We start from the raw sequence: 57,359 nt of genomic DNA on the forward strand, positions 1-57,359 counted from the left end.
GCAGCAGGGTCCGAGCGACGGGAGTGGCCGGAACATCAGCGCCACGGCTTCCGTCTCCAACGCGAGGCGCAGGGCCTCCTCCTCGCCGAAGCGGCCGGACGCCCGGAGGCGAATGATGCGATCCAGGCGCAGGACGCACCCGATGGCGAGCAGCCCGCAGACCGTCCGGGCGGCGTAGAGCCCGCGGATGCGGACCCTGATGCCGGTCAGGGTCTCATCGCGCATGGACGAGCTCCCCCTTGGCGTGGAGGAAGGCTTCGGCGGCCTGCGCGGCGGCGTCCTCCGGAGCGAGCGCCCCGTATCGGACGGCTGCCTGCAGGGCCTCCAAGTGGCTGTCCCCGACGGAGGCGGACATTGCCGAGACGTGGCCCTTCGAGGCCGCGTCCCGGAGGAACCCCTGGAACATCTCGACGATGGCCGAGCCGGCGGGATGGGGCGGCTTGCGATGCTGCATAACGCCCTCCTTAGTTCGCCAGCTTCGGGTCGGACCGGAGCGCCACCAGGCGCTCGATGGCCCGGCGGAGCGGACGCATGCTGCCCCCGCGCCAGCCCTCCAGCGCACGGAGCTCCGAGCGATCCAAGGCAGGCGCCCACGAGACGTCCGTCCCGGTCTCCCGGCGGATCGCCCGCATGATGCCCCTCGCGACGACCGGGAGGTCCTGTCGGCGCGGAGAGGGCCAGGCCACGCAGACCAGTCGGTCCAAAAGGGGGCCGGCGAGCGGCTCGCGGCGGTTGGCCGTGACAACGACGGACAGGCCCGACAGGTCGGTGTCGGCCTCCAGGCCCGGGTCCCGGTAAGCGTGCCGCCGGGAGGGCTCGGTCATCGCGAGGAGCGCCGCGGCCAGCGAGCCGTTGAGGTCGCTCGTGGCGATCTTGTCGAGCTCATCCATCACCAGGGCGACCGTCGCGCTGCCGGCCGAGAGCATGAGTTGGGCCGGCACCGAAACTCGGGCGGTGCTGTACATCCGGCTCGTGCCTCCGAAGGACGCCCCATCCCCGTTTCCGCCGCACGGCATCAGGGTCGTGGGCAGGCCGACCGCCTCGCAGAGGTCTACAGCGAACTCCGTCTTGCCGGAGCCCTGCGGGCCGATGATTGCCGTGGCGGGCATGACCATCCGGTCCCGGCCCGCCAGCGGCGCGAGGAGGCGGCGGATCTCCTCCGCGGCCCAAGGCCGGTTCTCGACGAGCCGCTCGCGGACCTCGGCGAGGTCGGGCACCGCGACCGACGTCAGCGGCGCCTTGGCGCTCCGGGCGTAGGCCGCCATCGGACCCTTCCCGAGATGGTCCAGACTCCCGGAGACAAGCGGGCGCATGGCCGGGCTGTCCTTCGGCGCCGGCCGCGCCGGCTCGGCGTAGACCTTCCGGGCCGGGCGCCGCGTCTGGCGCAGCGGGGCTGGGTACGTCCGCTCCAGGTCGAGGACGTCGATGTCCGGGACGTCGTCGTCCTCGGGGCCCGAGGGGCGCAGGAATCCCGCGGGGTCCTCGTCGCTCGGGGCCGCCGTCGCCGCCTCGTGCAGCAGGACGACCTCCGAGATCATCGCGAGCTCGTGCGCGGCCTTGAGGCGGGCGGGGAGCCGGGGGCGCGGCTTCTCGGGATCCCGGCCGCCCTCGGAGATCACGGCGAGCGCCTCGTAGAGCGTCACCGTGGTCTGGTAGAAGCCGAGCGACGTATGCCCGACCGTCGTCAGCAACTCGCGCACTTGGCAGAGGAGGTTCTGTGCGCCGCGCAGGTCGCCGAGGATCATCAGGTAGGCTGCGGCCTGGGTGGCCCAGGCGTGATGCTGGAGCTTCAGGCTGCCCTTCGGCTTCTCGCCGGCGACCATGTGGCAGCCGTTCATGACGATCTCGATCAGGCCGGCGTCCGGCTCCAACGCCAGCTCGTCGAACGAGTTGGCCATGACCGGGTGCATCTGCCAGACGCGGGGCTCGGCCAGGATCTTCGTCGCCCAGCGCTTGGCCTCGGACAGCACGTCGGGCACCTCGGCCCCGTGTAGGAGCTCTTCGAGGGTATGGACGTGATCAATGGGGCGGGATTGGGCGGCGCGTTCGGCGGCGAGCATCTCGGCGCGCACGACGGCGGCGGCCGCCTCGAAAGAGCGGTTCTTCATCGGCTTCACTCCGTATGCGAGAGAGACCCTTGCCTCTCATGCGCATCTCCTCGGTATGAGGGGTAACCCGTTAAAGAATGGTTGCCCTATTCAGGCCGGAGCGGTTTTCCACGGCGGGCGAGCCGGAGCCCCTCAGCAGCATTTTGGGCGGCTTCCAAGGCCTCCTCGACGCGGTCGACGAAGTGTAGCGATTGCTCGGCGTGGGTGTCCGCGTAGCGGGCGAGCGCGACCATAAGCCAGCCCATCCCCTCGGCGTCGTCGTGGCTAGACATGCGGGCGAGTGCCTGAAGCACCGCCGGGGGCAGCCCCCCGCGGGCGAGGCGCTCGGGCTGCAGGTTCCGACGGTTGATGCCGAAGACCTCACCGAGAGCCATAGTCCAACCGCCTGGCCAAAGCCTGGACGCCGCGGCGTCAACGGCCGGCGCCAATGCCGCGTTCGTGGCGTCCCGGTCGAGCGGCTGCGGGTCGCCTTCGCCGATCAGATACGGGCGCCGCTCCGGGTCAAAGGCGAGCGCCAGGTGCCCGACGCGCCCGACGACAGTCCAGCCCTCGGGTGAGGGCCAGTGCTCGAGATCCATGTGCTGAAGGATGACGTCCATGCCGCCCGGGATATCACGCCCAGGCTTTGGCGCTAGCGGTCCGCGGCGTGCGCGTCGCAACGGACCCCGGGGCCCGGGACGCGCGGGCGACCGGGCGCGCCGCACGCCTCGCAGGTCTCCCGGCTGCGCGTCCGGGCGACCTCGGCAATGCGTCCGGCCGCCTCCATCGTCGCGTCGGTCCACGCGTCCCGGGGCTGCACGCCGAGCCTCAGGCCCGCGCAGTGTTCCCGGACTGACGTGACGACAACGGGGAGGTCCTTCAGGGACGTGAGGGCGTCCTCGACGAGCGGGCGCCAGCCTTCGCCGGACCAGACCTCCGCGTCGGAGGCGATCAAGGCGGGGAAGCGCTGGGCAAGGTCACTGTCGGCGATGCGCGCGATCAAGGCGCCGCCCGGTTCCGTGAGCGGCGGGCCAGGGAGCGGTAAGCCATCGACCCAAGGGCCGCGAGCGCGAGGAGCGTTACGGCGGTTGCCCCGAGTGCGTCTTGGAGGGTCACGACGAACACGGTGTCCTCCTGAGTTTGCCCTCCCGCACGCGGGAGGAGATTAGACCTCGCCCGATGGTAGGCGCGGTTCGGAGGTCTGCCCGCCGCAACGACGGCACAACTCAGAAGGTAAGCGCCTCCCGCCCGGTCAAGCCGGCTGCCTGATTGTCTTGTGGATAGCGACCCCTCGCGGGAGCCTCCTCCGGAGCGGAACGGGAGGCGATTCGCATGAACGGGCGGACTACGGACATGGAGGGGCACGTACGCGCGCTCGGGGCCGCCATCTCGCGGCGCGAGTGGAGCGAGGTCGAGGCGGCCCATGCTGCGCTCCGGGACCGCGCTCGCACGGAGGCGGTCTCCGACGCATAGCTCGCCGCGTTGGAGCGCGCCATCGACCGGATGGGCTGGCCGGACATCCATGCCTTCCATGCCGAGCTCGCCCGCGGGCAGGACGCCCGAGAGGACGGGGGCGGCTACTGGTGCCGGGCGATCCGCAGGCTGTTCGGGTTGCCCTCCACGCTGGACACCGTCGAGACCTACCAGGACGCGGCCCGCGCCATGGTCCGGAGGGCGGCATGAGCAACACTTGGCGGTGCGGTCTGCCCATCCCTGTCGGTGGGCTTGCCCGGTCGGGAGAAGTCGATCTCGACCCCGTTCAGGTAGGCCCACTGGTCAAGCATGCGCCCGGCGAACTCCGGTCCATTATCCACCCGCAGGCTCTTGGGCCGTCCCCTCAGCTTGACCAAGGCGTCGAGCGCCTCGGTCACTTGGTAGGCGCGGAAGTTGGCTCTCGGTGTGAGTGAGAGCGCCTCTCGCGTGTGGCAATCGACAACGGTCAAGATCCGGAACGGACGTCCGTCGAAGATGCGGTCGGACATGAAGTCCATAGCCCAGACCTCGTTGGGCCCACCGATCGCCGGTCGCCCCTGACGGTAGCGCCAGGCTCGCTTGCGCTTGGGCAGCTTGGGCCGGATCGATAGCCCCTCGTCTCGGTAGATCCGGTAGGTGCGCTTGTGGTTCACCTCCCAGCCCTCCCGTCGCAGCAAGATGTGCAGCCGCCGGTAGCCGTAGCGGACCCGTGCGGCGGCCAGCTCCTTCAACCGCATCCGCAGAGCGACCTGCGGGTCGGCTCGCTTCCTGTAACGCTGGGACGAACGGCCGAAGCCGGTGGCCTGGCAGGCCCGACGCTCACTGATGTCGTAGGCCACCTGCAAGTGACCGGCGACTTCACGGCGAACGGCGGGCCTCACCACTTTCGTTTGAGGACGTCCTGCAGCATGGAGCGGTCCAGCGTCAGGTCGGCGACCAGCCGCTTGAGCTTACCATTCTCGTCCTCCAGCTGCTTGAGCCGTCGGATCTCCGGCACGCCCATGCCGACGAACTGCTTCTTCCAGCGATAAAAGGTCGGCTCAGATACGCCCATCTTCCGGCAAACTTCGTCCACCGAGGCGCCGTTCTCCGCCTGCCGCAGGGCGAAGGCGATCTGTTCATTCGTGAAGCGTTTGCGAGGCATGGCATCCACCCTCCTTCAGGGTTCAGGATGCCCGAAAAACTTGCGCTCAGCGCGGACCAGTTTGCTGGGTCAGGGTCACCTGCGAGCTTCGTTCTAAGAGGTCGTGAGCACAGGGTTTCTGCCTGAACGTCACATTCCAATGGAACGCCTTGAGGCGTTCCATAACGTCCAGCTGGCGAACGTCCGCTTCCAGGTCAGAATGTCGGGGAAGCAGTTGTAGCCCAGTGATGATTGGTTGGCCTCCGTCGTACCCCTCACCCAGCGCATTGCCACATCGTCCCGACTGGTTTTGCCACCTCATCCCACCCCTGCTTCTGATACACCGTCAGTCTGTTGCAGCATCGCCACGAGGGGAAGAATTGGCCCGGTAACCCTCGCTCAGCACTGAGAATTCCGAGCACGTCACCCCCGTACGGCTGTCCGAAGTTCAGCCTTAGCCGTATGCCCAAAGGCAAGAACGACGGGGGAACACGGACATGCGGACGCTGCGAGGCGGTCTCTTTGCTTCGGTGGCATTGCTGCCCGGCATCGCTCAGGCTCAGCAATCCGTCACGCTTGGGGAACTCAGCGTCGTCGCGACGACGCCGGTGGGGACCTCGGGGGGGAGCGGTGCGCCAGCCCTCGATGCGACCACGGTTCCTGCCCTCCAGTTGCCGGTCGTCGAGCGCCTACGCGGGGGTGCGCAGCCGCTCTATAAGATTCCCAGCACGGTTGAGTCCGTCACGCGGGCCGACCTGGAGTTTGATCGGGCGACCTTCAACGCCGTCGAGACGCTGGCCCGGCGCGTACCAGGCCTCAACATCTCCGATGCCCAGGGCAGCCCGACGCGCGTCGACATCAACTACCGCGGCTTCACGGCGTCTCCCGTGGCCGGTGTGCCCCAGGGTCTGGCCGTCTACCAGAACGGTGTGCGCATCAACGAAGCCTTCGGCGATGTCGTCAATCTCGATTTGATCCCGCAGGTCGCGATCAACCGCATCGACGTTGTCACGGGCAACCCCGTCTTCGGCCTCAACGCGCTGGGCGGCGCGATCAACATCCAGATGAAGAACGGCTTCACCTGGCAGGGAACCGAGGTGACCGTGCTCGGCGGATCGGACGGTCGCGTGGCCGGTTCGCTCCAATACGGCAAGGTGATCGGGCCGTGGAGCTTCTACTTCGCGGGTGAGGGGCTGAATGACCGCGGCTGGCGCTATGAGAGCCCCAGCACGATTGGCCGGGTCTACAGCGACCTCGGCTACCGCACGCCGGATGCCGAGTTCCACCTCATCGGCCAGCTTGCGCGCACCTACTTCGGCGCCACCGCCGCGACGCCTGTCGACTTCACTCACGCGGATCCGCGAGCGATCTTCACCTTCCCACAGACCACCACGACCGAACTTGGCACACTCCAGCTCACCGGCCGCGTCGATCTCTCGCCGACCTGGGATCTCGCCGGCAACGCCTATTACCGGCGCTTCAGCCAGAGCTACGTCGATGGCAACGCCGGCAACTTCGAGAACTGCAGCTCCCGTTCGAGCTTCCGTGGGCGGCTCTGCTACCAGGACGACGGCTTCAGCGCCGCAGACGGTCAGTCACAGCGCGACTTCCGCAACCAGTTCCTGCTCCTCGGACGTGGCACGGCGGCCAACGGCATCCCCTTCACCGCAGGCGTCCCCTACGGCACCGTGGACACGACCAGGACCGAGGCGGAAGGTTACGGCGGCTCGCTTCAGGCGGCCAACCGCGACAAGGTGTTGGGCTTCAACAACAGCTTCGTCGTCGGCGGCTCAATCGACGTCGCGCACTACGGCTTCAAATCGTCGAGCACGCTGGGGGTGATCAATCCCGACCTCAGCGTCACCACGAACCCATTCAACGCGAACTACGGCACCATTCCTGGGCTCGGCACACCCTTCCTGCAAACGGCAGCCGCACTGGGTATCGCGCCAAGTTCGGTGAGCGGCTCGAACCTCTACATGGGCCTCTACACCACCGACACGATCGACCTCACCGATGCCTTGTCGTTGACCGCAGGCGCCCGGCTCAACTTCGCGCGCATCGCCACGCAGGACCTCACCGGGTTCTCGCCGGACGTGAATGGCACGCACTACTTCACCAAGATCAACCCGCTGGCCGGCCTAACCTACCGCTTCAGCCCGGGCCTGTCGCTCTACGGCGGCTACTCAGAGTCGAACCGCGCGCCGACCCCGCTGGAGCTTGCCTGCGCCAACCCGAACCAGCCGTGCCTGCTGCCGAACTCGCTCGTTGCCGACCCGCCGCTGAAGCAGGTGACGGGTCAGACCTACGAGGTGGGCTTCCGCGGCACCCTGCCGAACGCCTTTGATGGTGGTCTGGTGAACTACAAGATCGGTGCCTTCCGCACGGATCTGACGAACGACATCCTCCAGCTCGCCACCCCCGGCAACGCGGCGCGCGGCTACTTCATCAACGTACCGGCCACCCGCCGTCAGGGCATCGAGGTTGGCACCGAGTACGTGGCCGACTGGCTCTCGGTCTATGCGAACTACGCGCTGATCGATGCCACCTTCCAGTTCTCGGGCACGCTCTCCTCGCCGAACAACCCGCTCTCTGACGATGGGGCCATCTTCGTCACGCCCGGCAACAAGGTGCCGCTGATCCCAGCTCACCAGTTCAAGGCCGGCTTTGACGTCGAGGTGCTGCCGCGTTGGCGTGTTGGCCTGGCGCTGCAGGCCTACTCGTCCTCCTACTTCCGCGGCGACGAGTCGAACATCAACCGCAAGCTGCCACCGTACTACGTGCTGAACCTCACCACGAGCTACCGGGTGAACCCGAACCTGGAGCTGTTCGGCTATGTGACCAACCTGACCAACAACCGCTACGCCACGTTCGGTACGTTTACGCAGCCGGGGCCGGTTGCAGGCAACTTCGTGATCAACGATCCGCGCACGACGACGCTGGCTCAGCCGCTCTCCGTCTACGGCGGCATCCGCTACACCTTCGGGGAAGCACCCACCCCCATGGCAGAGCCGCTGGTGCGCAAATTCTGACGTGCCCACAGCTGAAAGCCCGATCCGAGCCGGAAAGCTCGGATCGGGCTCAACCCTCAGCGTTCCCGTGGGATAGAGGCGACGGGCTTCACTTCAGGAGCTTGAGGAGCGCCTTGCCCGCAGTCGTCTTCAGCTCCTTGGCGTCCAGGGTGCCGTCGTTGTCGGGATCGGCAGCCTTGAAGCGCGCCTCGACAAGGGCGAGGAACTCGGTCTTGTCGAGCGTGCCGTCACTGTCCGGATCAGCGGCCTTGAGGGCCTTCTTGCTGACGCGGCCCTGAAGCTCCTTGGTGTCGACCGTGTTGTCGTTATCGCGCTCCAGCTTGTCGAACAGGGTGCTGGCAGCCGTCTGCGCTTCCTTCAGGTCAATGGTGCTGTCGTTGTCGGTGTCGAAAGCGCTGACGCCTGAGGCAGCCAGGACGGGGGTTGCGAGGATGGTGGCCGCCGGAGTTAGACCGAGCACCGCAAGGATCAGGAGGGAGGTGGAAAGGCGTGAATTCATGGTCGTGTCTCCAAGGCAGGATAGTTCGTTGACTGGGACTACCCTCCGGAGAACGGCAGCTCGGAAGTTCTGGTAGCGCAACCAAGATAGGTCGAAGCTGCATAACGCCCAGTCCGCGAACGGCTGCTTCCGAACGCAGCAAAGAGCGGCTGGAACGACAAGGTCGGGTCGGGAGCCGTCCGTCCGCTCTACGACCGGGTTGGGTGGAATGTCACCTGTCTGCTTGTGACCGTCCTGGCCTTGAAGCGGACGTTCCGCGGTCCTGCGCTGTCGTCGGGACCGGCGGTGACACGACTTCCTAAGGGAAGAGCCTGTTTCAAATACCCAGGCGCTGGGCGGCAGCGAGCGCTGCTTCGCGAGCCTGTCCATCCATCCAAACCCGGCCCGCGCGTACCTTCGCCATGCGCTCCGGTCCCATGAGGGTCGGCGTGCCTTTGTGAAAGGGCGGCTCGGGCTCGTACTCCAGGATAAGTTGGATGCGCTCGGCCGCCTCCTGTCCCCTGAGGAGGACGGCGAGCGCCAAGCCGAAATCGAGACCGGCGGTGGCACCGGCTCCGGTCACCCGGTTGCGGTCCTCAACCACGCGGGTGTCCGCCTTGATCGCGCCCATCATGGGCAGCAGGTCGACCACGCCCCAGTGGGCGGTCGCGCGGTAGCCGCGGAGGAGCCCGGCGGCGCCGAGCACCAGGCCGCCCGTGCAAACGCTCGTCACGTAGCGGGCGCGCGCGCCTCGGTCGGCCAGGAATTCGAGCAGCGCCGGGTTTTTCATGCAGGCAATCGAACCCATCAGGCCGCCCGGGACGAACAGCACGTCGAGATCGTGCGGGCATTCGTCCAGGGCGCAGGTCGGGGTGACCGGCAGGCTCACGTCCGTCGTGACGGGCTCCCGCGTCACGCCGACGAGGTGGATGTCCGAGTTCAGGATCTGGAGGATCGTCTGCGGCGCGACGAGATCGAGCGCGATCATGCCGGGATAGACCAGCATGGCGACCTTGAGCGGCGGCGTCTCGGATTGCTGCATCATGCGCGGGCGCGGCAGCGGCTGGGGCGGGGCCTGTGCCAAGGCACCGGACCCACTCAATAACGCTCCGCCAAGCGCACCCACCGCGAAGGCACGGCGGTTGAGGGCCATCGTGTCGGAGGACGGCTTACCGCCCGCATCTTGAAGAGTGGACAGGGCCATGATGGATCCTCGGTTCAGAACTGGGCGGAGATAGAGGCGAGCACGGTGAGCGGTACGGTCGGGCGCAGCACGTTGGCCCCGTCCGTGTCGTAGATGCGCCGGTCCGTGAGGTTCTGGACGTTCAGCTGCGCCCGGAACGGCCGGCCCTCGATGGCGAAGCGGTACCAGACCGCCGCGTCCAACCGGACGTAGCCCGGCAGCTTGAAGGTGTTCGGCAGCGTCGCCTCACGGCTCGTTTCGGCGCGCACACCGGCGCCGAGACCGACCCCGTCCAGGAGCGATCCGATCGGGAACTCGTAGGTGGTCCAAACCTGTCCGGCGTGCTTGGCCACCCCTGCCAGTTCGTCGCCGACCGGCAGGCGGTTGTCCTTGGTGACGTCCGCGAAGGTGTAGGCATAGCTCGCCACGCCCTTCCAGCCCGGCAGGATCTCGCCTGCTACGTCGACCTCCACGCCCCGGCTCTGCTGCTCGCCCGTAGCGATGCTGAAGAGCAGGTTGGTGGGATCGGGTGTCGGCACGTTGGTGCGGGTCAGCTGGAACAGCGCGACGGTGGTGGAAAGGCGTCCACCAAACGCCTGCTGCTTCACGCCGACCTCGAACTGCTCGCTTGCGCTGGGCGCGAGGGGCGCACCGCTGACCGTCGTCTGCGTCGTCGGCACGAAACCGTTGGCCCAGTTCGCGAACAAGGCGGTCGAGGGTACGGGCTCGTAGGTGATGCCGATCCGCGGCGAGAACCGGTCGGCGGCATTGGTGGCGGTCCGGTTGGTGATCCGGTTGAGATTGTTTGTGTCGGTCACGTCGTAGCGCCCGCCGAGGAGTACCCGGACCTGGGGTGTCAGGGTGACGAAGTCCTGGAGGTAGCCGGCGACGTTGGTGAAGCCGCCCTGCGAGCTCGAACCTAGCCGCAGCGCGCTTGGTGTCACGCCGTAGACCGGGGCGAGGACGTTCAAATTGGGAAGCGTGCCCTGGTAGCTGATGGCGTCGTTAAAGCTCCAGTAGGTCTCTACACCCGCGAGCCAGTCGTGCCGGACGGAACCGGTGAAGACGGTGCCGGAGAACTCGTTCCGCCAGTCGTAGTCGCGCAAGTGCTGGGGGCCCGTCACGAAGGCGCGGGTCACCGTTCGGCCGTCGGCATTGAATCGGAGTGTCGAGAAGCGATCGGTTCCGATGTCGTAGTTCACCGCGGACGCGTTGAACCCGGATCGGAAACGCAGGGTGTCGTCGAACTTGTGTACCCAGTCGTAGCTGATGCGTTCGGCGTTCCGATGGCTGTCGCGCAGGTTCGGGTCCGAGAAGCTGAAGGCGTATGGCAGGCGCAAGGTCGCGCGCGAGATTGGGGACTGGAAGGGGCCGTAGCTGAAGTTGCTCTGCAGGTACTGGGCACGCACGATGACCTCATCCTGGTCGGTCGGGCGCCAGCGCAGGCTCGGGTTGATGAACTTGCTGTCCCCGTAGGCAAAGTTGCGGAACGTGTCGGTGCGCTCGTAGGCCCCGTCCACTCGCATAACGAGGCTGCCGTCGCCGCTGAGGTCGCGGTTTACGTCGAAGGTGGGACGGAACAGGCCGAAGCTGCCACCCGTGATCGCGGCGTTCGAGAAGTTCACGTCGACGGGCGCCTTGGTCACGATGTTGACCACGCAGCCCGCGGCCAGGTTGCCCGCGTAGAGGACCGAGGCGGGCCCCTTAAGCACCTCGATGCGCTCGATGCCCTGAACGTCCTGCTGGTTGCTGGTCTCGCGAAAGCCGTCGCGCAGGTTGGAGAAGCCGTCGTTGAAGCCGCGGATGCGGAAGGACTGCGAGCCCGGAATTGCGTTGCTGCTCGTGACCCCGCTGACCGTCTCGATCGCCTGCCGGACGGTGATGGCGCCGCGGTCCCGGATGAGCTCGCGGGGAACGGTCTGGACGGAGACGGGGACGTCCTGGATTGGGGACGGGATCTTCAGCGCCGTCGAGGTCCGCAGGGGGGTATAGCCATCGACAAAGGCATCCCTCACGCCTCCCCCGCGGTCGCCGACGACGCTGAGCTCGCCGAGCGTAACGTCGGACTGGGCATGGGCCGACGTGCGGGCGAGCAGCGTCAGGAGCAGGATGGCGCAAGGGCCACCCCCTGGGATGCGAGACATGGCATGGGTCCGTGGTCTGGAATGATCGGGGACGGATCAATCAGACGACGGGGGGCGCTCGCGCGGCGGCATGGGTGCGCGGAGGCCCCCGAGGGACGGGAACGACCTCGGCGCGCCACGCCACGCCGATGGCCGGGCGTGACAGCCACGACCACGATGTCACCGACAGCTGGGGCACGTCGAGTGCTGGCTGTGCGTGGGCGGCCGTGCAGCATGACAAGTGGCCATGGCCGGTCGGCAGCCTTTACGGCCCCTCGTCTCCGGCATCGGCACTCGTCAGGCAGAGGCGATGCAACGGCCCGCCGGGGGAGACCGGAAGCAAGCCGCCAAGGAAAGCCTGCATGGCAAGCGCATAGAGCGCAGTGACCGCGATGGCCGCCCGCCAAGCGCGTCGATCTGGGATCCGACGAGCCGACGTCGCCCCGGCCCGATACCAAGTCCGTTCCATCAGCACCCGAATGGCTGCGGCCGCTCGCCCGCTCCAAGTCTGGAGGCAGCGTGGTGAGGTTCGGATGAGCGGGGGCGGGTGCATCAGAACGCCAGTCTCATTCCGCCGACGAAGTTGCGGGGCGCACCGGCGAACACCGAGCCGGTCGTGTTGGCGAGGACGCTCGCGCCGTTCTGGAGGCCGGAGGTCGCGCTGATCGAGTTGGCGAGGTTCTGGGCAGAGGCGATGTAGGTCTTGTCGAAGACGTTGCGCGCCTCGAAGAACAGGTTCAGCCGCTTAGCGTAGCCCACGAGCTCCGTGGTGTAGTGAACGTTCAGGTTCACGATGGCGTAGCCCGGCGCCTTCAACTGGTTGGCGTTGTCGATGAGGAAGTCGTCCTGGACCACCGTCTCGACGTAGGCGCCCAGGCCCGCCAGGGGACCCGTCGCCTGCTCGTAGCCGACGCGTGCGAGCAACTGGTTGGCCGGCACACCCGGGATACGGTTGCCGGCCCGGTCGAACTGGCGGGTCAGGCTGCCGGCGCTGAGCTGCTCGACGTACCGGGTGTAGATCTGGTCGTCGAAGGTGTAGGCGGCGGTGGCGCGCCAGCCCGGCGCGAAGGCCCAGTCCGCCCCGACCTCGATGCCGCGGTGCTCGGAGGCGGGCGCGTTGAAGGTGTAGCTCAGCAGCCCGGCCCCGGGGGATTGCGTGACGAGCTCGTTGCGGAAGAACTCGTAGAAGCCGGTCACGCTGAAGCGCACCCCCGGCAGCGGCGTCCAGTCGACGCCGAGATCGAATCCGAGGTTCTCCTGGGTCTGCAATTGACCGTTGTTGCCCGGGACGCCGGCGGACGTCACCGCCAGGTTCGACGCCGAGGGCGTGGCGTAGCCGGTCGCCACTCGGCCGCGGAACTGCCAGTCGGCGTTGGGCCGGTAGAGCAGCGAGAGCTCGGGCGCGACGTTGAGGAAGGTGCGGTCGAGGTTGGCCAGCGTGGTCGTGACGCCGCCGGCGGCCGGGAAGCCGTAGGTGGTGTTGCGTCCGTTGATGGTTGTGTTCTCGGCGCTGATGCCGGCCACGGCGATCCACTGCTCCGAGAGCTGAAGCTCGACGCGGGCGCGTCCGCCGAGGTTGGCCTGCGTGGCCTCAAGGTCGGCGGTCAGGGCGCCGAGCCGCGCCCCTCCGTAGGGCGCGCGGTTGTAGGTCAGGCTGTGGGTATCGAGGGTGTTGTAGGCCAGGGCGACGTAGCCGGTCATCGGCAGGCCGAACAGGTCGCCGCGCCGGGTCACGTCGGTAAGGAAGTTCAGTCCCGGGAAGTCGCCGCGTCCGGAGGTGGTGTAGAAGGGCTGATTGATCTGCCGGTCGTCGAACACGAGTTGCGTGCGCCAAGTGGTGAAGGCGTCGAAATCGTGCTCCCAGCGCCCACCCACGATGGTCCGGCGGTCCCCGCGCATGAACGCGCCCTCGTCGGCCGTCACGGGCACGGTGGCACCATTGCGGCCGTTGAGGAGGAGGTTGTAGGTCACGCAACCGGGCGCGGCCCAGGCGGCGGAGGCGCAGCCGCGCTGGAAGGGATTGAGGCGGAACTGGTTGAGCGAGCCGCGACCGGGCAGGTCGGTCGAGACCTCGTTGTTGATGATCTTCAGCGTGAAGCGGTCGTCCGGCGTCGGCGCGTAGGTGCCCAGGAAATTGATGGTCTGGGTGTCGAACGAGTTGTGGCTGAGGAAGCCGTTGCCGCGCGTGTCACTGGTGAAGAGGCTGTACTCGAACGGTCCGCTGACGCCGCCGAAGGTGGCGTAGTTGTTGAGGTACCCGAAGCTTCCCGCGTCGACCCCGTACTCGACGCCGTTGATCTCGCCGCCGCGGCGGGTGGCGAAGTTCAGGGCGCCGCCGGTGGCGTAGTTGCCGAAGAAGGCCGATTGCGGTCCCCGGAACACGTCGATGCGCGAGTAGGCGCGAGGATCGACGAGGTCGAAGCGCGAGGAGCCGTCCGCCTGGGTGACGGGGAAGCCGTCCTCCAGGACGATGAAGTTGCGCGAGACGCCGGTGGCACGGGCGTTGTTCCCGCGGATCGAGACCACGACGTCACGGGGGCCGTTGCCTTGCCGCACCGTCACGCCTGGACTGTTGCGCAGGATGTCGGCCACGGTCGTGGCGGCGCGATTGTCAATCACGCCATCCCGCCCGACGCTGGTCACCACCTCGCCGACCGGCCTGTCCAGCGGCGTCGGGGCTGAGACCGGCGGCAGTCCCGGCAAAGGGGCGCCGGTGCCGGGAGCGGATGAGGGGCCCGGGGTTCCGTTGCCTTCAGATGTGACCGAGATCTCGTCCAGGGCGACGACCGGTCCACCGCTTTGGGCATGGGCGGTGGCGGGCGGGCCGGCGACGAGGATCAATACCAGGGCACGGACGCGATGGCTGGGACGGCGGCGGGGCATGGCGGTGGCTCGTCCGTTGGCGGCAGGCGGACGCGACCGCCACCACCGAGAGAAGGGAATGAATGTGTGCGTGGGCCCGAGCGCATCCCGCCCCGGCCGCTCGCTCAGGGCGCGAGGCGCGGGCGCAAGGCCTGGACGGCGAGATCGAGGGCGATCATGCCGAGGACGGCGAGGCCGGTCAGCGGGAACAGCGCGCCGAGGACGAGCACGATGCCGGTCACCGTCACGGCGACGCGACGGTCGCGTGGCCAGGGCGGGACGCCGAGGCGCCCGGTCGGCCGACGCTTCCACCACATCACCGCGGCCGTCACCGAGAGCAGGATGGTGGCGAGGCAGAAGGCCAGCATGGCGAGCTGGTTGGCCCGTCCCCAGTGCTCGCCCTTGTGGATGCCGATGCCGTACTGGACGGCTCGGGCGACGCCGCCGAGATCGGCGAAGCGCACGTCGACCAGCGGCTTGCCGGTGTACTGGTCCAGCGTGATCATGCGCTGGGCGGTGACGTCCTTCGGATAGGCCGCCGCGGCGTAGACGCCGGTCTCGCCCACCGGCAGCGAGATTTCGAACCCGGGCGGCATCCCGCGGCCGCGCAGGACCTCGACCGCACGGGCGAGCCCGATGGCGGATGCCGCGCTCGGGTTCGAGACCGGGACCGGCGCATCCTCCATCGCCCACCCTGTGTTGGTGAGCATCTCCCGCATAGGGACGTTCGAGACGGGCTTGTTCGCCCACAGCGCCCGCGGTTGCCCGACGCCGGCCTCATTGGACAGGGTCCGGACCTGTTGCCCCCACCAGATCGACCAGGGCAGGCCCGTCGCGGCGAGGAAGAAGAGCCCCCCGCCCGCCACCAGGCCCGTGACCGCATGGAGGTCGCGCCACCAAACGCGCCTGCTTGGCGTGCCACGCACGCTGATAACGCCACCGGCCTGCCGGCGCGGCCACCACAGGTAGGTGCCGGTGACCACGAGGATGATGGCGAAGCCCGCCACGACCTCGATCACGCCGTTCGCGACTGGACCGAAGTAGGCCAAGCTGTGCAGGCGTCGCACCACCATCATGAACTCGCCGTCGCGGTCGACGTGGTCGAGCACGTCGCCGTTATAGGGGTTCAGGTAGACGAGGGTCCTGCGCGCCCCCTCGGCCATCGTCACCACGGCGGCGGCGGTCGGCCCGGCTGGGTCCGTCAACGACACCGGGTCGGCCGTCGGTACGGCCTCGGAGGCATTGAACAGCAGGATGTCCGGGCTGAGGGGGCGGCTCGCCTGGGCCGCGACCGTCGTCCGGTACGCGAACACGGTCCCGTTGATCTCGTCCTTGAACAGGTAGAGCGAGCCGGTGACGGAGAGCAGGATCAGGAAGGGCAGGCTGAGCAGGCCGGCATAGAAGTGCCAGCGCCAGACGGCGCGGTAGACGGCATCGTGCGCCGGGCGCGCGACGACGACGGCGTCGAACGCCGCCGCGTCGCCCTGGAGGGATTGAGACATGTGGAAGGTCCGGGTCTGAGCGATCTGAAGGGCGGATCGATCAGGCGGTGGGCGGACCTCGTGGGCTGACGGATTGGTCGGGCGGTGCGCGCGCCTGGTGCGTGCCAGCCTCGGGCCACGGTACCGATGACACCCGGATCGGGACCCAATGCACGGTCGCGAATGACGACCCGACCGGATCGAGCAGCTTGGCGGCCTGGGCGGTCACGCAGCAGGCATGCTGATGGCACGCCGCCCCCTGGCCGTCCGGAGGCGTCGAGCCGTCGTGATCCGCGCAGATCACGCCACCGACCGTGATGGATGGCAGCGGGGCGAGGCCGCCGATGAAGGACTGCAGGATGAGCGCGTACAATGCGGCCACGGCGATGGCCGCGCGGACGGCAGTCCAGCGGGGCTGCGGGGCGCTCATGGCCTTGCGTAGTTCGGAGACAGCAATCCCGTCAACGTCGCGTGCATGTCGGTAGGACGAATGAATGGTGACGTTGCATGAGTGCTACGGGACCGGATCATCGCGTCGTGCGGAGAGCACGAACATCGGGACACTACCTGGATAGGGTGCGGAGCGGAACAGGTGCTGCCACGCCGTGACCTCGGTGAATCCAGCCGCTTCCAGCAAATCCCGGGCATCGACCTCGCGCAGGCCGGCATGGAAGGGAAGCCGTGCGGCGAGATCCTCGGCATAGTCCGAGCGTTCCCCCGGGGCGACCGACCACATCCCATCGGACACGACGACACGGCCACCCCGGCGCAGGGTGCGACGGGCGACCTGTAGCGCCTCACCCGGTCGTTCGAGCGTCCAGAGCACGTTGCGGATCGTGACGATGTCGGCGCATGTAGGTTCGAGCGGGGCGTCCGTGATGAGCGCCTGAACGAACTCGATATCGAGCCCCGCCTTGCTGGCGGCCGCGCGTGCGACGGCAAGCATCCGGGCCGAGCCATCGTACGCCCGCACGCGATGGCCGAGGGACGCGGCGGCGAGCGCGCACGCACCCGTTCCGGTCCCGAGGTCGACGAGGTCCTTGGGCCCGTCGGCGCAGAACGCCGCCGTAAGGACCTCCCTCCAGACGTCCGGCGTGCGGGCATGCGCTGCGGCGGCGTCGAAGCGGGGGGCGCGGGCGTCCCAGTAAGCGGTCACTCCGTCGGTGACCTCGGATGTACTCATGATCGTGGCACTCCCCGTCGTTCAGTCCAAGCGGTACTCGATGTGCGGCCGGCCGCTGAACGCCGAGGCGTGGACCTCGGCGCGCACGCCGAAGACCTCCTGGATCAACGCGGCCGTTAGGACCGCCGCAGGCGGCCCGGAGCGAACCAAGCGGCCTTCGTTCAGGACGGCGACCTCGTCGCAGAACAAGGCGGCCAGGTTCAGGTCGTGCAGGGCGACGATGCTGGTGATGCCGAGCCTGCGCACGAGCGACAGGACGTCGAGCTGATGGCGCACGTCGAGATGGTTGGTTGGCTCGTCGAGGATGAGCTCGCCGGGCTCCTGCGCGAGTGCCCGCGCGATCTGCGTCCGTTGACGCTCGCCGCCCGACAGGGTCGCCCAGGGTTGGTTGCGCCGGACGTCCATGCCGACACGGGCAAGGGCACGTTCCAGCGCGGCCTCGTCGACATCGGTCCGGGGCGACAAGGCCCCCCGGTGCGGCGTCCTTCCTAGGCGCACCACGTCCTCGACCGTCACGTTCTCCTGCGTGCCGGCGTGTTGCTCGACGAATGCGATGCGCCGGGCGATGGCACGGCGCGGGAGATCGCGAATGTTCCCACCATCGAGGGTCACGACACCGCTTCTCACGTTCCGCAGGCCGCAGAGCAGGCGCAGGAGGCTCGACTTGCCCGAACCGTTCGGCCCGACGACACCCAGCATCCGTCCCGGCGCCGCCGATAGCGTCACGCCGTCGACGATCATCCGGCCGCCGGCATCCCAGCGGGCGTCCCGTGTAGCGAGCGTCATGCCCGTCGCCGCGCGCGGGTGAGGATCAGGGCGAAGGCCGGCGCCCCGAACAGGGCCGTGACCACCCCGATCGGCAGGACCTGGCGCGCGATCAGGGTGCGGGACAGGATGTCGGCGAGAACCAGGAACACCGCCCCGGTCAACAGCGCTGCCGGTAGCAGGCGGATATGGCGTGGGCCGACAATGAGGCGGACGGCATGCGGTATCAGCAGGCCTACGAAGCCCACCGCGCCCGCGATGCTCACCATGATGGCCGTCATCACGGCCGTCGTCGCGAAGAGTACGATGCGGACCCGGGCGACGGACACGCCGAGCGAGGCCGCGGCATCCTCCCCGAAGGTGAAGGCGTCGAGGGTACGGGCATGGGCGAGGCAGACCGCGAACCCCGCGAGCGTCACCGGTGCCGCCAGCCAGACGTCCGGCCAGCGTACGCCGCCGAGGCTTCCGAGGAGCCAGAACATCACGCCGCGTGCCTGCTCGGCGCTGGCGAAGGTCGTCACGATGGTCGCCGTCGTGGCGTTGAAGATCTGGGCGGCCGCGACCCCCGAGAGGATCACCCGCTCGCTGGTCCCGCCGGAGCCGGCCGCAAGCAGGGCGACGGTCAGGATCGCCAGGATCGCGCCGAGGAGCGCGCCGCCCGAGATCCCTAGCGCCGCGCCGCCCAAACCGAGCACTATCACCGCGACGGCGCCCGTGGAGGCCCCGGCCGAGATGCCGAGGAGGTAGGGCTCGGCGAGCGGGTTCCTGAGCAGGGCCTGCAGGATGACGCCGCAGACCGCAAGCGCTCCGCCGCAGCAGGCCGCGAACAAGGCGCGGCTGAGCCGGTAGTCGAGCAGCACGCCTTGTTGGATCGGGCTTACCGCATAGCCGAGGTCGAGCGTCGCGTTGCCGAGCGCCCTCAGGACGACCGCGAGGGGGATCTGCATCTCGCCGACGGTCATCGCCACGGCGATGGCCAGACCGAGCAGCGCCAGCGCGGCGACGGCCGCGAGGGACCAGGGCAGCCAGGCGGATCCAAGGACCGCGACGACCTTCACCGGGCGGACCCAAGCGCGCGAAGCGCTTCGGACAGCGCGACCATGCCATCGACGGTCCCGAGCCCAGGCCGCGTCGCGGCGGCATCCATGATGACGATGCGGTTCTGGCGAACTGCCGTGAGGCGGCGCGCCACCGGGTCGGTCCGGAGGAAGTCGAGCTTCACCGCGAGGTCGTCGGCCGGGAACAGGCGGCGGTCCATCTTGACCACGACGATGACGGCGGGATCGGCGACCGCAATGCTCTCCCAACTCACCTGGGGCCACTCCTCGTTCGTGGTGATTACGTTGCGTGCCCCGAGCTTGTCGAGGATGTAGGCCGGAACGCCCTTCGCCCCCGCCAGAAAGGCGTCGCCCTTCACGTCCCGGCTGGAGAACCAGACGACGACCGGCATCCCGCGCACCGGGCTGTCGGCCATGGACGCGATGGCCGCGTCCTCGCGGGCCTTCAACTCGCTCGCCAGCGTCTCGGCCCGAGTCGAGACGTCGAAGATCCGACCGAGCTCGCGGACGTTGCGGTGGACCAGGTGCATGGTGAAGGGCAGCGTGCGCACGCCATCGCCCGGGGCTGAGTTGTCCTTGCCGACGCAATCGGCCGGCGACACGTAGACGGGCACGCCCAGGTCACTGAACTGCTCACGCCGGGCCACGGCCCCGTGCGGGCCGATGTGCCAGGCGAACATCGCCGTCACGAGGTCGGGCGCTTGATTGAGCACGGATTCGAAGCTCGGCGTGTTGTCGGCGAGCCGTGGCACCTGTGCGTTCGCCGCCTCGAAGGGCTTGGCGACGGATCCGAACCAGACGGCGGTGCCGACGACGCGGTGGGCGAGACCGAGGGCGTACAGAATTTCCGTCTGCGTCTGGCCCACGGAGACGACCCTCCTCGGCGCCTCCTTAAGCGTGATGTCCGTTCCGCAGTTCTCCAGGGTAAGGGGGTAGCGCGTCGGCTCGGCTCGAACCATGCCGCCGGATGCGATCAGCAAGGCCGCCCCGAGCATGGCCAGCCCAGTTCCGGCCCGGGACGTCGTTGCGGTTCCCTCCATGGGATTGCGCAGTCCGGCCGGGAGCACGCGCTCGTCAGAACCGTGCCAGCAGCGAACCCGTGATGCGACGAGGCGAACCGGTATCGACGCGGAACTGGCTGACGGAGCCGACGTAGTAGGCGGTGTCAAAAACGTTCTCCACGTTGATGCTGAAGCGGAAGTTCTCGAACTTGTAGTAGGCAAGCGCGTCGGCGACGACGTAGGTCGGCAGCTTGAAGCCGGAATTGGACGCGTCGCCCGCCCGCTCGCCTGCCGCGCGCACGCCACCGCCGATGCCGAGCCCTCGAAGGAGGCCGGCCTGGACCTCGTAGACCGCCAGCATGGTGCCGCTGTGCTCGGGGATGTTGAGCAGCGGGGCGCCGAGCGGGAGCACGTTGTCCTTGGTGATGAACGCATCCGTAAAGGCGTATCCGCCGATGATGCGCAGCTCCGGCGTGAGCTGGCCCGCTGCGGAGAACTCGAAGCCCTGGCTGCGCACGCCCCCGGCCGCGATCTGGAAGCCGCTATTGCTAGGGTCGGCGGTGAGGACGTTTTGACGGTCGATGCGGAAGGCCGCGCCGGTCAGCATCAAGGCACCGCCGTATAGCTCGACCTTGACCCCGGCTTCGTAGCCGAGGCCCGTCTCAGGCTCGAACGGCCGCGACTGGGCCCCGAGGCTCGCGTCGGTGCCGATGTTGGGACGGAAGCTGGTGCTGACGTTGGCGTAGAGGGCGAGCTCGGGAAGGGGCTGATAGACGAGGCCGGCCCGCGGCGAGGCGGCGGCCCGGGTCTGCTCGCCGCTCGTGTTCCCGACGCGCTGCTTGAAGGACCGCTCGAACAGGTCGAAGCGCACGCCGGCGAGCGCCTTCCATTGTGGAGCGAGGTCGATCAGGTCCTGGGCGTAGAAGCCGGTATCTGTCACGCTCTCCAGGGTGTTGGAGGCGCGCGTGAGCGGCGGCAGGGGCTGGCCGTAGCGCGGGTTGTAGATGTCGAGGGCGTAGGGGAACGTGTTGAAGTTCGAACGCAGGTAGAGCTGCCGGTTATCGAAATCCTCGCGGTCGAAGCCGAGGAGCACGGTGTGGCCGATGTCGCCGGTCGTGAACTTGCCGACGATCTCGGCCTGGCCGATGGCCGAGTCGTAGCTGTAATCGCGATAGTTGCGGTCGCGGATGACCGTGCGGTTGTCGGATCGGAGGCCGCGGCCCTCGGCGCTCTCGCCGTTGAGGGTGCCGGTGTTGAACTGCGCCGCGAGCCGCATCTGCCAGTCCGCGTCGAAGCGGTGGTCGAGGCGCACCTGCAGCACCTCGTCGGTCTGGCGGGTGACCTGTCCGGGTTCGCCGAGGAAGCGGGAGATCGGCACGAACCCGAGCTGCTTGTTTATCGCGACCACGCCACGGTCGACGATGACGTTGTTGCGGGTGACCGAGGCCTCGACCGTGAGCTTGGTGTCCGGCGTCACCTGCCAGCTGAGGACGGGGGCGATGAAGAGCCGGTCGTCGCCGACGAAGTCGCGGTAGCTGTTCTGGCTCCCGCCCGCGAAGTTAAAGCGGTAGAGCAGCGTCTTTTCGTCGTTGAGGGCACCACCGGAATCGACGGTGCCGCGGAATTGCTCGAACGAGCCCCAGAGCCCGCCCATCTCGACGAAGCGGGTGGCGGTGGGCTGCTTGGTGATGATGTTGACGAGGCCGCCGGGGTCGCTGCGACCGAACAGGGCGCCACCCGCCCCCTTGAGCACCTCGATGCGCTCGATGTTCTGGGTGTCGATGAGCGGGGGCGGGCCGCCTCGGTTGGCCGCCAGGCCGTTGCGGTAGACCTCGGCCGTCGTCACACCGCGGATGGCGTAGGCGAACGTGCCCAGCCCGCCGAAGTTGTTGGTCTGGGTCAGCCCAGGCACGTAGTCGAAGGCGCGGTCGACACGGGTGGCGTTGACGTCGGTGATGAGCTCGCGCGGCACGACGGTGACCACCTGCGGAACGTCGAGCTGGCGCGTGTTGGTCTTGGTGCTCGATACCGCACGATCCGAGCGGAAGCCCGGGGTCGGCCCGATTATGCTGATCGCGTCGAAGGAGCGACCGAGGACGTCCGAGCGGACGGGTCTACCTGCGTTGGCCTCGACAGAGAGTGTGTCGAGGGCGACCGCCGCATCCTGGGCTTGCACCTCGCTAATCAGCAAGCCTGCTGCAAGGATCGTGCTCCCGCGGAGAAGGCGCGAGAGGCGGCGGTGTCGCCGACAAGGAAATTGGAGAACAAAGACCATCGGGCGAGCCCCACCGCTTGCCGGGGCCGCGTGTCGATGGAGCGCGCGTGCGCGATGAAGATCCGATGGACCCGCGTCGAACAGCGACCCACCGGACACCCCGCCCGCGAGACCAAAACAACCGCCAAGGCAGGTCTCCTGGCTCACGGGTCGTCACCGCTGCCTGACCTTCCCAGCACGAGTTGCCAGTGGTCATGTTCGGCAGCGGCTCACCGCTCACAGTTGCGGGGGCAGCTCCGGTCTCGCCCTTACAGGCTTCACCGAATTCCCTCTTAGCTCACGATCACGGGACCGTGAGAACCTTGACGGCTCCACCGGCATCTTCCGGCTGGACAAGTCAACGGAGTAGACACCGACACTTGGGGGCGAGAGGTAGGGGAGCTGTTTGTAACGGCTGATGTGTCTCAAACGACACAACGGCTTCGGCACGATTTAGCTGTTCCGAAAGGGTGTCGCTACCTGCTCACTCCGACAATGAACGACCCTGCAAGAAGACTGGGCAAGAGGACATGTACGGCGAAATTGGGTAGGGAATCATCCGTCCGCTCTACGGCTGGGTTGGGTGGTTTGCAGCCTGTCTGCTTACGGTTCGTAGGACGCGGGAAGCTGACGTTCAGCCGTGGACGATTGATTAACCCGTATTTCCATTGGCGCCTACAAGCTCGATTTTTGGCGTTAAGCGTACCTGGGTAACCCGGCGACCTTTATGCTTCGATGATCGAGCGGATCTTGCTCGCAAGTCCTTCGACCGGAAAAGGCTTAGTGATCATCTGCATACCGGGTGCGAGGTGGCCTGCACCGAAGGCAGCGTTCTCCGCGTAGCCTGTCATGAACAACACCTTCAGGTCCGGCCGCCCGGTTCGGGCCTGGTCCGCGAGCTGTCGGCCGTTGAGCCCAGGCAGACCGACATCCGTAACTAGGAGGTCGATGCGCGCGTCCGACTGCAGGATGCGGAGGCCGGAAGGCCCGTCAGGCGCTTCCCGGGTGGCGTACCCGAGTTCACCCAGCACCTCGACGACGAGGGTTCGCACCGTATCGTCGTCCTCGACCACCAAGACCGTCTCGCCAAGTTCGGCACGGGGCGTCTCGCCCCTGGTGGTGCCAGGCTCTTCGAACTCACCGAAAAACCGTGGCAGGTAGAGCTTCACCGAGGTGCCTTTCCCGGTCTCGGAGTAGATTTTGACGTTGCCCTCCGACTGCTTGGCGAACCCATAGATCATGCTCAGCCCGAGCCCGGTGCCCTGCCCGATGGGCTTCGTCGTGAAGAACGGATCGAACGCCTTCGCGATGACGTCCGGCGGCATGCCGGAGCCGGTGTCGGTCACGCAGATGCAGATGTATTGTCCGGCCCGCACCCCGATCTCGCGCGCGACATAGGCATCGTCGAGGAAGCTGTTCGCCGTCTCGATGATGAGCCTGCCTCCCTCCGGCATCGCGTCGCGGGCGTTGATGGCGAGGTTCAGGAGGGCGTTCTCCAATTGGTTCGGGTCGCACAGCGTCAGCCATAGGCCGCCCGAGATCACGACCTCTAAGCGGACGCGCTCACCCAATGTTCGACGGAGAAGGTCATCCATAGAGCCGACGAGCCGGTTCACGTCGACGGCCTTCGCTTCCAGCGGCTGCTGACGCGAGAAGGCGAGAAGGCGATGGGTGAGGGCAGCAGCACGTTGGGCGGACGCCATGGCGAGGTTGGAGTAGCGCGACAGGTTCTCGGTCCGGCCCTCGTTGATGCGGGTCTGCATCAGGTCGAGCGACCCGACGATGCCGGTGAGCAGGTTGTTGAAATCGTGTGCGATCCCCCCGGTCAGCTGTCCGACGGCCTCCATCTTCTGGGACTGGCGCAACTGCTCCTCGGCCTGCTCGCGTTCGGCAATGGCCTCTTGGACGCGGGCCTCCAAGGTGTCGTTCATCTCTCGCAAGGCGACCTCGGACGCCTTCGTCGCGGTGACGTCGTAGATCACGCCCACGTGTCGCAATTCGGAGGAAGCGTCGTCGCGAACGGCCTCGCCACGCCGGGCGAGCCAGCGCGTCTCGCCCATGTCAGCCAGCCGGACACGCATCTCGGCGTAGGGAAGCTCCCCTGCCTCGCGGAGGCCCGGGTTCAGCAAGGGACCACCGTCGATGACAAGGGCGTTGACCGCGCTGACCGACAGGTTGACCGCCGGGACGACGCCAAGGAGGGCGCAGAACTGGGGAGATACCTCGACGGTGGCGAAGCCCGGCACGAACTCGAACGTGCCGATGCGGCCCGCGGTCTGGGCGATGCGCAACCGCTCGACGACCCGCTTCTGTTCGGTGATCTCGACGAGGGCGCCGGTGAAGCGTGAGGGGCTACCATCAGCGTCATAATCGCACCGTCCGCGGGCATGGACCCAACGGATCGCACCGTCCGGCGCCTGAAGGCGATATTCCCTGTCGAAGACCTCTGCGCCATTCAGGATGCCGCTGACCGCCAGGCGTACCCTGGATCGGTCCTGTGAATGGATGCGGTTGAAGAAGGCGGTGGTGGGAACGCCATCCGTGCCGACATCCTGCCCAATCCCGTTGAGCAGGGCGAAGCGGTCGTCGACGTGGAGGCGCTTTCCCGGAATGTCCCAAGCCCAGGTCCCGGCGATACCCGCCGCCGCCACGGTGATCTTCAGTTGCCGCTGCGCTTCGGCCAAGCGCCGCTCGATACTGGCCAGTCGCTCCTGCGCGACCGCCCCCTGGTGCGAGGGTGTGACGTCCACCTGGGAGGCAAAAAAGTACATGAGCCCGCCGGTCTTGTCGAAGACCGGGCTCAGGTAGAGCTCGTTCCAAAACGTACCACCGTCCTTGCGGTAGTTGAGGATCTGGACCTTGATTTCCCTGTGTTCTGCGACCGCGCTTCGAACGAGGGCCACGGAAGCCGGGTCCGTGTCGGGACCCTGGAGAAATCGGCAGTTTCGTCCGAGGATCTCGCTTGAGTCGTACCCCGTCAAAGACTGGAAGGAGCGGTTCGCGAAGACGATGGGATTGTCCGGAAGGCGCGGGTCCGTGACCACCATCGGCTGGCGGGTGAGTTCCAGCGTGGCGATGAACGGGCCAGCCAAGCGACGCATCTCAGCCGTCGCATGGCCAAGCGAACCAGGTACCTCGGATCGGTGCGGTTCGATGCCTGCGCCTCCCGGGTTTTCCGTCACGCTTCCGTCTCGCCGATTGCACGCTCGACGAATTCGTCGATCAACACCTTGAGGCTTTCCAGCGAAGGCAGGTCCATGAGCATGGCGATGTAGCCACGGATGTCGCGCTCCCGCACCGCGAAGTTGATGTAGAGGAACAGGACGAGCGCGTCGGTCCCGTCGTGGCCGACGGTCCGGAAGATCCGGGGGCCGTCGCCCCGCATGACCTCGGGCAGCGACATCGTCAGGGTCCGCTGCAGCAGGTTCGCCATCGTCGCGAGGCATCCGTTTAGGATGACGTTGCCGGTCTCGGTGAGGGCCTCGTCCTCAAGCTCCGCCACCTCCTCCGGCGTGAGTTCCTCCCCGGCCACCGCGCGCACGAGCTCGCGCCCGTTCTCCTGAGGGAAGATCAGGAGGGCGCGTCCGGCGAAGGCGCCTGTGAAGTCCTGTTGGACCACGACGAGTTCGGACGCCTCGCGCTCGCCGATCATGCGCGCGGCCTGAGCCTGGGACACGATCTCCACGGCCGGCACAGAGAGGAGCACCTGGACGCCGATCATCTTGCGCAGGCTCGCGGCGGCCTTGCTGACCCCGATGTTCACGAGCTCGGTGAAGGCGTCGCGCTGCAGTTCCGTGAGGTCGACGGTGGCCGCTGTCACGAAGCCGCCCTGCGCAACCTAAGCGCTGCACCGGACAGGAAGCCCGCTAGAGCCTCCTCGGTGTGGGGCTTCGGCAGGAAGGTGGCGTCGACGCTTCGGGCCCGTGCGATGATCTCGTCCTGGATGTTCGCCGAGACCACGGCGATGGGCATGTGGGGCCTCGATGCCCGCAGGTCGGCGGCCAGTTCGAGGCCGTCCTTGCCCGGCATGTTGAAGTCTAGCAGTGCCACGTCGACCTGGCGCTCGTCCACGACGGCCATCGCCGCGTCGGCGTTGGCCGCCTCCGCCACCTCCCAGTCTGGCTTGAGCTGGCGCAAGAGCTTGGCGGCGACGAGGCGGGCGAGCTTGCTGTCGTCGACGATGAGGACTGTGGTCGGCATGAAAGGCGATGGTGCCCTGATTTCGCTTGGAGGCATGAAGATGACGGCCACTATGCGTCGGGACCCCTTCCAGTCAAAGCCGTAAGTATCGGTGGCGTTGGGTTATCCTGGGCTGGGCGGGGTCAGCCAGCGGCCCACGAACGGGTCGCCACAGGTACCGAGGATGGTGGGCCGCAGCCGAAGCAGGACTTGGTACACCGCCGTATGCATGCGCGTGCAGGCGGTCCAGTCCACCGGGGCACTCGGGTCTTCCAGGATGACGGAGGCGAGCGTCTCGGCGTCCTCGACCGGGCAGACGCCTTCCAATCGTACCGGCGTCCCCGGCTCGGCATCGGTTCGACGAACGACGGCCATCATCTATCCTCCGGCGGGTGCCGACGCGTCCGCGAGCATGCCGGCAGGGTCGAGCACGAGCAACACGCGGCCGTCGCCGAGCATGGTCGTCCCCCCCACGCCCGCCACGGACCCGACGAGGCCGGCCGGCGGCCGGACCACGGCGTCGATCCGGTCCTCGAAGCGGTCAACCTCAACGGCGATGGTCTCCCCGTTCACCCGGACGACCAAGAGTAGCGCATCGTCGCCCGCGAGGGGACGATCTCCCCGACCAAGCAACTCCACAAGCCGGAACACCGGAACCGTCCGGCCTCGCAGGACCGTCGCGTTCCCGCCTGCGACGGCATGGACGCACGTCCGGGGCCTGCGTACGACCTCCACGACGGCGTCCATCGCGATGCCATACGATTCCGTGCCCGCACCGACGACCATGATGCGTGCCAGGGCGATGGTCCGAGGCAGGTGCAGGCGGATCGTGGTGCCGAGGCCGACGCGGCTCTCGACCGAGACGCGCCCCCCCATGCGCGCCGCCGCCGCCCGTACCGCATCCATGCCGACACCTCGACCCGACAGCGCGCCCACGCTCTCGGCGGTCGAGAAACCGGGGGCGAAGATCAGGTCGGTGACGGCGGCATCATCCATGGTCGCAACGGCCTCAGGCTGGAGAAGCCCGCGCTCGACGGCCCGGCGCCGGATGAAGGCCGGGTCGATCCCGCGCCCGTCGTCGGAGACCGACACGACGATGCCGTCGCCATCCTGCTCGGCCCCAAGGCGGATGCGTCCGGCTTCGGGCTTGCCGACCTGACGCCGGGTCGCCGCGTCCTCAAGCCCGTGATCGATCGCGTTCCGCACGACGTGCAGGAGCGGCTCGAACATGTTCTCGACGATGCCCTTGTCCGCTTCCGTAGCCTCACCTTCGACTACGAGTACGACGTCCTTGCCTAGGCCACGCGCTGCGTCCCGCACCTGGCGCCCGAAACGGCGGAACACACTCGACAGCGGCGTGAGCCGGAGTGAAATTGCGCTTCGATGCAAGGTCGTCGAGAGGCGTCCGATTTTTGCATCAGCCTCGCGGATCGCACGGGCTAGCGTGCCCGCATCCTCGCCAGCCTCGGCCCGGGCGGCGAGATGGCCCAAGCCGTTGCGTGCGATGACGAGCTCGCCGACCAGCGCGACGAGGACGTCGACCCGGGCCGAGTCGACCCGCAGGGTACGGGCCGCATCACCGCCTAGCGGATCGGATGCCCCGTAAGCCTCCTCACCGTCCGTTGGCGTCGCGGCGTCCGTCCGGTTGGACAGGACGGCTTCGATGGCGGCTCGAAGGGCATCCGGACCGCTTCCAAGCGCCTGCCCGCAGCGCTCGGCGTCACTGGATCGCCCAGTCGACCGAAGGGCGTTCATCGCCGAGCGCGCGCAGGCTTCCAAACGGCCCGCGTCGGTATCCGCCTCGTCCGAGGCGGCCAACACCCGGACCTGTTCCGCAAGGATCGCGGCGACGACCGGCTCCAACGCGGGTGCGCCCGCCGACATCGTCCCGCTCGGCACGATCCGCGGGTAGGTCGCGGTCGGTAGGTCCACGACCGTGACCTGATCGCCCACGAGACGGAAGACGGTTTCGATCTCGGCCCGTGGCGCCTCCGAGACCAGCGTGATGGCGAGGTTGCAGGCGAAGGCGTCGAACTCGTCGTCCGGTGACCATGGCACCGCCGGCTCGACCGTGACGGCGAGAAGGCCCGGGACCTTACGGACGAGGCCGAGGGGATCGTCCCCTGAGAAGAAGCAATCGCCGCGAGGCTGGTACCGGACCGCGATCAGCGGCCTTCCCTTGATAACGCTCAGGGGCTCGGAGAGACGTGACGCCCATACCAGGAGCGCGGGGGCGTCCGTCGCGCGGGTCTCCGGTCCTGGAGAGAGAAGGGAACGGTATCGTCCGGCAAGGGCGCTTCCCTCTGCGTCGGCGGTCCCCGGCAGTGCCCCTCCAATCTCGACGGCGTCGGCCCAGCGTCCGGTGGCGTCGAGGGTCTCCAGCGCGAGGTCGACCAGGGCCGCATCAACGGCGAGGGTCTCGGCCCGTGCCGCGGACAGGCAGTCCTCGGCGGCGTGCAAGAGCGAGAACCATGGCGGGAAATCGAATAGCCCGACGGAACCCTTGAGCGTGTGGAAGGCGCGGAACACCCGGTTCACCGCCTCCGCGTCTCCCGGCGCCGCCTCCAGCGCCAGTAGGTCCTCCGTCGCCGACTGGACGAGCTCGCGCGTCTCGTCGAGGAACTGTTCGAGCAGGTCGTTCACGGACGCGAGCCTGCAAGCGCCCTGGCATGCGCGACCAGCACGTCCTCGGACAAAGGCTTCACCAAGTAGAAGTTCGCGCCCGCGACCCGGGCCGCTTCGCGGTCGCCCTCGGCGGCCTCAGTGCTGGTCATCAAGGCCGGGATCGAACGTATCGGGGGCTCGCGACCACGCAGGGCGCGAAGAAAACTGTATCCATCCATCTTCGGCATGTTCACGTCCACGACGAGGAGGTCGTATGTCGCGCGCAACACGCGTTCCAACCCTTCGATGCCGTTGAGCGCCTCGTCGACCGCGAAACCCGCCCGTTCAAAGATGCCGCGATAGTACATCCTCACGAGAGCTCCGTCGTCGACGACGAGCACGCGTGGAGTCTCTAGGCGAAGGGAACCGGTGTCAGACATGCTCGCCCTCGCGCGGCCGCCGGTAGACAATGGCGTCGTCGTAGCGGCAGACCCTGAACAACGGTGAAATCCGGCTCATGCTCTCGGTATGCCCGAGGCAGACGAAGCCGCCGGGGACCAGGGCATCGTAGATGTTGTCCGCCGCAAGCCGCCGCGAGGCGTCGTCGAAGTAGATCAAAACGTTGCGGCAGAACACGACGTCGAAGCGGCCTTGGGCTGCCATCGTCTTCGCGTCGGTCAGATTGCATGGGACGAACCGCACCGAGCCGCGCAGGTCCGCGAGGATGCGCCATGCCGGACCAAGCCGGGTCTCCTCGCGCACGAAATAGCGGGCGACGAGTTCCGGGCTCAACCGCATCAGCGCTCGCTCGCCGTAAATTCCTTCCTCGGCGGCGGCGAGCGCGCGGGTATCGATGTCCGAGCCGACGATCTCGATGTCGTAGCGGTCGACCTCCGGCCAGTTCTCCAGCAGCCAGAGCGCGACCGAGTACGGTTCCTCCCCGGTCGAGCAGGGCATCGACCAGATCCGCACGGTCGATCCTACCGGTCGTTGGGCGACGAGTTCCGGTAGCAAGGAGGACGTCAGGCAGCGGAGTTGGTGGTCCTCGCGGTAGAAGTAGGTTTCGTTGATGGTGAAGGCGTTGATGAGGGTCTCGACCTCGCCGTCCAGGTCGGCGCGCAGGCGTGCGAGATACACTGCGAACGAGCGGGACGCGGTCGCCTGCATGCGCTCGGCGAGCCGGCGGTCGACGAAATAGCGCTTGGCCGGCGTGAACAGGATGCCGGTGCGCCGGTACAGGAACTCGCAGAAGCGCGCGAAGTCGACGTCGGTGACCGGCGATGGGGTATCGACCACGCGCTCAACGACCCTTGTCGAGGCGCGCGAGCACGGTATCGATGGCCAATGGCAGGAATGCCTCCGAGGCGAACCGGGTCCGAGCGGCCAGCAAAGCCGGTATCGCGTCCGGCGTCCCGACTTCGGCCAAGACCTCGACCGCCGCGCCGCAGACGTTCGGGTTGGTCTCCGCCTCCAGCAAGGTAGCAAGCAGGACGCTCGCCTCCTCGACCGGCTGCGTCCTCACGATCTCGGTTGCGAGGAGTCGGACGTCGGGGTCGGAATCGGAGAGCAATTCCGAAAGCACCGTGCCCGCTGCGGCGGGCATCGACTGAAGCGCCTCGATGCAGGCGTTGCGCAGCCAGGCATCCTCCGAGCGCAGGTGCCGGGCGAGCGCGGCGGCGGCGGATGGATCGCCGATTGACAGCAGCGCCGCGAGCAGGGCTTCGCGGGTACGCGGGTCCTTTTCCGTTTGGAGGGCGAGGCCGAGATTGTCCGCATCCCTGTGTCGATCAGGCTTGGACGCGGTCGCGGCAATCGTCGGAGGAGGCGGATCTCTGCGGACGAGCGGCATCAGAGCACCATATCGATGAGCGCGTCGGCGATGCCGTCGAGCGGGACGACGACGGTTGCACCGCCGACCCTGACGAGTTCGCCCGGCATGCCCCAGACCACCGCCGTCTCCTCGCTCTCGGCGATGGTGCGGCCACCCTTCGCCCGCAACTCCGCCATCGTCGTCGCACCGTCCCGGCCCATGCCAGTCATTAGGACGCCGATGAGGCGTGAGGGCTCGACCAGTTCGAGGGCGCTCGCGACGAGACGGTCGGCGCTCGGGTGCCAAGGATAGTCGGCATGGGCCGGCACCGGCTGCACCACCAGCCCGGAGGGGCGGCGCGCGAGCGTCACGTCCGCGTCCCCCTTGCCAACATAGACGTTGCCTGGAGCCAGAGGCATCGGCCGAGCGACTTCCTGCACCCTCAGTGCGCATAGGCCATCGAGCCGCCGCGACAGGGGACCGGTGAAATTGCCGGGCATGTGCTGGGCGATCACGACCGGCCACGGGAAATCCGCGGGCAATCGCGACAGCAAGGTATCGAGCGCGGGCGGCCCGCCCGTCGATGTCCCAACTAGTACGATGCCATCGACGATCCCGGGCGTCGCAGAAGGGGCGGCCTTCGGTCCGGGCGAAGGCAGGGACGTCGGCCTCGGCGTGCGCGTCACCGCACCGCGTGCCGGAGTCGCGCTCCTCGCCCGTATGCGCTCGGTGAGGCGCAGGGTCGGACGCAGTCGGGCGCGCGCAGCAGCCCGCACCCTTTGCACGATCAGGGGGCCAAGATGGTCCATCTCCAGGGAAACCGCTCCGCCGGGCTTGGCGACGAAGTCGACCGCGCCCCGCTCCAACGCGTCGAGGGTGATTTCCGCGCCGTCCGCGGTCAGGGACGACAGCATCACCACCGGGGTCGGTCGATCCAGCATGATGCGGTCGAGGCAGGCGAGGCCGTCCAGGCCTGGCATGTTCACGTCGAGGGTGATCACGTTGGGGCGGAAGCGGGCATGCTCGGCCAGTGCCTGTTCGCCGTCACGGGCGAAGGCCACCTCGAAATCCGCCTCCTGCGCGAACACGCCGCCAAGGAGCTTACGCATCAGTGCGGAGTCGTCGACGACTAGAAGGCGGATCATTCCGCGGTATCCGTCCCGGCCCCTCGCACGCCCGGCCGCTTGTTCGTCGCCCGCACCCTCCGCTCGGTCCCGGCAAGCAGGGCCGATGCGTCCACGATGGGCAAGAGGCTGCCGTCAACGAGGGTCGCGACCCTGTCGACCCCATTCCCGGCGTTGTCGGAATAATCTGGCGTTGGCCGTATGGCGTCCACCTCAAGACGCAGCATCCGCGAGACGCCGTCGACCAGCAGGCCGGCGACATCGGCTCCGGCTTCGAGCACGACGATGCGTCGCCGCGGATCTGCCTCGCCTGGCGGAAGGCCGAAGCGCCGGCGCTGGTCCACCACGGCTAGCACGGTGCCGCGCACGTCGATGGCGCCTACGACGAGGTCTGACGACCGGGGCAGACGCGTCATCACCTCGGGTACGCGCAGCACCTCGCGTACCGACCCAACCGGGACGCCGTAGCTCTCGCCCGCGACGTCGAAGACGACGAACTGCTCCGTCACTGCCGCCGCTCCAGCGTTCTCGGTCCTGGCGTTGGAGGAACGTGCAGGCGAGGCGGTCAAGGTCGTTCCTTCGATCAAACGGTCGGCGGAGAGCACGGAGATCAGCGTACCTGCCTGGTCGATGCGGCAGATCGCGTCGATTGCGGTCGTTCCGCCTCGACTTAGCGCCGCCGGCACCGGATCGACTGCATCGGGCGCCAGCCTCAGGATCGGACCTAGCGCATCGACAAGAAGGCCGATCTCCGTTCCCCCCATACGCGCGACGACGATGCGCGCCTCCGCCCTTGGCGGGGGGGCGGTCAAGCCAAGTAGGACGGGCAGGCTCAGCAGCGGCAGCACCCCGCCTCGCAACGCCACAACGCCCAGGGCGGCGCTCTGGGCACGCGGCACCGGCATGACGTCCGGCGGCAGCGCCAGCACCTCCGCGACCCGCTCCAACGGCAGGGCATAGGATCGCCCGCTTGCCGTGAAGGAAACCAGCGCGACGCGCTCCTCCTCCGTCGCGTCGGAAAACTCATCTCGTGGAGGCCGAACGTCAACAGTAGCGGGCGTTCCGGTCCGGCGCCGGGGAAACGCGGCCGTGACCAATGCCCCGAGATCGATCACACGAACCGAGCCCGGCCCGACGGCTGTGGTGAGATACCTGGCCGTCGATGGCCCGTCCTCCTTGAACGATTCCGTTCCCCCAGAAAATCCCACGACACGGTCGACCATCAGCCCGACGGCCTCGCCCGCCTCCGCCACGACGACCCGGGTCGGTTCCGTGGTGGGCTCCAGATCAGGGCGGACGATGCGACGGAGGTCGAGCACCGGCAAGGCGGTGCCGCGACGGTTGGCGAGCCCGGCCAAGGCGGCAGGGGCGCCGGGCACCCGCGTCAGCCGGGGCGGACGAAGCAGTTCGCGGACCAGGCCCGCATCAAGGGCGTAATCGTCGGTGCCCAACGTGAAGACAAGGTAGCGCCTGTCGCCCGTGCCATCGGCCTCAGGCATTCGTGGCCTGCAGCTCGTCGGCGAGCGATGCGATTTCCTCGATGCTCGCTGCAAGATCCTCAGCGCCCTTCGACTGCTGGCGTGCGGCGGTGGCGGCCTCGCTGGAGGCACGGTCAGCCTGCTCAGCCGCGGCGGCGATCTGCTGCGAGCCCTTCAGCCCCTCTCGCGCCGCGACGACGATAACGTCTGCGGCGGCTAGCACGTCGGTGTTGCCGGCCTCCAGACGACCGACGTCCCCCTCCACGCCGGCGAGGGTGGCGAAAAGCACTCGATTGCGCTGCATCTCCGTCTCCGACGCCGCGACGACCTGCTCAAGTGCCCTTCGGACGCCGCCGACCCCGTCCTGGATGTCGCGGACGGTGTCGCGGATGCGGTCGGCGTTCTCCGAGGCGTCGCGGGCCAAGGCACGGATGTCATTCGACACGACGGCGAAGCCTCGACCCCCTTCGCCGGCGCGCGCCGCCTCGATGGCGCCGCTGACCGCGAGCATGTTCACCTGCACGGAGACCAGGGCGATGGACCCGATGATCTTCTCGATGCGACGATTGCTGGCTTCCAGTTCGCCGACGCGTCCGAGACAGGCGCGGGTCTCGTCGAGCGAGCGCGCCACCCCGTCGGCCAGCGAGCCCACCCCGGCCCGCACATCTCCCAAGGTCGCGGCGATGCCGGCGACCGTCTCCCGGGCAACCGTCGCGTTCGCCTTGAATATCGCGGCGCTCCGCTCGACTTGTTCCATAGCCGCGCTGGACTGATGTGCGGCAGCGCTCTGGATACCGGTGCCACGGCTGATCTGGTCGATGGCGGCGAGGATCTCGCTCGCCGCCCCGGAAAGCTCCTGGACCGTGGCGGAGAGTTCCTCGGCTGCCGAGGCGACCTCCTCGGCCTGCCCCTGAACCGAGTCGCTGCCTGTCAGTTCGTCGGCAAGGGCTGCCAACGCTTGTGCCGTCGTCTGGGATTGGTCGAGCGATTGCGTCTGCTGCGCCACCGCCTGCTGGGCCTGGCCAGCGGCCGCGGCCTGCTCCTCGGCCGCGGCGGCGATCTGCTCAGCCCCGCGTTGCGCCTCCCTGATAGCCGTCTCGGCCTCGATAGCTGCGGTGAGGATCGCCTGCGCGCCGTCCGACACCGTGCCGAGCTCCGACCGCGCCGCCTCCAATTGCTCGGTAACCCGCCCGCCTGCCTCGGCCTCGACCGTCGCCGTCCGGGCCGCGGCGCGGATAATCTCCCCGATGCCCCGGACCTCGGTGCGGATCGCCTCGGCCAGCTTGCGGACCTCGGCCGCGCTCGCCTCCGACGTCTCGGCCAGAGCCCGCACCTCGTCGGCCACGACCGCGAAGCCCCGGCCGTCCTCGCCCGCTCGCGCCGCCTCGATGGCGGCGTTCAGGGCCAGAAGGTTGGTCTGGTCGGAAACGTGCTCAACCGTGCCGGTGATCTCGCCGATGCTCGTGGCCGCGCGGTCGAGCTCGTCGATCAGCGCGACCGAAGCGGATTGTCGGTGGGAGTTGGCCTGCACGGCGGCGGCCGACGAGGTGATATGGACCCCGGTCTCAGCCAGCAGCGTCTGAAATGCCGTGGTCGCCTGGCCCGAGGCGTTCGCCCGCTCCCGGGCCTCGGAAAGGCGGGCGGCGATGCCGGCGATGGCACCGAGGGACTCCTGCGCGGCGCCAGCGGCTTCCTCGGCTCCCGAGGCGATCTGCTCCATCGAGCGCCGCAGCTCCTCCGCGGCCGACGACGCCTCGATCACCCCCGCGGCGAGTTCCTCCGTCGCCGCAGCAAGCCGCTCGGATGCCTTCTCGCGTCTTGCGCGGGACCGTTCGCGCGAGCGTCCGGCAGGGATGGGCGCGACAGGTGAAGGGTTCGGAACGGTAGCGCCGGCCTCCGGGGCCTCTCCCTGCGGCGCGAGCCGCGTCCTCTTCACCAGTGCCATGGACGGATCACCTGCGTTCGACCGTCCCCCATGCAGGACGCAAGGGTGAGGAAGGCTCGGAAGTAGAATCCGAGGTTCTAAGCTGGGGAGCGCTGTGGTCAAGAAGCGCCAGACTGACCCGTCTGATCGCAATGGGTGGATCCACACCACTATGCCGTATCTCCCGAGAAACGCAGAGGGATGCCCGACCCTTGTGGGATACCTTCGTCCGGCGTTAGAGATTCGCGAGGCCGGATATTAACCTTATTTGGATATTGCGGTGCATGCGGATCGTTCTCCTCGATCCTACGTCAGCCGCGACGGAGTGACCGCGGGTCGGAGCCGGCCGTGACCCTGACGACCCGCATACTGCTGCTGGTGATGCTCGCGCTCGCGCCGGCTCTCGCGATCCAGGGATATAACGAGTACGCCATGCGTACCTCGCGCGACGAGGCCGTGCGCGCCGATGCCATGGCCACCGCTCGGACCGTGGCCGAAGACCTCTCGCAGGTCGCCGAGACGGCACGCCAGGCACTCAACTTCGTGGCGCAGGACCTCACCGTGCGGGCCATGGAGCCAGCAGGATGCACCGAGTACCTCCACCGCGCCGCGACGGACAATCCGCATCTCGCGGTCCTGGCGCTGACGCGGATCGACGGGACCGTTGTCTGCAACAGCGTGGGATCGCCTGCCGGCTCGTATGCAGTGCCCGACCGCAGCTACCAGCGTCGTGCCGTCGCGGAAGACACGTTCGTCATGGGGACCTATGCCCGAGGCAACGCCTCGCGGAAGGACTCCCTCCACTTCGCGCAACCCCTTCACGACACGAACGGCCAGAAGGTCGGCGTCCTGGCCGCCGCCATCGACCTCGATTGGCTCGCGAAGTATCTGCGGCGCAACCTAAGACTGTCGAGCACCTCGGTCACCGTCGCCGACGAGAACCATGTCATCCTGGTCCGCTACCCGGACGGCGATGGTTGGGTCGGCAAGCCGATCCCGCCTGAGCGGCTACGCATCCTTACTGAACGGGGCGAGGGTGTCCGTGTCGATCTCGGGATCGACGGACGCGAGAGGGTCCTGGCCAACACCCAACCTTCCGGCCCGACCTCGGCGGCCTGGGTCACCGTCGGCCGCGACCGCGACATCGCCTACGCTGACGTCGATGCGGCGACGCGTCGGGGAGTGGTCCTGATCGCGCTGGGTGCCATCATGGCGATCGTGGCCGCGCTTTTCGCCGGGCGCTTCTTCATCCGCCGTCCCTTCGGCCGCCTGCTTCGGACGGCGTCCCAGTGGCAAGCCGGCGACCTCGCCGCCCGGAACGGCCTGGATGGGGGCGACGAGTTCGGCCGGCTCGGGCGCAAGCTGGATGCCATGGCGGGAAGCCTGCAACGCAACGAGGCGGAGCTGCGGGAGGAGATCCGCAACGGCCGGGCGATGCAGGAACGGCAGGTGACGATGCTGCACGAGTTGAACCACCGGGTGAAAAACACACTCGCCACGGTCCAGGCGTTGGCACGGCAGTCGACCCGGGGCGGCGACGCGCCCGGGGAGCGGCTGGAGGCCCGCATCCTCGCCCTATCGAAAACACACGACCTACTGACGCAGGACGATTGGTCGAGCGCCCCCCTGCGCGCGGTGTTGGAGAATGAAATCGGGCCATACCGGGGCGGCGATTCCACTTTCGTGATTGAAGGGCCCGACGTCGACCTGCCGCCCCGTCACGTCCTATCGCTCGGCATGACACTGCATGAGCTCGTCACCAACGCAGCCAAGTACGGCGCGCTTTCCGTGCCGGGCGGCGAAGTGCGTGTCGCCTGGTCGATTGCCGGTGCCGGGCACGGCGAGCGGTACCTGCGCCTTGATTGGATCGAGACTCGCGGTCCACCGGCATCTTCCCCCGAACGTCGCGGTTTCGGCACGCGCTTGATCACGATGAGCGTTGAGCGCGAACTCGACGGCAAGGTCACCCTCGACTATGCGGAGAAGGGATTGCGTGTCGGCATGGACGTCCCGTTGACCGAGTTGGGCCGGGCACATCTCAGCCCACTCGCCACTGCCCATTGAAATCTACTGCAGGAGGCCAGCCCCAAACGTCTGGCATCTCCCGGCCCTGTCGGCAAAGGTGAGATATCGTCATCCCGCTTAAAGAGCGATGGAAGCGAAAAGAGCGCTCCGCTGGTAATGAACATGGACGGCCTTGTGCCGAAACCAGTCGTCTAGCCTGTCCAGGCTGGTCTGCGAAACACGCATTCTGCGACGACGTTCATACCGTTTTTGTGCGAACGGCCGTGGGGATCGGTCGCTTTCCAAAGTACCCGGGGCGTGACACTCCCCTCCCATGAGCAGCTTGCACAAACTGATCGGGACGGTTGCCCGCCGACGTCATTCGCCGGTCACTGATTACGGCGTCACGTTGCTGCTTGTCGGCGCCATGACGTTCGTCCGGTTCCTGGCCCCGGCCCACGTCGCACCATTTCTGCTGTATATTCCCGTCCTGCTCGTCGTCACCCTGGCTTTCGGCTGGGGTGCCGGGACGTTTGTGCTGTTGTTGTCCACCCTGATCGCCGCGTGGTTCTACACGCGCGATGGGATGCTCGGCAGCGTCGACGTGGCCCTGCTCTGCCAGTACGTGACTGTCGGCGCGACCATGGTGTGGATCTGCCACGCGTTGCGCCGGTCCGTGGTGCAGAACGAAGCCACCCTGGAGCGGCTCAACGCGGCGAACCACATCCTCGTCGACCGGGAGACGGCGTTGACCGACGCCAACGCCGTGGCGGAGGCCGCCAAGGAAGCGGCCGAGCAGGCCAACGCCGCGAAGAGCGACTTCCTCGCGAACATGAGCCATGAACTCCGCACCCCGCTTTCCGCCATCATCGGCTACAGCGAGATGATGGGCGAGGAGATCGCGGACGGCTGTGCGGCGCCGGACCTCGTGGCCGACATCGGCAAGGTCGAGCGCAACGCCCGCCACCTGCTCGGGCTTATCAACGACGTGCTGGACCTCTCTAAGGTCGAGAGCGGCAAGATGGAGGTCTACGCTGAGGATTTCGCGGTGGAGGACATGCTCCGCGACGTCGCGGGTTCGGTCACGACGCTGGTCGGCAAGAAGGGCAACACCCTGGAGATGCAATTCGCCCCTGGGCTGGGCCGGATGCATTCAGACCTGACAAAGACGCGGCAGGTGCTGTTCAACTTCTTGAGCAACGCGGCCAAGTTCACGGATAAGGGGACCATCACGGTTGCCGCCTCCCGCATCATGGACGCCTCGGGTGGCGACCAGCTATCGTTCTCCGTCTCGGACACCGGAATAGGCATGACGGCCGAACAGGTGTCACGCCTGTTCCGGCGCTTCGAACAGGCCGATGCCTCCACCACGCGCAACTTCGGCGGGACCGGGCTTGGGCTTTCGCTCACGCATGCCTTCGCAGACATCCTCTTTGGGACCATCACGGTGTCCAGTGTGCCCGGCCAGGGCAGCATCTTCACGTTCACCGTCCCGGCGATCTACGTCCCGCCCCTAAACGAGCAGGCCTCGCCTGATCCGGACGTCATCGGTGATGTCGGGGCGGAGGGCGACATCATCCTGGTCATCGACGACGATACGGATCAACTCGCCCTCACGACCCGGTTCCTCCACCGCGAGGGCTTCCAGGTGCGGACCGCCACGAACGGCAGGAGCGGGCTTGACCTTGCCCGGAAGCTGAGGCCGCGAGCCATCCTGCTGGACGTTATGATGCCGGGCGTGGACGGATGGTCCGTGCTGAGCCAGATCAAGGCGGACGCGTTGCTGGCGCCGATCCCGGTCGTGATGGTGACGTCCGTCGACCAACGCAAGCTGGCGGCGTCCCTCGGTGCCTCGGACTACATGATGAAGCCGGTCAACTGGGCTCGGTTCGGCAAGATCGTGAACCAGTTCAGGCTGGCGGAGCCGGACCGGCGCGGCACCGTACTCCTGGTGGAGGACGAGGCCATGACCCGCATGGCGATGCGCTCCACCCTGGAGGAGGACGGCTGGTCGGTCGTGGAGGCCTCGAACGGCGAGGAGGGCCTGCAGCAAGTGGCCGAGATCAAGCCGGACGTGGTGATCGTTGACCTGAACATGCCCGTCATGGACGGCTTCGGCTTCCTTGAAGGCGTTCGGGCCGTGCCCGGCTGCGCGGACATCCCGGTGCTCGTATTAACAGGCCGGGAGTTCTCGGCGGACGACCGGAACAAGCTTCGCGGCGCGAGTCAGATCCTCAATCGCGGCGACCTGGCGTCGGCGAGCCTAGCCGAAAGACTGAGGGATCTCAGGGCTTGAGTGGGGCAAGAGCGCCTCGGCGGCATCGGCGTCGAAGCCATGTCAACGTCCGCTTCGGAGCACCTCATTTCGCAGCCTGAACTACCGGGTTGGGTCGACATCTGCCGGACCGCTCTACGTCCGGGATGGGTGGTGTTCCGCCGGTCCGCTTCTCATCCCATTTGGGCTGGAAGCGGACCTTCGAATGGTTGCCGTGCGTACTGGATCCACCGAAGCAAGGTTAGGCCGCGCGGACCGTCGCGAGGAAGCGACCGACCTCGGCGCCGAGATGCTCGGACTGCCTCGACAGTTCGGAGGCCGCCGACAGCACCTGGGTCGCCGCCGCCCCGGTCTCCTCCGAAGCCTGCGCGACCCCGGCGATGTTGCCGGTCACTTCGTTGGTCCCGGTCGAGGCGAGGGCGACGTTGCGCACGATTTCCTGGGTCGCCGCCCCCTGCTGCTCCACTGCCGCGGCGATGGAGGTCGCCACGCTGTCGATCTCACGGATCCGCCCGGTGATGCCGCCGATTGCCGTGACGGCCTGCGCCGTCACACCTTGGACCTCATCGATCTGGCGTCCGATCTCCTCGGTTGCCCTGGCGGTCTGCTCGGCCAGCGCCTTGACCTCGGAGGCGACCACGGCAAAGCCCCGTCCCGCCTCTCCGGCACGCGCCGCCTCGATGGTGGCATTGAGCGCCAGCAGGTTGGTCTGCCCGGCGATGCCCGAGATCATGCCCACCATGTTGCCGATCCGAGCCGAGGTGGCCTGTAGGGCGTGGACCAGCTGCATGGTCTGATTGGCTTCGCCGACGGCCGATTGGGCCAGCCGGGTCGAACCGGAGACCTGCCGGCCGATCTCCTGCACGGACGAGCCGAGCTCCTCGGCTGCGGCCGCGACCGTATTTACGTTGGCGGCGGCCTCCTCCGCGGCGGCGGCGACGGTGGTGGACTGGCTCGCGGTCTCCTGAGCGGTGGCGGTCATCTGCTGAGCGGTTGCCTGGAGTTCGGTGGCCGAGGACGAGACCATCCCGACGATGCCGCCGACCGCGCGCTCGAAGCCGTCAGCGAGCTCGAACATGGTTCGCTTGCGTTCGGCCGCGGCGGCCTCGTCGGCGCGGCGCTTGACCTCGGCCTCCTCGGCGGCCTTCCGGGCGACCATGGCCTTGATGCCGTCGACCGCCTTGCCGACCGCGCCGATCTCGTCGCTGCGGACCGACTCCGCAATTTCGGCATCGGTCTCACCGCGAGCCATCCGCTGCAGCACGCTGACGAGCCTGCCCAGCGGACGGGCGACCTGCACGATGACCGTATAGACGCCGTAGGCGATGCTGAGCGCCGCGATGACGAGTGCCGCGAGGAGGGCGAGGCGGGACCAGCCTGCGGTGTGCTCGGAGCGATTGAACTCGGCCTCCGCTTCGTGGACCTGCAGCGTGGTCAGCTTGCTGAGAGGCGCGTTGGTGGCCTGCATGTTCTTCAACAGGTCCGCATGCGTCGCATCGAAATCCGGAGCGCCGCCTTGCGCGATACGCCTGAATATCTCGGAGATGACGATGCCGTTCTGATCGATCCGAGCCTGCAGGTCCTTGGCCAGGACCTCCTCTTCTTGTGTCAGCGAGGTCGCCTTGTAGGCGGACCATTGAGCGTGCAAGTTAGAGAGGTCGCGCTCCATCCTCTCCTTTGCCGTGGCGAACGCGACGGTCTTGCTGCGCAGCATTCGCGATACATCGATGATGTCATCGTAGGCATCACGGATGATGCTGAATTGACGGAGGCAGACGACCCGGTCCTCGTAGACGGTCTTGAGGCTTGAGTGGCTCCAGTGGAGCGCGAAATTCCCCAACGCCGCCGTGCCGAAGAGGATGAGGCCTAGCACCGCTAAAACTGACATAAGCCGCTGTTTGATGGTCATCGTCGATAAACTGCCTCTTTGTTCACCACAGCCGATACATCCATCGTTTGAACCGGAGTGGCGCCTGCTGTCCGGATGCGCAAAATAGAGGCAATTGGTTAATATGACGGCTACGCAACGTCCGAGAACCATGCGTAGCGTGATGACGGGCGGTCACGATCAGGACACCGCTGGCTGCCCTCCCAGGGCCTGTCGTCGCCTGAACAGTTTGGCTGGGCTTGCGTTTTCGTCTCTCTGATGGAGGAGGGACGATGCTGAGCGACACACAATGGGCTGATCTGGAGCCTCTGGTTGAAGCCTGCCGGCCCAAGGCCAAAACGCCTCCGCAGGATCTGCAGCGCACGCTCTCGGCCATCCTTTGGCGGCATCAGAACGGAGCCAAATGGCGAGCTATTCCCGAGGAATTGGGACCCTGGTGGCGGGCTGCCCAGATCTTCATCCGCTGGTCGCGTGCCGGCGTCTGGGAGCGGCTTCTTCACCTCGTGCAGGAGCGCGGTGTCCAACTCGGTATGGTATTCCGCGACGGCACGAACATGCGAGCGCACCAAAAGGCGGCGGGAGCCGCCAAAAGGGGGGATCTGGGCCCGAGCGAGATGCTCGTGAAGCTCTTGGCCGCTCACGTGGCGGGTATGGCACCAAGGCTTGCGTGATCGCGGATGGACGGGGTCGCGCCATCGCCTTCCGGCTGGCGCCCGGTCAGGCCCATGAACTTCCTCACGCTGTTCCCCTGCTCGACCAGCTGCCGGCGGTGCCCAAATGGGTCGTGGGGGACCGCGGCTATACCAGCCACGTCTTTCGCGAACACATCTGGGATATGGGCGCTCGGCCTGCGATCCCGCCTCAGCGCTACGAAGCGCCCGTGGCCTGCCCGGATTGGATCTACAACAACCGTAACCAGGTCGAGCGTCTCTGGACCAGGCTCAAAGAGTGGCGCGCCATCGCCACCCGCTACGAGAAGACTGCCGTCAGCTTCATGGGCGTCCTCTACCTCGCAGCCGCCCTCGATTGGCTTAAGCGATGACACGCCCGTGCTTCGGCAAGCACCCATAGCGCTTCGGGACCGCTGCACATGCAGCATACGAACTTTGGTGCGTTCCGTTGAACGGAAACAGCTGGATCAGCGTCCCTTCATGCCTGGCAGGGGAGGGCCGCCCACTAAAAAAGCTAGAGTTTAAAACAGATCAGCCACAGCTCCCTTTTTTCGCGAATCAGATATCCAGGCGGCTCATCCCGCGGATACCGCGCAAGTCGTCTATGAGTTTCATGCCCCACAAGTTTGTCGACAGCTGTGAACCGATCTTCGTAAAACTCTCATCCGTCGAAAAAATCGGCCATAGATTACTATCTTACTCGGGAAAAATCATAAATACGACCGCTAAGTCAACCAATGCGTCTTTAGGCCTGCAGTACACTGGTGCGGCCAGTCAATCTTCTATTATTTGTAGTTTGATAAACATCATTTGAGCTTTCAATGGGTATGAAGCTCCCCAGCCTATAAAAAAGAAATCGACACAGGCCCAGAAACATTAGCACTCTCGTTCACTGAGTGCTAAACCAACTGTCGCAGGGCCGCTGCGGATCTTCCTGCAGCCGCCTTCCCTTCAATGGCTGAGCCGTGCTGGCGCCATGTCATCGGTAGGGAGATTGGAACTCGACCATGAAATTTCGCCCACTGCACGACCGTGTCGTCGTTCGCCGCATCGAAGGCGAAGAGAAGACCAAGGGCGGCATCATCATCCCGGACAATGCCAAGGAGAAACCGCAAGAGGGCGAGATCGTCGCCGTCGGTCCTGGCGCCCGTGACGAAGCCGGCCGCGTGAACCCGCTCGACGTCAAGGCCGGCGACCGCGTCCTGTTCGGCAAGTGGTCCGGCACCGAGGTCAAGATCGACGGTCAGGACCTCCTGATCATGAAGGAATCCGATATTATGGGCGTCGTCGCTTAAGAGCCATACGCCCTGGTGTGATCTGCCAATACTGCCCCTTGAGGCACCCGATGTGGTGTGCCTCGGGGCCGCGCTAACATTGAAGTGACTTTTCCCATGGCTGCCAAAGACGTTCGTTTTTCCGCCGACGCCCGCGAGAAGATGCTGCGCGGTGTTGAGCTTCTTGCCAGTGCCGTGAAGGTGACGCTGGGTCCCAAGGGCCGCAACGTTGTGATTGAGAAGTCTTTCGGCGCGCCGCGCATCACCAAGGACGGCGTCACCGTCGCCAAGGAGATCGAGCTCGCCGACAAGTTCGAGAACATGGGCGCCCAGATGGTGCGCGAAGTGGCCTCGAAGTCGAGCGACATCGCTGGCGACGGCACGACGACGGCAACCGTGTTGGCCGCCTCCATCGTCCGCGAGGGTGTGAAGTACGTGGCCGCCGGCATGAACCCGATGGACCTGAAGCGCGGCATCGACCTCGCTGTTGCTGCGGTCGTGAAGGACATCAGTGAGCGCTCCCGCAAGGTGGCGTCTTCCGCAGAGATCGCTCAGGTCGGCACCATTTCAGCCAATGGCGACAAGGAAATCGGCGAGATGATCGCCCACGCCATGGAGAAGGTCGGCAAGGAAGGGGTCATCACCGTCGAGGAGGCCAAGACGGCCGAGACCGAGCTCGATGTGGTCGAGGGCATGCAGTTCGACCGCGGCTACCTTTCCCCGTACTTCATCACGAATGCGGAGAAGATGATGGCGGATCTTGAAGATCCCTACATCCTCATTCACGAGAAGAAGCTCGGGTCGCTTCAAGCGCTTTTGCCGATCCTCGAAGCCGTAGTGCAGACCGGCAAGCCGCTGCTCATTATCGCCGAGGACATCGAGGGTGAGGCGCTCGCTACGCTCGTCGTGAACAAGCTGCGCGGCGGCCTCAAGGTCGCGGCCGTCAAGGCTCCGGGCTTCGGCGATCGCCGTAAGGCCATGCTTGAGGATATTGCCCTGCTGACCAAGGGTCAGATGGTCGCCGAGGACCTCGGCATCAAGCTCGAGAACGTCACTCTTGAGATGCTGGGTCACGCCAAGCGGGTGCGTATCGATAAGGAGACCACCACGATCATCGATGGATCGGGCGACAAGGCCGACATCGAGGCCCGCGTTGCTCAGATCAAGGCGCAGATCGAGGAAACCACCTCGGACTACGACCGTGAGAAGCTCCAGGAGCGTCAAGCCAAGCTCGCCGGCGGCGTCGCGGTCATCCGCGTTGGAGGCTCGACTGAGGTTGAGGTCAAGGAGAAGAAGGACCGCGTCGACGACGCGCTCCATGCGACGCGCGCAGCGGTTGAAGAAGGCATTGTGCCCGGCGGTGGTGTCGCTCTCCTTCGTGCGAAGGCAGCGGCAGAGGGGCTGAAGAACGACAACCCGGACGTCCAGGCCGGCATCAAGATCGTGCTGAAGGCGCTTGAGGCTCCGATCCGTCAGATTTCGCAGAACTCAGGCGTCGAAGGCTCGATCGTGGTCGGAAAGATCCTGGCAAACTCGTCTGCGACGTATGGCTTCAACGCTCAGACCGAAGAGTACGTTGACATGCTTCAGGCAGGCATTGTCGACCCGGCCAAGGTTGTCCGCGCTGCCTTGCAAGGAGCGGCATCCGTCGCCGGGCTTTTGATCACGACTGAGGCGATGATCTCCGAGGCTCCGAGGAAGGAGGCTCCGCAGATGCCAGGTGGCGGCGGTATGGGTGGCGGTATGGGCGGGATGGACTTCTAGCTTCCGTATCCGCTGAGACAGTGATCCCGAAGACCGCCCTTAGGGGCGGTCTTCTCTATTTTGACATGGAGAAAATGTTTTGGCGTTAATGGGAGATAAAGTTTAACTACGAGCGGCACCTGGAACAGTTCAACGTATCAATGCGACCGCAAGAGGCGAGGGCATCTTGGTGCCGACCACTCCAATTTGACCTAATGCCTCGCTCTGCGCGCTGTTGGGTGGGAGCGCGGACGCATCTAGGAGCGGTTCCCTCGCGCCGTACCGCCCGAAGGATGCCAACCCAGCCAGTATTGGGCTCCGCAGGCGTGACCTACACGACCGCCTGCCGTCGCTTTCGATCGTGCGGCTGGAATGCTACTCACCCGCCTCATCACGAGGGGCTATCCAATGACCTTCCCGACGCGTCGCGCCGTGTTCCTGGCCGTCATCACGGGCTGCGTTCCGGCTTTTGCGCAGGCCCCGGTTCCGGCCGGTCCAGAGGCGGTCGCCTCGCAAGCCGTCATCCGAAAGCTGAACGCCTACGTCGGACTCATGAATCGAACGCTTCGCGCCTCGGAGTCGATGGCGCGTTACGGAAGCTGGGTGAATATGCGGACCGGCCCAACAGGTCGTGAGAGCATCGTGTACGGGCTCTACTCACTCTATGACGTGCGCGACGAGATCGCGAAGGCGAAGGCAGCCGTAGATGCGGAACCCCGGATGGCGGAGCTCGACGCGGCCGTCCCACCCTACATCGCGGCCTACGAAACGCTCGCCCCGCTGATTGCGCAGGCGAACGGCTATTACGAGCGGGCGGATTACAAGGTCGACAAGATGGCGGAGGGCAAGACCTTGCACGCCAAGCTCGCGCCGGCCGGCAGAGCCTTCCTGGAAGAACGGGCGAAGCTCGAACCGCTCTTCGCCCTGGAGAAGCTTAAGAGCGACGAGGCCGAGCTCGCGCTGATCGAAAAGCAGGAAGGCCGCAAGTCCCGCTGGGTCATCGCCAACGTCATGCTACGAGCGCGTCCGGTGGTGGAACTGCTCCCGCGCGAAGCTAAGCCCATAGTTGACCTGCCGGCCTTCGACGCCGCACTCGCGACTTATGCCTCGGCCGTCAGAAGCATGGACGAGTATGCCGTGGCCGAGCCGGGCTCCTTCTCCGGTTTTGAGGGCCGACCGGCTACTTGGCTCGGCAAGCTACGCGAGTTCCGCGAGAAGCTCGGCCGCGCGAAGGGCGACGCACGTCGCGGCCGTATCGACACGACCTGGATCGTGAACGACTACAACACACTGATTTCGACCTCGCAGACGGCGACCCGTTTCCCGCGTTAGGTTAAACCTCCCGGATGCTGCCGGCGCTGACGGGACCATCCCGTACGATGCACGATCAATCCCAGCGGTGCGCGCTTTCGCTGGGATGACGAGGAAGCCCGATGATGCAGTTCGATACGCCACGCCCCGGAGACGATCCGCTCCCGTCCATCGGCGATCCGCCTCCCGGTCCTCAGGTACCTGAGATCGATCCACCGGCGGAACCACCCGCCCCTCAGCCACCAGGCCCCATAGAAGCTGTGTAAAAGCTTGGCGATCCGTTCGCGCAACTCACGACGAGGGAGATGGCAGTCGCACCGCGACCTCGTTCCGGCGCAAGAATGGCACCGAGAATGGCGGATCGTAGCCCATGAAGAAGGGCTGTTCCACCGCCTTTCGTCCAGTGGCTTCCATCACATTCATCAGGGTGCGGGTCTGCTCGTCCCTAGCCGCAGGCGACGCCGTACCGGAGAAGCGCAATACGGCTAACCGTTCCGGAGGAAGGCGAACCAGTCTCACCCCGGGTTCCGTCGGCTCCGGCGCACCGGCTTCAACGACTGCCCTCGGCAGATAGAACCGCATGGTTCCCCGGGCGCCCTGTTCGACCGGGACCGTCATCGCGATCAGGCGACCTTTGCTCTCGACGGGTGTCGTCATGGCGATCCGCTGACCGCCACCGTTCGCCCCGGTGATGTACCGGAACAGCCGGCCGAACGCCCGCCCGTCCTGCTGTCCCATGGCATCCGTCTCGACGGCAACGCGCCCATCGTAGGCCCGCACCTCGACCCCACGGTTGAGCCGCTCGACGACTGCATAGCGCGGCTCTTCATAGGTTCCACGGATGCCCACGACCGACAAAGCGGACTCAAGCAGCGTCACGAAATAGTAGAGTAGCTTGTCCATCGTCCAGGCTTCCATTTGTCATCGGGCGTACGCGAGAAATCTACGTTCGTCTCCGATCGGGTATCCAATATCGGGGAAGCAGCCCATCTGGTATCGTGAGGAGCGCGGCCGGTTTAGGAGCCTGCAGCAGCTCGACGAGGTGCCAGGCTTGAGCGGGAAGATGGTATCAGCAGGTACCGAGCTTGACGATCCCGCACAGCAACTCGCCTAGACAGTCGTATTCTCTCTACCACTTGGGTTCGCCGGTGGGACGCTCGACCTCGTGATCGACGGCTGGCGCATCACCAGCATGCGTCTTCATCCCGAGGGCAAGACCGTCCTGGCGCTCGCGCTCGGCCTCATCGTGCTTCTTCTTGACCTTGGCGTCCGCGATAGAGCTTTATTCAGGTGAGATAGCGTTGCTCCCGATCCGTCCGCTGCGTAGACAGCGCTGCACAAGGAGAATCAATGTTATCCGCAGTCAGAACGCTCGTCCTCGTGCGGCACGGGCAGAGCACCGACAACGAGCAGAACCTGTTCTCGGGGTTTCGCAATCCCAGCTTAACGGGGCACGGCGTTGCGGAAGCGAAGGCAGCCGGACGCAAACTGCGGGAGCTCGACTTCCGCTTCGACATCGCATTCACGAGCAAGCTGGACCGGGCGCAGCGGACACTGGCGCTAATGTTGGAGCAGTTGGATCAGAGCGATCTCCCGTTCCGAGCCGACAGTGCCCTGGACGAGCGGGACTACGGCGAACTCTCAGGCCTGAACAAGGCGGAGGCACGCAACCAGTGGAGCCCGGAACAGGTCCATCTCTGGCGGAAATCCTACGATGGTGTCCCCCCAGGTGGTGAAAGCCTTGCCATGACCGCAGCCAGAACAGTTCCGTTCTACGAGCAGGAGCTTGCAGTGCGCGTTCAGGGAGGGCAGCGCGTCCTTGTTGTTGCCCACGGAAATTCGCTTCGCTCCATCGTCATGCATCTTGAAAACATGACTCCTGAGGCGTTGATGGACTTCAATATCACCACGAGTGAGATTCTCATCTACAGCTTTTCGGAATCGGGCGCGGTGATTGAGAAGACCTCGGTTGTTGCGCCCTCTTCGCTATGACGATCGGGAAGAGGGGGATCAATAGCTCCAATTCAAGTCGCGATTGGTTGAGCCTAAATGCTGCATGACAGCCTTACGGAAGAAACACTGCGAAACTTCCTCGCTGCCTTTTACGCCAAGGTTCAGCGAGATCCCCTGATTGGGCCGGTATTTGCCCGCGTCATCCCTGATGGCGATTGGCCACGCCACCTCACCGTCATCCAAAATTTCTGGTCCTCGGTGCTTCTAAAATCTGGTCGCTACAAGGGCAATCCGTTCGGTAAGCATCAGAGACTGGCTGAATTGACCCCGGCTCATTTCGCGCGCTGGCTCGCGCTATTCGAGCAAACGGCCGAGGAAATATTCTTTGCGGACGTAGCTCTGCTCCTTACGGAACGTGCGAACCGGATCGGAGATAGCTTAAAAGCGGGACTGTTTTTCCGACCAGAGGGTCTACAGCAGGATTGCTGACATCACCTCGTTAGGCCCAGCCCCCCCCGGAGGCGGAGGTCGCCCACGCCGACGAGCGGGTCATAGCCCGAGCCGCCGCATGAACCAGGGGTCCCCTCAGATCTGAGGGGACCCCTGGTTCAGTACGTGATGTGAAGGCTCGGCCGGGAATCGGGCCGCAGTCCAGAGCCGGGTGCGGCCATCCTCGACAGCAAGACCCTGCGAACCTCGCCCGAGAGTGGCGAGCGAGCTGGCTACGATGGCGCCAAGCGCAAGAAAGACTCGAAGGTCCAGCTGGCCGTCGATACGCTTGGCCATCTCTTGGCCCTGCACGTCACCCCCGCCGATGCCGACGACCGCGCCCAGGTCGGACGTCGGGCGCAAGCCGTGCAGGCTGCCGCCGGTGACACCATCGATCTCACCTACGTCGACCAGGGCTACACCGGCGAGAAGCCGGCCGAGGCCGCTCGCGAACACGGCATCGAACTGGAGCTCGTCAAACTGCCGGAAGCCAAGCGAGGCTTCGTCCTGCTGCCGCGGCGCTGGGTGTTAGCTGGCGACCTCCTCGTCCTCAGCAACTCTCCCCTGTCTCCGCCTTTAGGTGTACCTTCGTCTTGCGCAAAACAGCGCACGGATCGTGGCCACTCAGACGCGCCAAAATCAGCAGGTCCGTCATGAGATCGATGATGTCACACTCAGCAACGTCTGCTCCTGTCATAGGATAACGCCAGCGCCGCTCAGTCGTTTGCTGCGCAAGGTAGAGGTCGAGAGCATTCCGAGCGAGTTGACCTCTCATGGCTTCCGTAGGCATGGGTATACTCCTCGGCCGCCCAGACTTTTGGAGAGTACGTGCCGTTCAGATGCTGCGCGTAGCGCGCTCGAATCAAACGCCGCTCCACCTGTATGGTTCGACTATCATTGACGAGTTTGCATGCAGAGGATCACGGCATTTGCATACAGAGATCTCGGCCACCGAGCTTGGTGAGCACGAAGGTGCACAGGAAGACCGCGATGGTGATCAGACCTGCGAACTCGCGGCTCTTTCGAACGTCTCCAGGATAATGGCATCGGTCAGCACGCTTTTTGCGGCTATCCTTCAGATAGTTAGGTAGTAGATAGATTGTGTACAGGCAAAAATATCTTGGATAATATTTATATCAAAATTTATTTCTGCAACTTTGCAATCACCTCAGGTATCCACCGCATATATTAATGTGATTTACCGAAGCCAATGCATGAGCACGTATCATGCGATCCGCAGCATCAGCATCTCTAGATTCGATCGACTTTATGATCGATGCATACGCTGTGATCGCTCTCGAAAGCCATTGATCCTGTGCGAACGATTTATCCCGGATATTCTGCAAGTGTATGAACAGACTATCTGCAAGATTTTTTATTACAGCACATTGAGCAAGCAAAACTAATTTACGATGAAATTCTAGATTAAAAACAAAATATTCACTTGCTAGGTCCGAGTTGTGCTCGGCAACAGAGTGAGCAAGAAATCCTCGCAGCGATTGAATGTGGGCATCCGTCGCCCTCTCACATGCAAGCCGAGCTGCCATGCTCTCTAGAGCTGCGCAGGAGTAAACCATATCAATGATTTCGCGTTTCGATTTCCTGATCACGAAGACGCCGCGCCGCGCTTCTGATCGCACAAAACCTTGCTGCTGTAGAATGTTGAGTGCTTCCCGGACTGGCGTCCGGCTTATCCCTAGATCGTGAGAAAGTCTACGCTCGTCGAGGCGCACTTCCTCACTGTGGTGATAGATATCCATCGCACCGATCGCGATCCTTAGGCTTTCGTAAGCACGATCTCTAAGGGTTAATTGATTAGTAACGGATGCTAGTTCTATTTGGCGCTCACCCGACATCGGACATCCTTCAATGAGGCAACCCCAAAGAGATTCATATTTCACGACAATCCAAGTCGACAGACAAGCTTCTCACCATCAGCAACCAATAAGCTAATATATTGCATCGGAAGTATTTATTATTGTGATAATATCAAATTAATATTTATGAGAATGCAATTGAACTATCGCGCGCACAATAACTATTTTCCGTGACGATGAGGTCCATGGCTATATCGTGAGCTTGTGGGTAGATCGTTGGTAGACGCCCCAATTCGAAGCCGATACCGATGATCAAAGGCTTCACTTGGCAGTGCGCAATCGTCCGGTCATAGAAGCCACCGCCATACCCGAGCCGAAACCCCGATGAATCAAATCCCACCAGTGGGGCAATCAGTACGTCCGGGATAACCGTCTCACCTTCGGCAGGGATAGGAATGTTCCAAACGCCCCGACTCATTGGAATTCCAGGCCACCACTCCCGGAACTGCAAAGGCTGTGCCTTCTCCACGACAACCGGTAAGGCAAGGCGAATTCCGCGGTCACGAAGTGCCGTTAGAACAGGCCGCGCGTCAAACTCCCCTTTGAAGGGCCAGTAAAATCCAATGAGCTTTCCGGAAGTCGGTACCAGTGCCGCTTCAAGGCTATGATTGATTCGCGTGCTCCAGACTGCGCGATCCTGCGCTGATATGCGGACGCGGGCGTCGATGAGAGCTCCGCGCGTCTCTTTCCTCCACTGCTTGATCAATTGCCAATGTGGGGTAGCGCTTTGGACGGGTGGCACTCCCGATGCAAAGTTTGTCTCCCCGTTTAAACCGAGGAAGCTCTGGTCCAGCTCATGCATGAAACACGGAGGCGAGCTGTACTCGCTAAACGTACCCAACGACGTGGAAGTAGGCTCTAACGGCAGTTCTGCCGGCTTACTGGAATGTCCGCCCATGCAACTCCCCTTTTTGCTATCGGGTTAACGGTTCCGCAGCAGAGGCCTTAGCAAGCTGCTCTCGCAGCGCCTTCATCTCAGCAAAGCGCACCGAAACGTCGCGGAGGACGGAGACCATGCCAGTCATGGATCCATGTCCATCCTTGAGTGGAACAATGGTGAACTCTAGGGAGATTTGCCGGCCATCCTTGCAGATACCAGGAACGGACAGGAGCGCGCCCTCTCCGTAGCGGCTCTCGCCCGTTGCCATGGTTTTTCGGTAGCCATCCCGTAGCCATCCCAATGACGCTTGCGGAGCCGCTCGGGCGTGATGATGTCGAGCGATTGGCCAATAGCTTCGACCTCCGTGTAACCAAAGATCCGTTCAGCACCCGGGTTCCAGACCCTGATGATACCCTCACTATCGGACGCGATCACAGCATCAGCGGCGGCAGCAATGATAGCGTTGGCAACGGTTTGGGTGAAACCCATACGGCTTTCTCCTTGGGCGTGGACAAACTCAACATTCGCGCTCGCCCATTCAGGCCGCCTGACGCGGCTCCTCAGCTAGCTCATCCGCAGGCCCGAAGAACTCGAATCGGATACGCTCGGCCGGCACACCTTTTCTTTGAAGCCCGTTCACCAAGGCGCTGAGGAACGGCTTGGGGCCGCAGAGATAGTAAGTCGCCGTCTGGTGAGGGGTCTTGCTGACCAGCCATTCGGGGGTGATGACCCCCGCCTCGTCGTAGTGCTCTCCCAAACGATCGTTGCTGTCCGGCTGCATGTAGAAGGTGCTTAGTTGGATCTTCTCGTTTTCACCGGCCAAACCACGAGCATGGTCTCGCATCGCATGGACACGCCCATTCATCGCGCCGTGCACGTACCAAGTGCTACGCTCTGGCGCCGTTGCAACAATCGTCTCCAGCATGCTCATCATCGGCGTTAGGCCGACCCCGCCACTGACGAGAACGACCGGATCCGCGGTCTGTTGGTCGAGGAAGAAATCGCCTGCTGGTGGTGCAGCGTGTAGAACCGTGCCGACGACGGCGTTGTCATGCAGCCAGTTCGACACGACGCCGGCCGGCTCGTTCGGCCGAGTCTCGCGCTTCACCGTGATGCGGTAGGCGCGATCGTTCGGCGCGCAGGAAATGGAGTAGTTGCGCTTGAGCACTCCGTGATCGGACAGATTGAGCTTGAAGCCCAAGTATTGTCCGGGCTGATGATGCAGGATGGGAGCGCCATCGGCTGGCACGAGCACGAACGATCGAATGGTCTCGCTTTCAGACGAAACGCTCTCCACCACGAAGGGGCGCCAGCCGTTCCAGCCTCCAGGCTTGGTGGCGAGGTCACGGTAGATCGTAGCCTCACGACCGATCAGGATCTCAGCCAGGAACCAGTAAGCCTCGCCCCAAGCTGCACAGATCTCTGGTGTTGCTGCATCTCCGAGGATATCGGCGATGGCCGCAAGCAGCGCATCCGCCACGTAGGGATAGTGCTCTGGTAAGATCGTGAGAGCGACATGCTTTTGAGCAATGCGCTCCACGGCACCCGACAGCGCACCGAGATTGTCGATATTTCGCGCGTACGCCAGGACACTCTGTGCCAATGCCTTTGGCTGCGATCCGGTCTCGCCGTGATGCGACTGGTTGAAGAGGTCGCGCATCTCCACATTCTTGAACAGGCGCTCGTACATGCGCCGTGTGATCTCCAATCCATGCACCTCAAGTGCCGGAACGGTCGCTTTGACGAGGGTGATGGTGGCAGGCGTGAGCGGAGTTGGCATGCGCAGCTCTCAAAGGTTCATCCGACATAGACCTTATACCCTGCCTGGCCTGAAAGGTGCAAGCGGTTTATATCTTTGATCTCTCACTGGAGCCCCCATGCGCCTCACCCGCTACACGGACTACTCTCTGCGTACGTTGATCTATCTCGGGCTGCACGAACCGCAGCTAAGTTCGATCGCCGAGATTGCACGCGCCTACGGCATATCCGAGAGCCACTTGACCAAGGTTGTTCACCAGCTCGGCCGTGCAGGGCTTGTGCGAACGAGTCGTGGTCGTGGGGGCGGTCTGCGCCTCGGCAAATCGGCCGCGGAAATCACGGTTGGCTCTGTGGTTCGTCAGACCGAAGAGGATCTTGCACTGGTCGAGTGCTTTGCAGGTGGAGCTTGCGCGATCACCGCTCCCTGTCGCCTTAGGCGCGTATTAGGTGAGGCACTTGCGGCCTTCCTTGCCGTGCTGGATCACTACACGCTTGCCGACCTGATCGGTGACAATTCAGGTGCGGAGATTGCAGCGCTTCTTGGGCTGTCACCTCACCAGCCCGAACCCCAGATTAGTTCACAGTGAATAACGAGAGAGGCTTATTGCACTATTGCAGTAATTAAAATTTCAAATCGATTAAAGCATCGTCAAGGCAAAAGTTACAGCAGCTAGGTGATGTAAATTCCCGCATAAATTAGTAATAGGGTCGCGCTTATCATGGACGTTGCCCCCTTCCATTTCGCCAGTTTTGGAGCGCGTCTCACAGCATCGTTGATAAGCCATCCCAGGAGTGTGACGAGTGTTGCCGCGGTAAGTCCGCCTTCCTCGTAGATTATGGTATTTGCGAACAGATAAGCGCTGACGCCGAGTGTGATTCGAGCATCCTTAGTGACAACACTTCCCCACTCGCCCCTAAACAAATCTAAGAAGCTAAAAAATCCTAAAATCGCACACGCCGTCAACAGCACGAGCATCATAGCGGCTCGGAAGTCGATGGATAACGGAGGGACCATTCCTGATGAGGAAGACCTCTCACCAACGCTGATATGTTGAAAAGGCTAGGGCAAACCTGACTGAGAGAAGCAGCCGCGCTTTCTGCCACCGCTAGGGCTGACGCGGCCTGCCTTGGTATTAGGCATACTGCATACCAATGTTGCATTCCGAGCGCTTCGTCGCTAGAAGGTTCACACCACGTCTACCTTAGAGGTCTCTGGGTGCCAAGATCCTCGGTTCGACCCGCCTCTGCCTCTGGCACTCCGCCGCTTGAGCACCAATCCTCCGCTCGCTCCAACGGACTTTGGGCACGTGCGGCTGACGTATCCTTTCCGTTCGGTGGATCTCAATCCTTCTCGAGACCGAGTGAGCTCTCGCATGCCTGATCCCGCCACCTCTCCTCCACAGGTAGGCCGTATCTTCGGTCTTCGCATTTTTCGGCCGATCCTTGCGGGCGCCACGCTTCGCGAGCGTCTCATCGCTTGCGTAGGAGCTTTGATAGGCATCGCGCTCACCGGCTTGATCTGCGGCCTGTTCTTCGGGGAGGGACCGCACATCCCGCTGATCGTGGCACCGATGGGTGCCTCAGCGGTTCTGGTTTTTGCCGTGCCCGCCAGTCCGCTCGCCCAACCCTGGCCGGTCATCGGTGGCAATACCATCTCAGCGCTCATGGGTGTGCTCGCCGCCCACCTCATCGCAGATCCGGTCATCGCGATCGGCGTGGGGGTCTCGCTAGCTATCGCGGCGATGTCGGTGACGCGGTCACTTCACCCGCCCGGCGGCGCCGCTGCCTTAACGGCTCTCATCGGCGGTCCGGCGGTCACTTCGGCCGGCTTCACGTTTCCCTTGTTCCCTGTCTGCATCAACTCGTTGATCCTGGTCGCCCTCGGCGTACTGTTTCACAAGATTTCTCGCCGCAATTATCCGCACGTTGCCGTCCCGATTCCAGTAAACACGCACGGGACGGCCGATCTGCCTGCATCGATCCGCGTCGGGTTTACGCCGGACGACGTGGATGCCGCTTTGGCCGAGCTCAACGAAGCATTGGATATTGACCGCTCTGATCTCGACAGGCTCTTGCGCCAAGTCGAACATCACGCCCTCGTTCGAACGCAAGGTGATCTGACCTGCCGCGATGTAATGTCACGTGATGTAATCACGATCAGCCTAGATGAAACCATCGATCACGCGCGCGAGCTTCTGCTCACGCACAACATCAGAACGCTCCCGGTTGTCGACGCCGGGGGACAGCTGAAAGGAACGCTGGGACTGCGTGAACTGGCTCGCCAGGATACGGGCAGCATTGTGGAAGCCATGTCAGCAGCAAGAACGGCGGATCCTGCCGCTCCCGCTGTAAGCCTCGTTCCGACCCTCAGCGATGGACGCACCCACGCGATCGTCTTGACCTCGGCGGATCGTAAAGTTCTCGGCATCATCACGCAGACAGATCTTCTCGCGACACTCGCTCGTTCTGCGTCCACGAAGTCACTCGTACCTTTATCCTGACGGGTCGTTCAAACGGACCCGGTATCGAGCTTTCCAAGCGCTCGAACCAAAGCAGGCTCCATCGTACGAAGTTCCTCGAGATGCGCCGCCGTCAGCTCGGCCAGAATCGACTCCGCGCGTGGAGTGACTGCGAGTTCCATGCGACGCGCGTCGTGAGCACTTCGTGTCTTGGTCAGCAAGGACGCCTCGACCATCCGAGATACCAGCTCGGCCGCGGTGTGGGGCGCGATCAGTAATCGATCCGCAAGGACGCCGACACTCGGCGCTTCTGAACCCACGTGCCCCGCGATGGCGAGCATGGCTTGGTGCTGCTGATGCGGAAGCCCTGCCTGCTGCGCGGCCGCCTCGCTGAACGCGAGGAAGCGCCGCAGCTGATACCGAAAGGCGGCGATAGCCGCGTACTGCTCGCTCGACAATCCCTTCGAGAACGACGCCTTCTGCTCCATGTTGGTCCCCTCTGCCGAAGGCGTCTGGACTATATCGTCATACGATATATATCTACGCCTACGTCGGATAGGATAGACATGCAGCAGGACACGCCGAGCGCAATCGACGAGATACGCCTCGAAGAGAGACGGGGTGCGGAGCGACGGCTCGGAGGACTTGCGCTTCGCGCGAAGCGGCCCCTCGGCGATTTCACCACCGACCGGCGCGTCCTGATCCTGGTGGCGATGTCGCTCGTCGTCGGCACCGGCGGAGCGCTGGCGGCCTGGCTGCTCGTCCAGCTGATCACGCTCGTGACGAACCTGGCCTGGTTCGGCCGCCTCGACACGATGCCGGTCTCCATGGCCGCCGCGGCGCGGACCCCCTGGATGGTGCTCGTGCCCGTCCTGGGCGGGCTCGTGATCGGGGCGATGGCGCGCTTCGGCTCGGAGAAGATCCGCGGGCACGGCATCCCGGAAGCCATCGAGGCGATCCTCATCGGCGGGAGCCGCATGTCGGCGAAGGTCGCCGTGCTCAAGCCGATCTCCTCCGCGATCTCGATCGGCAGCGGCGGGCCGTTCGGTGCGGAAGGGCCGATCATCATGACGGGCGGTGCCATCGGCTCCCTGTTCGCACAGTTCTTCCACCTGAGCGCGGCGGAGCGCAAGACGCTCCTCGTGGCCGGCGCCGCGGCCGGGATGACCGCGATCTTCGGGACACCGATCGCGGCCGTGCTCCTGGCCGTCGAGCTGCTGCTGTTCGAGTGGCGCCCGCGCAGCTTCATCCCGGTGGCCGCCGCCGCCATCACGGCCACCTGCTGGCGCCCGCTGCTCTTCGGAGCCGGGCCGCTGTTCCCGTTCTCGGCCGATCCGGCCCTGCCCTGGTGGGGCCTGATCGCCTGCGCGGGACTGGGCATTCTCGCCGGACTGCAGTCGGGCCTCCTGACGAAACTCCTCTACGTCCTGGAGGACGCCTTCGAGCGCCTGCCCATCCATTGGATGTGGTGGCCGGCGATCGGCGGGCTCTTCGTCGGGCTGGGCGGCTTGATCGAACCCCGTGCGCTCGGCGTCGGCTACGACGTGATCGGCGA

48 protein-coding genes, 4 pseudogenes and 1 riboswitch (2 of these 53 cut by a window edge) are annotated in these 57,359 nt (G+C 65.4%); of the genes and pseudogenes, 16 read left to right on the forward strand and 36 right to left on the reverse strand.

Annotated elements, in window-relative coordinates:
- From AC0IY1_RS15140 to AC0IY1_RS15160, 5 genes are all read right to left on the reverse strand, one after another.
- On the reverse strand, positions 1 to 225 hold the 5' portion of the coding sequence (locus AC0IY1_RS15140) for a hypothetical protein (protein WP_471770549.1). It extends 15 nt beyond the left edge of the window; only the first 225 of its 240 coding nucleotides appear in the window; the start codon lies at positions 223 to 225; its stop codon lies off the left edge, out of view.
- Positions 215 to 454, reverse strand: a complete 240-nt coding sequence (locus tag AC0IY1_RS15145; protein WP_471770552.1) for a hypothetical protein — start codon at positions 452 to 454, stop codon at positions 215 to 217. Before AC0IY1_RS15145 ends, AC0IY1_RS15140 begins: the two co-directional genes overlap by 11 nt.
- Positions 455 to 464: 10 nt before the next feature.
- Positions 465 to 2,108 carry an AAA family ATPase gene (locus AC0IY1_RS15150; protein WP_471770554.1) on the reverse strand — a complete coding sequence of 548 codons (1,644 nt, stop codon included), beginning with the start codon at positions 2,106 to 2,108 and terminating at the stop codon, positions 465 to 467.
- An 86-nt stretch (positions 2,109 to 2,194) separates the two neighbouring features.
- A complete protein-coding gene (locus tag AC0IY1_RS15155; RefSeq protein WP_471770555.1) occupies positions 2,195 to 2,707 on the reverse strand; it encodes a hypothetical protein in 513 nt (170 codons plus the stop codon).
- 32 nt (positions 2,708 to 2,739) lie between these two features.
- On the reverse strand, positions 2,740 to 3,090 hold the full coding sequence (locus AC0IY1_RS15160; RefSeq protein WP_471770557.1) for a hypothetical protein: 351 nt from the start codon (positions 3,088 to 3,090) through the stop codon (positions 2,740 to 2,742).
- 329 nt (positions 3,091 to 3,419) lie between these two features.
- On the opposite strand from AC0IY1_RS15160, the gene AC0IY1_RS15165 reads away from it, so the two are divergent.
- Both AC0IY1_RS15165 and AC0IY1_RS15170 read left to right on the forward strand, forming a co-directional pair.
- A complete protein-coding gene (locus tag AC0IY1_RS15165) occupies positions 3,420 to 3,560 on the forward strand; it encodes a hypothetical protein (RefSeq protein WP_471770559.1) in 141 nt (46 codons plus the stop codon).
- A gap of 9 nt (positions 3,561 to 3,569) precedes the next feature.
- Positions 3,570 to 3,770 (forward strand): hypothetical protein, encoded by a 201-nt coding sequence (locus tag AC0IY1_RS15170; protein WP_471770561.1) that lies wholly within the window; start codon positions 3,570 to 3,572, stop codon positions 3,768 to 3,770.
- Between the two features lie 32 nt (positions 3,771 to 3,802).
- Here the strand turns inward: AC0IY1_RS15170 and AC0IY1_RS15175 are convergent.
- Positions 3,803 to 4,704, reverse strand: a pseudogene (locus tag AC0IY1_RS15175) (IS3-like element ISMra1 family transposase); the annotation flags it as partial.
- Between the two features lie 476 nt (positions 4,705 to 5,180).
- On the opposite strand from AC0IY1_RS15175, the gene AC0IY1_RS15180 reads away from it, so the two are divergent.
- Positions 5,181 to 7,715: a TonB-dependent receptor gene (locus tag AC0IY1_RS15180; protein ID WP_471770563.1), complete on the forward strand. Its 2,535-nt coding sequence runs from the start codon at positions 5,181 to 5,183 to the stop codon at positions 7,713 to 7,715.
- An 88-nt stretch (positions 7,716 to 7,803) separates the two neighbouring features.
- Here the strand turns inward: AC0IY1_RS15180 and AC0IY1_RS15185 are convergent, their stop codons facing one another.
- From AC0IY1_RS15185 to AC0IY1_RS15290, 22 genes are all read right to left on the reverse strand, one after another.
- Positions 7,804 to 8,214, reverse strand: a complete 411-nt coding sequence (locus tag AC0IY1_RS15185) for an EF-hand domain-containing protein (protein WP_471770565.1) — start codon at positions 8,212 to 8,214, stop codon at positions 7,804 to 7,806.
- Between the two features lie 316 nt (positions 8,215 to 8,530).
- Entirely contained in the window at positions 8,531 to 9,346 is an 816-nt protein-coding gene (locus AC0IY1_RS15190; RefSeq protein ID WP_471770567.1) for a DJ-1/PfpI family protein, read from the reverse strand.
- Positions 9,347 to 9,411: 65 nt separating this feature from the next.
- Entirely contained in the window at positions 9,412 to 11,520 is a 2,109-nt protein-coding gene (locus AC0IY1_RS15195; protein ID WP_471770569.1) for a TonB-dependent siderophore receptor, read from the reverse strand.
- Between the two features lie 531 nt (positions 11,521 to 12,051).
- Complete coding sequence (locus AC0IY1_RS15200; protein ID WP_471770570.1) at positions 12,052 to 14,382, reverse strand: TonB-dependent receptor family protein; 2,331 nt, start codon at positions 14,380 to 14,382, stop codon at positions 12,052 to 12,054.
- A 104-nt stretch (positions 14,383 to 14,486) separates the two neighbouring features.
- Positions 14,487 to 15,863, reverse strand: a complete 1,377-nt coding sequence (locus tag AC0IY1_RS15205) for a PepSY-associated TM helix domain-containing protein (RefSeq protein ID WP_471770572.1) — start codon at positions 15,861 to 15,863, stop codon at positions 14,487 to 14,489.
- Between the two features lie 40 nt (positions 15,864 to 15,903).
- Positions 15,904 to 16,272, reverse strand: coding sequence for a hypothetical protein (locus AC0IY1_RS15210; protein WP_471770574.1), 369 nt, complete (start codon positions 16,270 to 16,272; stop codon positions 15,904 to 15,906).
- An 84-nt stretch (positions 16,273 to 16,356) separates the two neighbouring features.
- Positions 16,357 to 17,025 carry a class I SAM-dependent methyltransferase gene (locus AC0IY1_RS15215; protein ID WP_471770576.1) on the reverse strand — a complete coding sequence of 223 codons (669 nt, stop codon included), beginning with the start codon at positions 17,023 to 17,025 and terminating at the stop codon, positions 16,357 to 16,359.
- A 21-nt stretch (positions 17,026 to 17,046) separates the two neighbouring features.
- Positions 17,047 to 17,811 (reverse strand): ABC transporter ATP-binding protein, encoded by a 765-nt coding sequence (locus tag AC0IY1_RS15220; RefSeq protein ID WP_471770578.1) that lies wholly within the window; start codon positions 17,809 to 17,811, stop codon positions 17,047 to 17,049.
- Positions 17,808 to 18,848 (reverse strand): FecCD family ABC transporter permease, encoded by a 1,041-nt coding sequence (locus AC0IY1_RS15225; protein WP_471770579.1) that lies wholly within the window; start codon positions 18,846 to 18,848, stop codon positions 17,808 to 17,810. Before AC0IY1_RS15225 ends, AC0IY1_RS15220 begins: the two co-directional genes overlap by 4 nt.
- On the reverse strand, positions 18,845 to 19,888 hold the full coding sequence (locus AC0IY1_RS15230; RefSeq protein WP_471770581.1) for an ABC transporter substrate-binding protein: 1,044 nt from the start codon (positions 19,886 to 19,888) through the stop codon (positions 18,845 to 18,847). The genes AC0IY1_RS15225 and AC0IY1_RS15230 overlap by 4 nt, the downstream gene beginning before the upstream one ends.
- 34 nt (positions 19,889 to 19,922) lie before the next feature.
- The gene (locus tag AC0IY1_RS15235; protein WP_471770582.1) at positions 19,923 to 22,124 is read right to left on the reverse strand and encodes a TonB-dependent siderophore receptor; all 2,202 of its coding nucleotides are present in this window, start codon (positions 22,122 to 22,124) and stop codon (positions 19,923 to 19,925) included.
- Positions 22,125 to 22,235: 111 nt separating this feature from the next.
- Positions 22,236 to 22,444: riboswitch (cobalamin riboswitch) on the reverse strand.
- A 384-nt stretch (positions 22,445 to 22,828) separates the two neighbouring features.
- Complete coding sequence (locus tag AC0IY1_RS15240) at positions 22,829 to 25,285, reverse strand: PAS domain-containing protein (protein WP_471770584.1); 2,457 nt, start codon at positions 25,283 to 25,285, stop codon at positions 22,829 to 22,831.
- The gene (locus tag AC0IY1_RS15245) at positions 25,282 to 25,923 is read right to left on the reverse strand and encodes a chemotaxis protein CheX (RefSeq protein ID WP_243923282.1); all 642 of its coding nucleotides are present in this window, start codon (positions 25,921 to 25,923) and stop codon (positions 25,282 to 25,284) included. Before AC0IY1_RS15245 ends, AC0IY1_RS15240 begins: the two co-directional genes overlap by 4 nt.
- Positions 25,920 to 26,303, reverse strand: a complete 384-nt coding sequence (locus AC0IY1_RS15250; RefSeq protein WP_471770586.1) for a response regulator — start codon at positions 26,301 to 26,303, stop codon at positions 25,920 to 25,922. The genes AC0IY1_RS15245 and AC0IY1_RS15250 overlap by 4 nt, the downstream gene beginning before the upstream one ends.
- A gap of 102 nt (positions 26,304 to 26,405) precedes the next feature.
- Positions 26,406 to 26,660 (reverse strand): hypothetical protein, encoded by a 255-nt coding sequence (locus tag AC0IY1_RS15255; protein ID WP_471770588.1) that lies wholly within the window; start codon positions 26,658 to 26,660, stop codon positions 26,406 to 26,408.
- Positions 26,661 to 28,925, reverse strand: a complete 2,265-nt coding sequence (locus tag AC0IY1_RS15260; protein WP_471770590.1) for a chemotaxis protein CheA — start codon at positions 28,923 to 28,925, stop codon at positions 26,661 to 26,663.
- Entirely contained in the window at positions 28,922 to 29,326 is a 405-nt protein-coding gene (locus AC0IY1_RS15265; protein ID WP_471770592.1) for a response regulator, read from the reverse strand. The genes AC0IY1_RS15260 and AC0IY1_RS15265 overlap by 4 nt, the downstream gene beginning before the upstream one ends.
- Positions 29,319 to 30,182 carry a CheR family methyltransferase gene (locus AC0IY1_RS15270; RefSeq protein ID WP_471770594.1) on the reverse strand — a complete coding sequence of 288 codons (864 nt, stop codon included), beginning with the start codon at positions 30,180 to 30,182 and terminating at the stop codon, positions 29,319 to 29,321. Before AC0IY1_RS15270 ends, AC0IY1_RS15265 begins: the two co-directional genes overlap by 8 nt.
- Before the next feature lie 4 nt (positions 30,183 to 30,186).
- On the reverse strand, positions 30,187 to 30,735 hold the full coding sequence (locus AC0IY1_RS15275; protein ID WP_471770596.1) for a HEAT repeat domain-containing protein: 549 nt from the start codon (positions 30,733 to 30,735) through the stop codon (positions 30,187 to 30,189).
- A complete protein-coding gene (gene cheB / locus AC0IY1_RS15280; protein ID WP_471770598.1) occupies positions 30,735 to 31,841 on the reverse strand; it encodes a chemotaxis-specific protein-glutamate methyltransferase CheB in 1,107 nt (368 codons plus the stop codon). Before cheB ends, AC0IY1_RS15275 begins: the two co-directional genes overlap by 1 nt.
- Positions 31,838 to 33,319, reverse strand: a complete 1,482-nt coding sequence (locus tag AC0IY1_RS15285; RefSeq protein ID WP_471770600.1) for a chemotaxis protein CheW — start codon at positions 33,317 to 33,319, stop codon at positions 31,838 to 31,840. The genes cheB and AC0IY1_RS15285 overlap by 4 nt, the downstream gene beginning before the upstream one ends.
- Positions 33,312 to 35,243 (reverse strand): methyl-accepting chemotaxis protein, encoded by a 1,932-nt coding sequence (locus AC0IY1_RS15290; protein WP_471770602.1) that lies wholly within the window; start codon positions 35,241 to 35,243, stop codon positions 33,312 to 33,314. The genes AC0IY1_RS15285 and AC0IY1_RS15290 overlap by 8 nt, the downstream gene beginning before the upstream one ends.
- A gap of 327 nt (positions 35,244 to 35,570) precedes the next feature.
- Between AC0IY1_RS15290 and AC0IY1_RS15295 the strand changes: the two genes are divergently transcribed.
- Both AC0IY1_RS15295 and AC0IY1_RS15300 read left to right on the forward strand, forming a co-directional pair.
- Positions 35,571 to 37,286 carry a sensor histidine kinase gene (locus AC0IY1_RS15295; RefSeq protein WP_471770604.1) on the forward strand — a complete coding sequence of 572 codons (1,716 nt, stop codon included), beginning with the start codon at positions 35,571 to 35,573 and terminating at the stop codon, positions 37,284 to 37,286.
- A 274-nt stretch (positions 37,287 to 37,560) separates the two neighbouring features.
- The gene (locus AC0IY1_RS15300) at positions 37,561 to 39,522 is read left to right on the forward strand and encodes a response regulator (protein WP_471770606.1); all 1,962 of its coding nucleotides are present in this window, start codon (positions 37,561 to 37,563) and stop codon (positions 39,520 to 39,522) included.
- Positions 39,523 to 39,742: 220 nt separating this feature from the next.
- On the opposite strand, the gene AC0IY1_RS15305 is transcribed toward AC0IY1_RS15300, so the two are convergent.
- Positions 39,743 to 41,410, reverse strand: a complete 1,668-nt coding sequence (locus AC0IY1_RS15305) for a methyl-accepting chemotaxis protein (protein WP_471770758.1) — start codon at positions 41,408 to 41,410, stop codon at positions 39,743 to 39,745.
- Positions 41,411 to 41,661: 251 nt separating this feature from the next.
- Between AC0IY1_RS15305 and AC0IY1_RS15310 the strand changes: the two genes are divergently transcribed.
- The 4 genes from AC0IY1_RS15310 to AC0IY1_RS15325 all read left to right on the forward strand — a co-directional run bounded on the left by AC0IY1_RS15310 (position 41,662) and on the right by AC0IY1_RS15325 (position 46,409).
- Positions 41,662 to 42,431, forward strand: a protein-coding gene (locus AC0IY1_RS15310) for an IS5 family transposase (RefSeq protein ID WP_156394203.1) whose coding sequence is annotated in 2 segments (ribosomal slippage) — positions 41,662 to 41,977 and positions 41,977 to 42,431 — 771 coding nt in all. Because the reading frame shifts where the segments join, the coding sequence is not laid out codon by codon here.
- Between the two features lie 636 nt (positions 42,432 to 43,067).
- A complete protein-coding gene (gene groES, locus AC0IY1_RS15315; protein WP_471770608.1) occupies positions 43,068 to 43,355 on the forward strand; it encodes a co-chaperone GroES in 288 nt (95 codons plus the stop codon).
- A gap of 96 nt (positions 43,356 to 43,451) precedes the next feature.
- A complete protein-coding gene (groL, locus tag AC0IY1_RS15320) occupies positions 43,452 to 45,098 on the forward strand; it encodes a chaperonin GroEL (RefSeq protein ID WP_471770610.1) in 1,647 nt (548 codons plus the stop codon).
- A 387-nt stretch (positions 45,099 to 45,485) separates the two neighbouring features.
- Complete coding sequence (locus AC0IY1_RS15325; RefSeq protein ID WP_056217860.1) at positions 45,486 to 46,409, forward strand: YiiG family protein; 924 nt, start codon at positions 45,486 to 45,488, stop codon at positions 46,407 to 46,409.
- Between the two features lie 270 nt (positions 46,410 to 46,679).
- On the opposite strand, the gene AC0IY1_RS15330 is transcribed toward AC0IY1_RS15325, so the two are convergent.
- Entirely contained in the window at positions 46,680 to 47,291 is a 612-nt protein-coding gene (locus tag AC0IY1_RS15330; RefSeq protein WP_056217884.1) for an SOUL family heme-binding protein, read from the reverse strand.
- A gap of 262 nt (positions 47,292 to 47,553) precedes the next feature.
- Between AC0IY1_RS15330 and AC0IY1_RS15335 the strand changes: the two genes are divergently transcribed.
- The 4 genes and pseudogenes from AC0IY1_RS15335 to AC0IY1_RS15350 all read left to right on the forward strand — a co-directional run.
- Complete coding sequence (locus tag AC0IY1_RS15335; protein ID WP_274534740.1) at positions 47,554 to 47,682, forward strand: hypothetical protein; 129 nt, start codon at positions 47,554 to 47,556, stop codon at positions 47,680 to 47,682.
- A 56-nt stretch (positions 47,683 to 47,738) separates the two neighbouring features.
- A complete protein-coding gene (locus AC0IY1_RS15340; RefSeq protein ID WP_471770613.1) occupies positions 47,739 to 48,380 on the forward strand; it encodes a 2,3-bisphosphoglycerate-dependent phosphoglycerate mutase in 642 nt (213 codons plus the stop codon).
- 57 nt (positions 48,381 to 48,437) lie between these two features.
- The gene (locus tag AC0IY1_RS15345) at positions 48,438 to 48,830 is read left to right on the forward strand and encodes a group III truncated hemoglobin (RefSeq protein WP_082559327.1); all 393 of its coding nucleotides are present in this window, start codon (positions 48,438 to 48,440) and stop codon (positions 48,828 to 48,830) included.
- Between the two features lie 156 nt (positions 48,831 to 48,986).
- Positions 48,987 to 49,373, forward strand: a pseudogene (locus tag AC0IY1_RS15350) (transposase); the annotation flags it as partial.
- A gap of 620 nt (positions 49,374 to 49,993) precedes the next feature.
- Here the strand turns inward: AC0IY1_RS15350 and AC0IY1_RS15355 are convergent.
- The 4 genes and pseudogenes from AC0IY1_RS15355 to hmpA form a co-directional block, all read right to left on the reverse strand.
- The gene (locus AC0IY1_RS15355; protein ID WP_082504552.1) at positions 49,994 to 50,686 is read right to left on the reverse strand and encodes a GntR family transcriptional regulator; all 693 of its coding nucleotides are present in this window, start codon (positions 50,684 to 50,686) and stop codon (positions 49,994 to 49,996) included.
- 145 nt (positions 50,687 to 50,831) lie between these two features.
- The gene (locus tag AC0IY1_RS15360; protein ID WP_082559330.1) at positions 50,832 to 51,509 is read right to left on the reverse strand and encodes a 5-formyltetrahydrofolate cyclo-ligase; all 678 of its coding nucleotides are present in this window, start codon (positions 51,507 to 51,509) and stop codon (positions 50,832 to 50,834) included.
- A 112-nt stretch (positions 51,510 to 51,621) separates the two neighbouring features.
- Positions 51,622 to 52,076 (reverse strand): annotated as a pseudogene (locus AC0IY1_RS15365) (PAS domain-containing protein).
- A 49-nt stretch (positions 52,077 to 52,125) separates the two neighbouring features.
- Positions 52,126 to 53,367 (reverse strand): NO-inducible flavohemoprotein, encoded by a 1,242-nt coding sequence (gene hmpA / locus AC0IY1_RS15370; protein ID WP_471770616.1) that lies wholly within the window; start codon positions 53,365 to 53,367, stop codon positions 52,126 to 52,128.
- A 97-nt stretch (positions 53,368 to 53,464) separates the two neighbouring features.
- Between hmpA and AC0IY1_RS15375 the strand changes: the two genes are divergently transcribed.
- Complete coding sequence (locus AC0IY1_RS15375; protein WP_082504494.1) at positions 53,465 to 53,932, forward strand: Rrf2 family transcriptional regulator; 468 nt, start codon at positions 53,465 to 53,467, stop codon at positions 53,930 to 53,932.
- A gap of 83 nt (positions 53,933 to 54,015) precedes the next feature.
- Here AC0IY1_RS15375 and AC0IY1_RS15380 read toward each other — a convergent pair whose 3' ends face one another.
- Entirely contained in the window at positions 54,016 to 54,324 is a 309-nt protein-coding gene (locus AC0IY1_RS15380; RefSeq protein ID WP_471770618.1) for a hypothetical protein, read from the reverse strand.
- Between the two features lie 394 nt (positions 54,325 to 54,718).
- Between AC0IY1_RS15380 and AC0IY1_RS15385 the strand changes: the two genes are divergently transcribed.
- Positions 54,719 to 55,846, forward strand: a complete 1,128-nt coding sequence (locus AC0IY1_RS15385) for an HPP family protein (protein WP_056495083.1) — start codon at positions 54,719 to 54,721, stop codon at positions 55,844 to 55,846.
- Between the two features lie 8 nt (positions 55,847 to 55,854).
- Here the strand turns inward: AC0IY1_RS15385 and AC0IY1_RS15390 are convergent, their stop codons facing one another.
- A complete protein-coding gene (locus AC0IY1_RS15390) occupies positions 55,855 to 56,292 on the reverse strand; it encodes a MarR family winged helix-turn-helix transcriptional regulator (RefSeq protein ID WP_471770621.1) in 438 nt (145 codons plus the stop codon).
- 225 nt (positions 56,293 to 56,517) lie between these two features.
- Between AC0IY1_RS15390 and AC0IY1_RS15395 the strand changes: the two are divergent.
- Positions 56,518 to 57,359, forward strand: a pseudogene (locus AC0IY1_RS15395) (chloride channel protein) (it continues 904 nt past the right edge of the window).

The sequence above is a fragment of the Methylobacterium sp. AC690 genome (genome assembly GCF_979256535.1).

Bases quoted from the DNA above. Each gene is read 5' to 3' on its own strand.
- AC0IY1_RS15145 (WP_471770552.1), bottom strand. From the start codon at position 454: ATGCAGCATCGCAAGCCGCCCCATCCCGCCGGCTCGGCCATCGTCGAG.
- AC0IY1_RS15150 (WP_471770554.1), bottom strand. From the start codon at position 2,108: ATGAAGAACCGCTCTTTCGAGGCGGCCGCCGCCGTCGTGCGCGCCGAG.
- AC0IY1_RS15155 (WP_471770555.1), bottom strand. From the start codon at position 2,707: ATGGACGTCATCCTTCAGCACATGGATCTCGAGCACTGGCCCTCACCC.
- AC0IY1_RS15165 (WP_471770559.1), top strand. From the start codon at position 3,420: ATGAACGGGCGGACTACGGACATGGAGGGGCACGTACGCGCGCTCGGG.
- AC0IY1_RS15180 (WP_471770563.1), top strand. From the start codon at position 5,181: ATGCGGACGCTGCGAGGCGGTCTCTTTGCTTCGGTGGCATTGCTGCCC.
- AC0IY1_RS15185 (WP_471770565.1), bottom strand. From the start codon at position 8,214: ATGAATTCACGCCTTTCCACCTCCCTCCTGATCCTTGCGGTGCTCGGT.
- AC0IY1_RS15190 (WP_471770567.1), bottom strand. From the start codon at position 9,346: ATGGCCCTCAACCGCCGTGCCTTCGCGGTGGGTGCGCTTGGCGGAGCG.
- AC0IY1_RS15195 (WP_471770569.1), bottom strand. From the start codon at position 11,520: ATGTCTCGCATCCCAGGGGGTGGCCCTTGCGCCATCCTGCTCCTGACG.
- AC0IY1_RS15200 (WP_471770570.1), bottom strand. From the start codon at position 14,382: ATGCCCCGCCGCCGTCCCAGCCATCGCGTCCGTGCCCTGGTATTGATC.
- AC0IY1_RS15205 (WP_471770572.1), bottom strand. From the start codon at position 15,863: ATGTCTCAATCCCTCCAGGGCGACGCGGCGGCGTTCGACGCCGTCGTC.
- AC0IY1_RS15210 (WP_471770574.1), bottom strand. From the start codon at position 16,272: ATGAGCGCCCCGCAGCCCCGCTGGACTGCCGTCCGCGCGGCCATCGCC.
- AC0IY1_RS15215 (WP_471770576.1), bottom strand. From the start codon at position 17,025: ATGAGTACATCCGAGGTCACCGACGGAGTGACCGCTTACTGGGACGCC.
- AC0IY1_RS15220 (WP_471770578.1), bottom strand. From the start codon at position 17,811: ATGACGCTCGCTACACGGGACGCCCGCTGGGATGCCGGCGGCCGGATG.
- AC0IY1_RS15230 (WP_471770581.1), bottom strand. From the start codon at position 19,888: ATGGAGGGAACCGCAACGACGTCCCGGGCCGGAACTGGGCTGGCCATG.
- AC0IY1_RS15235 (WP_471770582.1), bottom strand. From the start codon at position 22,124: ATGGTCTTTGTTCTCCAATTTCCTTGTCGGCGACACCGCCGCCTCTCG.
- AC0IY1_RS15250 (WP_471770586.1), bottom strand. From the start codon at position 26,303: ATGCCGACCACAGTCCTCATCGTCGACGACAGCAAGCTCGCCCGCCTC.
- AC0IY1_RS15255 (WP_471770588.1), bottom strand. From the start codon at position 26,660: ATGATGGCCGTCGTTCGTCGAACCGATGCCGAGCCGGGGACGCCGGTA.
- AC0IY1_RS15265 (WP_471770592.1), bottom strand. From the start codon at position 29,326: ATGTCTGACACCGGTTCCCTTCGCCTAGAGACTCCACGCGTGCTCGTC.
- AC0IY1_RS15275 (WP_471770596.1), bottom strand. From the start codon at position 30,735: ATGCCGCTCGTCCGCAGAGATCCGCCTCCTCCGACGATTGCCGCGACC.
- cheB (WP_471770598.1), bottom strand. From the start codon at position 31,841: ATGATCCGCCTTCTAGTCGTCGACGACTCCGCACTGATGCGTAAGCTC.
- AC0IY1_RS15285 (WP_471770600.1), bottom strand. From the start codon at position 33,319: ATGCCTGAGGCCGATGGCACGGGCGACAGGCGCTACCTTGTCTTCACG.
- AC0IY1_RS15290 (WP_471770602.1), bottom strand. From the start codon at position 35,243: ATGGCACTGGTGAAGAGGACGCGGCTCGCGCCGCAGGGAGAGGCCCCG.
- AC0IY1_RS15300 (WP_471770606.1), top strand. From the start codon at position 37,561: ATGAGCAGCTTGCACAAACTGATCGGGACGGTTGCCCGCCGACGTCAT.
- AC0IY1_RS15305 (WP_471770758.1), bottom strand. From the start codon at position 41,410: ATGACCATCAAACAGCGGCTTATGTCAGTTTTAGCGGTGCTAGGCCTC.
- groES (WP_471770608.1), top strand. From the start codon at position 43,068: ATGAAATTTCGCCCACTGCACGACCGTGTCGTCGTTCGCCGCATCGAA.
- groL (WP_471770610.1), top strand. From the start codon at position 43,452: ATGGCTGCCAAAGACGTTCGTTTTTCCGCCGACGCCCGCGAGAAGATG.
- AC0IY1_RS15325 (WP_056217860.1), top strand. From the start codon at position 45,486: ATGACCTTCCCGACGCGTCGCGCCGTGTTCCTGGCCGTCATCACGGGC.
- AC0IY1_RS15330 (WP_056217884.1), bottom strand. From the start codon at position 47,291: ATGGACAAGCTACTCTACTATTTCGTGACGCTGCTTGAGTCCGCTTTG.
- AC0IY1_RS15340 (WP_471770613.1), top strand. From the start codon at position 47,739: ATGTTATCCGCAGTCAGAACGCTCGTCCTCGTGCGGCACGGGCAGAGC.
- AC0IY1_RS15345 (WP_082559327.1), top strand. From the start codon at position 48,438: ATGCTGCATGACAGCCTTACGGAAGAAACACTGCGAAACTTCCTCGCT.
- AC0IY1_RS15355 (WP_082504552.1), bottom strand. From the start codon at position 50,686: ATGTCGGGTGAGCGCCAAATAGAACTAGCATCCGTTACTAATCAATTA.
- AC0IY1_RS15360 (WP_082559330.1), bottom strand. From the start codon at position 51,509: ATGCATGAGCTGGACCAGAGCTTCCTCGGTTTAAACGGGGAGACAAAC.
- hmpA (WP_471770616.1), bottom strand. From the start codon at position 53,367: ATGCCAACTCCGCTCACGCCTGCCACCATCACCCTCGTCAAAGCGACC.
- AC0IY1_RS15375 (WP_082504494.1), top strand. From the start codon at position 53,465: ATGCGCCTCACCCGCTACACGGACTACTCTCTGCGTACGTTGATCTAT.
- AC0IY1_RS15380 (WP_471770618.1), bottom strand. From the start codon at position 54,324: ATGATGCTCGTGCTGTTGACGGCGTGTGCGATTTTAGGATTTTTTAGC.
- AC0IY1_RS15385 (WP_056495083.1), top strand. From the start codon at position 54,719: ATGCCTGATCCCGCCACCTCTCCTCCACAGGTAGGCCGTATCTTCGGT.
- AC0IY1_RS15390 (WP_471770621.1), bottom strand. From the start codon at position 56,292: ATGGAGCAGAAGGCGTCGTTCTCGAAGGGATTGTCGAGCGAGCAGTAC.